General features: G+C 31.3%; 58 protein-coding genes and 1 riboswitch (1 of these 59 only partly in view). Of the genes, 7 read left to right on the top strand and 51 right to left on the bottom strand.

Going from position 1 to position 57671, the window contains the following annotated elements; genetic code table 11:
* From C3E89_RS10890 to C3E89_RS10830, 13 genes are all read right to left on the bottom strand, one after another.
* On the bottom strand, nt 1-642 hold the 5' portion of the coding sequence (locus tag C3E89_RS10890) for an ABC transporter ATP-binding protein (protein ID WP_236912953.1). The gene continues 339 nt to the left of window position 1, outside the view; the window shows 642 of its 981 coding nt (coding positions 1-642); the start codon lies at nt 640-642; the stop codon falls past the left edge of the window.
* A gap of 15 nt (nt 643-657) precedes the next feature.
* A complete protein-coding gene (gene nikC, locus C3E89_RS10885) occupies nt 658-1557 on the bottom strand; it encodes a nickel transporter permease (RefSeq protein ID WP_272876614.1) in 900 nt (299 codons plus the stop codon).
* Between the two features lie 15 nt (nt 1558-1572).
* Nucleotides 1573-2502, bottom strand: a complete 930-nt coding sequence (locus tag C3E89_RS10880; protein ID WP_236912951.1) for an ABC transporter permease — start codon at nt 2500-2502, stop codon at nt 1573-1575.
* Between the two features lie 77 nt (nt 2503-2579).
* Nucleotides 2580-4136, bottom strand: a complete 1557-nt coding sequence (locus C3E89_RS10875; protein WP_236912949.1) for an ABC transporter substrate-binding protein — start codon at nt 4134-4136, stop codon at nt 2580-2582.
* Between the two features lie 609 nt (nt 4137-4745).
* Nucleotides 4746-6056, bottom strand: coding sequence for an NCS2 family permease (locus C3E89_RS10870; RefSeq protein WP_236912948.1), 1311 nt, complete (start codon nt 6054-6056; stop codon nt 4746-4748).
* 18 nt (nt 6057-6074) lie between these two features.
* Entirely contained in the window at nt 6075-7331 is a 1257-nt protein-coding gene (gene purD, locus C3E89_RS10865) for a phosphoribosylamine--glycine ligase (protein ID WP_236912946.1), read from the bottom strand.
* Between the two features lie 11 nt (nt 7332-7342).
* A complete protein-coding gene (gene purH, locus C3E89_RS10860; protein WP_236912944.1) occupies nt 7343-8875 on the bottom strand; it encodes a bifunctional phosphoribosylaminoimidazolecarboxamide formyltransferase/IMP cyclohydrolase in 1533 nt (510 codons plus the stop codon).
* A 10-nt stretch (nt 8876-8885) separates the two neighbouring features.
* Nucleotides 8886-9503 (bottom strand): phosphoribosylglycinamide formyltransferase, encoded by a 618-nt coding sequence (gene purN, locus C3E89_RS10855; protein ID WP_236912942.1) that lies wholly within the window; start codon nt 9501-9503, stop codon nt 8886-8888.
* Nucleotides 9500-10525 (bottom strand): phosphoribosylformylglycinamidine cyclo-ligase, encoded by a 1026-nt coding sequence (gene purM, locus C3E89_RS10850; protein WP_236912940.1) that lies wholly within the window; start codon nt 10523-10525, stop codon nt 9500-9502. Before purM ends, purN begins: the two co-directional genes overlap by 4 nt.
* A 14-nt stretch (nt 10526-10539) precedes the next feature.
* On the bottom strand, nt 10540-11889 hold the full coding sequence (gene purF, locus C3E89_RS10845; RefSeq protein WP_236912937.1) for an amidophosphoribosyltransferase: 1350 nt from the start codon (nt 11887-11889) through the stop codon (nt 10540-10542).
* A gap of 22 nt (nt 11890-11911) precedes the next feature.
* Nucleotides 11912-12394 carry a 5-(carboxyamino)imidazole ribonucleotide mutase gene (purE, locus tag C3E89_RS10840; RefSeq protein WP_236912935.1) on the bottom strand — a complete coding sequence of 161 codons (483 nt, stop codon included), beginning with the start codon at nt 12392-12394 and terminating at the stop codon, nt 11912-11914.
* 55 nt (nt 12395-12449) lie between these two features.
* Entirely contained in the window at nt 12450-16169 is a 3720-nt protein-coding gene (locus C3E89_RS10835) for a phosphoribosylformylglycinamidine synthase (protein ID WP_236912933.1), read from the bottom strand.
* Nucleotides 16170-16311: 142 nt separating this feature from the next.
* Nucleotides 16312-16413: riboswitch (purine riboswitch) on the bottom strand.
* 121 nt (nt 16414-16534) lie between these two features.
* Nucleotides 16535-17296 (bottom strand): S-methyl-5'-thioinosine phosphorylase, encoded by a 762-nt coding sequence (locus C3E89_RS10830; protein WP_236912932.1) that lies wholly within the window; start codon nt 17294-17296, stop codon nt 16535-16537.
* Between the two features lie 184 nt (nt 17297-17480).
* On the opposite strand from C3E89_RS10830, the gene C3E89_RS10825 reads away from it, so the two are divergent.
* A complete protein-coding gene (locus C3E89_RS10825) occupies nt 17481-18395 on the top strand; it encodes a DUF2935 domain-containing protein (RefSeq protein ID WP_236912931.1) in 915 nt (304 codons plus the stop codon).
* 36 nt (nt 18396-18431) lie between these two features.
* On the top strand, nt 18432-19346 hold the full coding sequence (locus tag C3E89_RS10820; protein WP_236912929.1) for a DUF2935 domain-containing protein: 915 nt from the start codon (nt 18432-18434) through the stop codon (nt 19344-19346).
* 394 nt (nt 19347-19740) lie between these two features.
* Here the strand turns inward: C3E89_RS10820 and C3E89_RS10815 are convergent, their stop codons facing one another.
* On the bottom strand, nt 19741-20202 hold the full coding sequence (locus C3E89_RS10815) for a hypothetical protein (protein WP_236912927.1): 462 nt from the start codon (nt 20200-20202) through the stop codon (nt 19741-19743).
* Nucleotides 20203-20461: 259 nt separating this feature from the next.
* Here C3E89_RS10815 and C3E89_RS10810 point away from each other — a divergent pair, with 259 nt between their 5' ends.
* Nucleotides 20462-20833 (top strand): DsrE family protein, encoded by a 372-nt coding sequence (locus C3E89_RS10810; RefSeq protein ID WP_236912925.1) that lies wholly within the window; start codon nt 20462-20464, stop codon nt 20831-20833.
* Between the two features lie 133 nt (nt 20834-20966).
* Here C3E89_RS10810 and C3E89_RS10805 read toward each other — a convergent pair whose 3' ends face one another.
* From C3E89_RS10805 to C3E89_RS10760, 12 genes are all read right to left on the bottom strand, one after another.
* Nucleotides 20967-21986, bottom strand: coding sequence for a pirin family protein (locus C3E89_RS10805; RefSeq protein ID WP_236912922.1), 1020 nt, complete (start codon nt 21984-21986; stop codon nt 20967-20969).
* A gap of 261 nt (nt 21987-22247) precedes the next feature.
* Entirely contained in the window at nt 22248-22400 is a 153-nt protein-coding gene (locus C3E89_RS10800; RefSeq protein ID WP_236912920.1) for a hypothetical protein, read from the bottom strand.
* Between the two features lie 5 nt (nt 22401-22405).
* On the bottom strand, nt 22406-23191 hold the full coding sequence (locus tag C3E89_RS10795) for a M56 family metallopeptidase (RefSeq protein WP_236912919.1): 786 nt from the start codon (nt 23189-23191) through the stop codon (nt 22406-22408).
* A 163-nt stretch (nt 23192-23354) separates the two neighbouring features.
* Complete coding sequence (locus C3E89_RS13550; RefSeq protein ID WP_442870598.1) at nt 23355-23447, bottom strand: BlaI/MecI/CopY family transcriptional regulator; 93 nt, start codon at nt 23445-23447, stop codon at nt 23355-23357.
* A gap of 370 nt (nt 23448-23817) precedes the next feature.
* Nucleotides 23818-25410, bottom strand: a complete 1593-nt coding sequence (locus C3E89_RS10790) for an ABC transporter ATP-binding protein (RefSeq protein WP_236912917.1) — start codon at nt 25408-25410, stop codon at nt 23818-23820.
* Between the two features lie 118 nt (nt 25411-25528).
* Nucleotides 25529-25627: a nucleotidyltransferase domain-containing protein gene (locus C3E89_RS13545; protein ID WP_442870619.1), complete on the bottom strand. Its 99-nt coding sequence runs from the start codon at nt 25625-25627 to the stop codon at nt 25529-25531.
* A 301-nt stretch (nt 25628-25928) separates the two neighbouring features.
* The gene (gene guaA / locus C3E89_RS10785) at nt 25929-27434 is read right to left on the bottom strand and encodes a glutamine-hydrolyzing GMP synthase (RefSeq protein WP_272876611.1); all 1506 of its coding nucleotides are present in this window, start codon (nt 27432-27434) and stop codon (nt 25929-25931) included.
* Between the two features lie 11 nt (nt 27435-27445).
* Complete coding sequence (gene guaB, locus C3E89_RS10780) at nt 27446-28897, bottom strand: IMP dehydrogenase (RefSeq protein ID WP_236912915.1); 1452 nt, start codon at nt 28895-28897, stop codon at nt 27446-27448.
* 184 nt (nt 28898-29081) lie between these two features.
* Entirely contained in the window at nt 29082-29732 is a 651-nt protein-coding gene (locus tag C3E89_RS10775; protein ID WP_236912913.1) for a TetR/AcrR family transcriptional regulator, read from the bottom strand.
* 30 nt (nt 29733-29762) lie between these two features.
* Entirely contained in the window at nt 29763-30485 is a 723-nt protein-coding gene (locus C3E89_RS10770) for an ABC transporter permease (protein ID WP_236912911.1), read from the bottom strand.
* 2 nt (nt 30486-30487) lie between these two features.
* A complete protein-coding gene (locus tag C3E89_RS10765) occupies nt 30488-31213 on the bottom strand; it encodes a fluoroquinolone export ABC transporter permease subunit (RefSeq protein ID WP_236912910.1) in 726 nt (241 codons plus the stop codon).
* Nucleotides 31206-32060 (bottom strand): ABC transporter ATP-binding protein, encoded by an 855-nt coding sequence (locus C3E89_RS10760; protein WP_236912908.1) that lies wholly within the window; start codon nt 32058-32060, stop codon nt 31206-31208. Before C3E89_RS10760 ends, C3E89_RS10765 begins: the two co-directional genes overlap by 8 nt.
* Before the next feature lie 173 nt (nt 32061-32233).
* Here C3E89_RS10760 and C3E89_RS10755 point away from each other — a divergent pair, with 173 nt between their 5' ends.
* Nucleotides 32234-33088, top strand: a complete 855-nt coding sequence (locus tag C3E89_RS10755) for a VOC family protein (RefSeq protein ID WP_236912905.1) — start codon at nt 32234-32236, stop codon at nt 33086-33088.
* Nucleotides 33089-33115: 27 nt separating this feature from the next.
* On the opposite strand, the gene C3E89_RS10750 is transcribed toward C3E89_RS10755, so the two are convergent.
* Nucleotides 33116-33700: a class I SAM-dependent methyltransferase gene (locus tag C3E89_RS10750; RefSeq protein WP_236912902.1), complete on the bottom strand. Its 585-nt coding sequence runs from the start codon at nt 33698-33700 to the stop codon at nt 33116-33118.
* 98 nt (nt 33701-33798) lie between these two features.
* Entirely contained in the window at nt 33799-34569 is a 771-nt protein-coding gene (locus tag C3E89_RS10745; protein ID WP_236912901.1) for a YqiA/YcfP family alpha/beta fold hydrolase, read from the bottom strand.
* 99 nt (nt 34570-34668) lie between these two features.
* On the opposite strand from C3E89_RS10745, the gene C3E89_RS10740 reads away from it, so the two are divergent.
* Nucleotides 34669-35565, top strand: coding sequence for a fumarylacetoacetate hydrolase family protein (locus tag C3E89_RS10740; protein ID WP_236912899.1), 897 nt, complete (start codon nt 34669-34671; stop codon nt 35563-35565).
* 396 nt (nt 35566-35961) lie between these two features.
* On the opposite strand, the gene C3E89_RS10735 is transcribed toward C3E89_RS10740, so the two are convergent.
* The 10 genes from C3E89_RS10735 to C3E89_RS10690 form a co-directional block, all read right to left on the bottom strand.
* Entirely contained in the window at nt 35962-37650 is a 1689-nt protein-coding gene (locus C3E89_RS10735; RefSeq protein ID WP_236912897.1) for a stalk domain-containing protein, read from the bottom strand.
* A 63-nt stretch (nt 37651-37713) separates the two neighbouring features.
* Complete coding sequence (locus tag C3E89_RS10730) at nt 37714-38652, bottom strand: linear amide C-N hydrolase (protein ID WP_236912895.1); 939 nt, start codon at nt 38650-38652, stop codon at nt 37714-37716.
* A gap of 147 nt (nt 38653-38799) precedes the next feature.
* Nucleotides 38800-39699 carry an anti-sigma factor family protein gene (locus C3E89_RS10725; RefSeq protein WP_236912893.1) on the bottom strand — a complete coding sequence of 300 codons (900 nt, stop codon included), beginning with the start codon at nt 39697-39699 and terminating at the stop codon, nt 38800-38802.
* On the bottom strand, nt 39696-40181 hold the full coding sequence (locus tag C3E89_RS10720) for an RNA polymerase sigma factor (protein WP_005582791.1): 486 nt from the start codon (nt 40179-40181) through the stop codon (nt 39696-39698). Before C3E89_RS10720 ends, C3E89_RS10725 begins: the two co-directional genes overlap by 4 nt.
* A gap of 192 nt (nt 40182-40373) precedes the next feature.
* The gene (locus C3E89_RS10715) at nt 40374-41288 is read right to left on the bottom strand and encodes a hypothetical protein (RefSeq protein ID WP_236912891.1); all 915 of its coding nucleotides are present in this window, start codon (nt 41286-41288) and stop codon (nt 40374-40376) included.
* Nucleotides 41270-42043, bottom strand: a complete 774-nt coding sequence (locus C3E89_RS10710; protein WP_236912888.1) for a hypothetical protein — start codon at nt 42041-42043, stop codon at nt 41270-41272. Before C3E89_RS10710 ends, C3E89_RS10715 begins: the two co-directional genes overlap by 19 nt.
* The gene (locus C3E89_RS10705; protein WP_236912887.1) at nt 42040-42528 is read right to left on the bottom strand and encodes a hypothetical protein; all 489 of its coding nucleotides are present in this window, start codon (nt 42526-42528) and stop codon (nt 42040-42042) included. Before C3E89_RS10705 ends, C3E89_RS10710 begins: the two co-directional genes overlap by 4 nt.
* Nucleotides 42515-43081, bottom strand: coding sequence for an RNA polymerase sigma factor (locus C3E89_RS10700; RefSeq protein ID WP_236912885.1), 567 nt, complete (start codon nt 43079-43081; stop codon nt 42515-42517). Before C3E89_RS10700 ends, C3E89_RS10705 begins: the two co-directional genes overlap by 14 nt.
* Before the next feature lie 62 nt (nt 43082-43143).
* Nucleotides 43144-43704, bottom strand: a complete 561-nt coding sequence (locus tag C3E89_RS10695) for a hypothetical protein (protein WP_236912883.1) — start codon at nt 43702-43704, stop codon at nt 43144-43146.
* A 247-nt stretch (nt 43705-43951) separates the two neighbouring features.
* Entirely contained in the window at nt 43952-45115 is a 1164-nt protein-coding gene (locus C3E89_RS10690; RefSeq protein ID WP_236912881.1) for an AI-2E family transporter, read from the bottom strand.
* Between the two features lie 267 nt (nt 45116-45382).
* On the opposite strand from C3E89_RS10690, the gene ald reads away from it, so the two are divergent.
* Entirely contained in the window at nt 45383-46501 is a 1119-nt protein-coding gene (gene ald / locus C3E89_RS10685; RefSeq protein WP_236912879.1) for an alanine dehydrogenase, read from the top strand.
* Between the two features lie 45 nt (nt 46502-46546).
* Here the strand turns inward: ald and C3E89_RS10680 are convergent, their stop codons facing one another.
* The 5 genes from C3E89_RS10680 to C3E89_RS10660 all read right to left on the bottom strand — a co-directional run bounded on the left by C3E89_RS10680 (nt 46547) and on the right by C3E89_RS10660 (nt 49168).
* Nucleotides 46547-46861, bottom strand: a complete 315-nt coding sequence (locus tag C3E89_RS10680) for an AzlD domain-containing protein (RefSeq protein ID WP_236912877.1) — start codon at nt 46859-46861, stop codon at nt 46547-46549.
* Nucleotides 46858-47571, bottom strand: coding sequence for an AzlC family ABC transporter permease (locus tag C3E89_RS10675; protein WP_236912875.1), 714 nt, complete (start codon nt 47569-47571; stop codon nt 46858-46860). The genes C3E89_RS10680 and C3E89_RS10675 overlap by 4 nt, the downstream gene beginning before the upstream one ends.
* A gap of 528 nt (nt 47572-48099) precedes the next feature.
* On the bottom strand, nt 48100-48528 hold the full coding sequence (locus C3E89_RS10670) for a DUF523 domain-containing protein (RefSeq protein WP_236912873.1): 429 nt from the start codon (nt 48526-48528) through the stop codon (nt 48100-48102).
* A gap of 24 nt (nt 48529-48552) precedes the next feature.
* Nucleotides 48553-48969: a DUF2178 domain-containing protein gene (locus tag C3E89_RS10665; RefSeq protein ID WP_236912871.1), complete on the bottom strand. Its 417-nt coding sequence runs from the start codon at nt 48967-48969 to the stop codon at nt 48553-48555.
* Nucleotides 48959-49168, bottom strand: coding sequence for a helix-turn-helix transcriptional regulator (locus C3E89_RS10660; RefSeq protein WP_236912870.1), 210 nt, complete (start codon nt 49166-49168; stop codon nt 48959-48961). Before C3E89_RS10660 ends, C3E89_RS10665 begins: the two co-directional genes overlap by 11 nt.
* A 248-nt stretch (nt 49169-49416) precedes the next feature.
* On the opposite strand from C3E89_RS10660, the gene C3E89_RS10655 reads away from it, so the two are divergent.
* Nucleotides 49417-49560, top strand: a complete 144-nt coding sequence (locus tag C3E89_RS10655) for a DUF6143 family protein (RefSeq protein ID WP_442870618.1) — start codon at nt 49417-49419, stop codon at nt 49558-49560.
* Nucleotides 49561-49607: 47 nt separating this feature from the next.
* Here C3E89_RS10655 and groL read toward each other — a convergent pair whose 3' ends face one another.
* The 8 genes from groL to C3E89_RS10615 form a co-directional block, all read right to left on the bottom strand.
* A complete protein-coding gene (gene groL / locus C3E89_RS10650) occupies nt 49608-51242 on the bottom strand; it encodes a chaperonin GroEL (protein WP_236912868.1) in 1635 nt (544 codons plus the stop codon).
* 181 nt (nt 51243-51423) lie between these two features.
* The gene (locus tag C3E89_RS10645) at nt 51424-51705 is read right to left on the bottom strand and encodes a co-chaperone GroES (protein ID WP_236912866.1); all 282 of its coding nucleotides are present in this window, start codon (nt 51703-51705) and stop codon (nt 51424-51426) included.
* A 210-nt stretch (nt 51706-51915) separates the two neighbouring features.
* Complete coding sequence (locus tag C3E89_RS10640) at nt 51916-52605, bottom strand: DUF554 domain-containing protein (protein ID WP_236912864.1); 690 nt, start codon at nt 52603-52605, stop codon at nt 51916-51918.
* A 112-nt stretch (nt 52606-52717) separates the two neighbouring features.
* Complete coding sequence (locus C3E89_RS10635; RefSeq protein ID WP_236912862.1) at nt 52718-54673, bottom strand: ABC transporter permease; 1956 nt, start codon at nt 54671-54673, stop codon at nt 52718-52720.
* Nucleotides 54660-55427: an ABC transporter ATP-binding protein gene (locus C3E89_RS10630; protein ID WP_236912861.1), complete on the bottom strand. Its 768-nt coding sequence runs from the start codon at nt 55425-55427 to the stop codon at nt 54660-54662. The genes C3E89_RS10635 and C3E89_RS10630 overlap by 14 nt, the downstream gene beginning before the upstream one ends.
* Before the next feature lie 105 nt (nt 55428-55532).
* Entirely contained in the window at nt 55533-56603 is a 1071-nt protein-coding gene (locus C3E89_RS10625; RefSeq protein WP_236912859.1) for a sensor histidine kinase, read from the bottom strand.
* An 8-nt stretch (nt 56604-56611) separates the two neighbouring features.
* Complete coding sequence (locus C3E89_RS10620) at nt 56612-57301, bottom strand: response regulator transcription factor (RefSeq protein WP_236912856.1); 690 nt, start codon at nt 57299-57301, stop codon at nt 56612-56614.
* A gap of 9 nt (nt 57302-57310) precedes the next feature.
* Nucleotides 57311-57671, bottom strand: a 361-nt coding sequence (locus tag C3E89_RS10615) for a DNA-3-methyladenine glycosylase family protein (protein ID WP_442870597.1), incomplete at its 5' end; no start/stop codon positions are given.

Below are 57671 nucleotides of genomic sequence, written 5' to 3'. Positions count from 1 at the left end.
TAAGTCGTGAGTTATTAATAGTATTGAAGTATTAAACTTGATTTTTAATTCTTTCATTAATTCTAAAACCTGAGCTTGAATAGTTACATCTAATGCTGTAGTAGGTTCATCGGCTATTATTAGTTTTGGATTACAGGCTAATGCCATTGCAATTACAACCCTTTGTTTCATACCACCGCTAAATTGGTGTGGATAATCATCAAATCTTTCTTTTCTAATTCCTACTGTATCCAACATCTCTTCTGCTCTTTTTCTTAATTCCTCTTTCGGTAAATCTTCATGAAGTTTAATAACTTCTTCAATCTGTTCTCCAACGGTCATAATTGGATTCAATGAGGTCATAGGATCCTGGAATATCATAGATATCTTATTTCCCCTAATTTCTCTCATATCTTTTTCTTCTTTATCTAATAGATTTTCTCCTTCAAAATAAATCTCACCGCTTACAATCTTTCCCGGTGGATTAGGAACCAATCTCATAACTCCAAGAGCTGTTGTAGTTTTTCCTGCACCTGTTTCACCAACAAATCCCAAAGTTTCTCCTTCCCTAATCTTTAGATTCAAATCATTTACCGCTTTATTAATTCGATCATCAGTAACATACTCTATGCTTAAATTTTTGATTTCTAGTAAGTTTTCCATCTATACAACACCTCCCTATTGTTTTAATTTTGGGTCTAAAGCATCTCTTAGTCCATCACCTAAAACGTTTAATGCAAATATTGTAATGACTATTGCTAAGCCAGGGAACATAGTCATATGTGGAAAATCACGAATATATGCACGTCCACCTGAAAGCATAGCTCCCCATTCAGGTGTTGGAGGTTCTAATCCTAAACCTATAAAACTTAAACCAGCAGCATTTATTATTGCGTAAGCAACTCCCAAAGTAGCTTGTACTATAATAGGAGCTAAGCAATTAGGTATAATATGCTTCATAATAATTCTAAAATCTGATGAACCATTTGCTCTTGCTGCCTCTACATATTCACTATCTTTAATAGATAAAACAGAAGATCTTACTATCTTTGCATAACCTGGGATAGCTGCGATTCCAACTGCTATCATCAGATTAGACAATCCTGGTCCTAATACAGCCATTATAGCTATAGCCAATAGAATATCAGGAAGGGATTGTATTATATCAATTAATCTCATCAAAATAGTATCAACTTTCCCTCCATAAAAACCTGCTATTGCTCCAAGTCCAACACCTGCAATTAAAGCAATACCTACTGATATAAAGCCAACTTGTAATGAAATTCTTGAACCATAAACAATACGGCTGAATATATCCCGCCCAAATTCATCAGTTCCAAAAAAATGTTCATTACTAGGTGAAGCAAATTGATTCTCTAAGTCATTTGTGCTGAAATCATATGGAGCGATAAAATCTGCAAAAATAGCAGTTATTACTAGTAATACAATAATAGCCAATCCAAACATTGCTAGTTTGTTTTTCTTCATACGGCCAAATACTTCTTTAAATTTTCTTAGTCCATTACCTTTTTTTTCAATTGTTTCAGATTCTGTATTCTTAATTGCTCTATCCTGCATATAGATAACACTCCTTTATGAAAATTGAGACTTTATTCTAGGATCAACAAAAGAATATAATAAGTCTACTATAAGATTAACTATGGCAAAAGAAATCGCAACAAATAGTATACAACCTAATACCATTGGTGTATCTCTCATCATGATGGAATCAACCATCAATCTGCCTACTCCGGGAATAGAGAATATTACTTCCGTCATTACTGCTCCACCCAATAGCTGTCCAAACTGAGTTCCAATAGTTGTTAGTATTGGAATTAAAGCGTTTCCTAATGCGTGCCTTATAATTACAACTTTTTCTTTTTGTCCTTTTGCACGAACTGTCCTTATATAGTCCTGTCTGATAACTTCAAGCATACTGGATCTAGTCATCCTGGTAATAACTGATACAGATTGAGCGGCAAGAGCAATCGATGGTAATATCATCTGTTCAACCGAATCAAAACCAGAAGATGGCAACCAGCCTAAGTTAACAGAGAATAATAAAATTAATAATAGTCCTAACCAGAATACAGGCATACAAATACCTAAAAGTGCAAAAATCATAGTTATATTGTCAAATAAAGAATACTGCTTAACCGCTGAAATAATTCCAATAGGTATACCTAAGATTACGGCTATTACAATTGCAAGAACAGCCAATTTAAAAGTATGTCCCGCTCTAGATGCTATTTCGTCTACAACAGGAGTTCTAGAAATATATGAATTCCCTAAATCTCCATGTAATACTAAATCTTTCAAAAACCTTCCATATCGAACTAAAAACGGATCGTTAAGTCCCATCTCTTCCCTAAGTTGTGCTACTTCTTCTGGAGATGCATTGGTACCTAAAATGTTTCTAGCAGGATCTCCAGGACTAAGTTCTAGCAACCCAAAGACTATGAAACTAACGCCAATGATAACAGGGATTAATAGTAGTATTCTTTTAACTATATACTTTGCCATTAGCTAGTGCTCCTTTCTTTCTATGGAATTTATGAACAAATTGAGAGGAATCCTCCTCTCAATTTATCCACCTAAATCTATTTGTCAAAAGTTATATGATAAAGACGATGATATCCAAATGGAGTAAGTTCTATATTGTCAATATTATTTCTTGCTCCAATAACAATTTCACTATTATATAAGAATACTGCAGGAGCTAAATCCATAATTTTTTCTTGAAGATCTTTATATATTTGTTCTCTCTCTGGACCATCTAATGTTCTACGACCTTTTATTATCAATTCATCAACTTCTGCATCATTTAAGAATGCATAGTTTCCACCAGGACCTGCCATTGATGAATGGAAACAAGGATATAATACCATGTCTGGGTCTGGTGAGTCTGAAAGCCATGAAATCATAAATAAATCATGTTGTCCATTTTCTATCTTCTCGATGAAAGCACTCCACTCTAAAACTTCAACAGTTATATCGATTCCGATTTCCTTTAAGTCTTCCTTCATTATTGTAGCAGCATCAATTCTTTCTTGTCTATCATTAGTTGTAATCGTTAATGATAAACCATTTTCATAACCTGCTTCCTTTAATAATTGTTTTGCACCTTCAATATCTTTCTTATTAGGTTCGTTTTCATCAGCAATTGAATACTTAATAGTTGATGTATATGGAGCTGATGCTGGTTTACCTACACCTCTCCAAATAGCTTTAACAATTGATTCTACATCGATTGCTTTTGTAATAGCTTGTCTTACTTTAATATCATTAAGAGGTGATTTCTCAGTATTCATTCCCATATAAAGAGTTCCATAGTCTGGAGTTCTAAATAATTGAAGATCACTATTTTCTTCTACTCTACTAACATCATTAGGAGAGATATCATATGCAATGTCTACTCCGCCAGTTTCTAATTCAATAACTCTATTTGTAGCCTCTGGAATTACTCTAACTTCTAAAGTATTATATACTGGAGCTTCTCCGTGATAATCTTCAAATCTATTTAATACCATTTTGTTTGATTTTGACCAACTTTCAAGTATAAATGGACCTGTTCCAATAGGATTTCTTGAATAATCATCTCCAGCTTCTGTAACTGCCTTTTCATTTACAATAAATGCTGCAGGGTGACATAAAGCAGCTACTATACCAGCGTTTGCTTCTTTTAATGAAAATTGAAAAGTATAATCATCTAAAGCTTCTAAACTATCAGGGTCTATATCTCCAAATATATGAGCAACTGCTGGAGCTTCAATAGCCCTTTTAAATGTAAATACAGCATCGCTAGCTTTTAACTCTTCGCCATTTTGGAATTTTATACCTTCTTTTAATTTGAAAGTATATGTTAAACCATCTTCTGAAATTTCATATTTTTCAGCTAAACTTTCAGTTATATTACCTTCCATATCAATTTTTACAAGGCCGTCATAAACTTGAGCCATTATATTACCTGAAAATGCATCATTGTTTTGTACAGGGTCCATAGTTATAGCGTCACTTGAAGTAGCAATTACTAACTTATCCTTTGCTCCAGTTGACTCATCTGACTTGCCACCTGTCTCTTTTCCTCCGCCACATGCTGTTAATACTAAGCTTAGAATCAACATCATGGAAATAAGTATTAGACTCTTTCTTTTCATATTTATACCTCCCCAATAGTTAGTTTGTATTTTTTGTAAACTTAAATGGAAACTATCCTAACATTATAGCTATTAACACTGCCAACGTTTTCACGCCAGTATGGTATAAATTTCAATTATATATTTTACTTATGCTTAATTACTATCAAAATTATAAGATAATTGTAACTAAAATAAGCTATAATTTAATAACTTTTATATAGTATTTCGATTATTAAGCATGTTCATTTAATTCTAATTGAATTGATCATATTAAGAGGCAAAATTTCACATTAAGCTTACAAAAAATGTTAATAAGTCTATAGTTTTGTTAATTATTAAACACATACCAATTATATAGTGAAAATAAAAATAAGTCAATATATATTGTATTTTTGTTATTTTTTATATAATTTTGCCTATTTCATGCGATTATTGTCGAATTATTCTTATATTTCCGAATTAATATAGATTTCTAATTATATAGAATATATTAAATTAAGTGAATAAATAAATAATAACCATGTTTTTAACAAACATCGTTAAATTTTTAACAATATTTTGGTGCTTTAAAGTACCACTCTAATCATAGTAATGAAAAAAGGTGGCATGGAAAATGCCACCTTTAATTTAGGATAAAACGATTCTTAATATAAATAATATTGCTAATAAGTACATAACTGGAGATACTTCTTTTCCTCTTTTTGTAAGAAGTTTTAATACTACATAGGACACCATACCAAATACTATACCTTCTGCAATACTATAAGCAAAAGGCATCATTATTATAGTTAAAAATGCAGGTATTGCTTCAGTGTAATCATCTAAATCAATTTTCTTTATTGGGCTCATCATAAATAGCCCTACAATTATTAAGACAGGAGCAGTGGCTGCTGATGGCACCATAGTAAATATAGGAGCAAAGAATAAGGATAATCCAAACATAATAGCTGTGCTAAGAGCAGTAAGGCCAGTCCTTCCTCCCTCTGCTACTCCTGAAGCGGATTCAACAAATGTTGTAACTGTACTAGTCCCTAGGCAAGCTCCAGCAACTGTTCCTACCGCATCAGCCATCAATGCATTGCTTACTCTTGGAAGCTTTCCTTCTTCGTCTAACATTTCTGCCTTAGAGGCTACACCTACCAAAGTACCTACAGTATCAAATATATCTACAAATAAAAACGTAAATACTACTACCAGCATGTCTAAAGAAAGTATCTCTTCCCACCCAACAAACTGGAATGCTACGGGTTTTAAAGATGGAGGTAGGCTGACAATATTTTTTAAACTAAATCCTTCTGGCAATAGAGTGACTCCCATAGGTATACCTATTATGGTAGTTAAAAGGATTCCGATTAATAAAGCGCCTTTAACGTTTTTAGCTAGTAATATTCCAGTAATTACCAATCCTATAATTGCAAGAATAGCTGCTGGATCTTTAAGATTACCTAAACCAATTAAAACTCCATCTCCTGCAACTATAAGACCTGCACTAGTAAGTCCAATAAAAGCAATGAAAAGTCCTATACCCACTGAAACAGCATTTTTTAAATTCATAGGGATTGCATTAAATATTGCTTCCCTTGCCTTTACAAAGGATAATAGTATAAATATAATACCTTCAATTAATACAGCAGTTAAAGCAAACTGCCAAGATTTTCCCATAGGCCCTAAAACTACAGTAAAGGCGAAAAAAGCATTAAGCCCCATACCTGGTGCCAGTGCAAAGGGATATTTGGCATAGAAAGCCATTATCATAGTTGCAATAAATGCGGATAGAGCTGTGGCTGTAAATATTCCTCCCTTATCCATACCTGTTGCTGACAATATTTCTGGATTAACTATTAAAATATAAGCCATAGTCATAAAGGTAGTAATTCCTGCTAGTATTTCAGTCCTCTTGTCAGTATGATGCTCCTTTAATTTAAAGTAATTTTCCATTGTAAGTCCTCCTTAACTTTAGTCAATTTTTCCAATATCCTTTCTAAAATACATACCATCAAAATTGATTTTGTTTAAATTTTCATATATTTTTTCTCTAGTTTTTTGTAAATTATTCCCTAAAGCAGTTATTGAGATCACTCTACCGCCGTTAGTATATAGTCTTCCCTCCTTTTCTATAGTTCCATTGTGAAATATTATTATATTTTCATCTACATCATTAAGGCCTGTAATTTCCTTACCCTTTTCATACTTTCCAGGATAGCCATTAGATGTAGCTACTACCGTTATACATTTTTCATCTCTCCAAATTAAATCCTCTTTCTTTAAATTGCCTTCTAAAGTTTTCTCAAAAATATTTACTATATCGGATTTAAGTCTTGGAATTAAGACCTCTGTCTCTGGATCTCCAAATCGAACATTAAACTCTAATACCTTGGGTTGATCCTTATTTATCATTAACCCTATGAACAATATGCCATTATAGTCAATATTTTCTTCTTTTAAACCTATTTCAATTTTATTAAGTATTTCCTCTTTTATTATCCTTTCCAATTCTCCATTAAATAATGGATTTGGAGAAAAGCAACCTACTCCACCAGTATTTGGCCCTTTATCTCCTTCAAATATCTGTTTATAATCCTTTGCACTTTCCATAGGGACAATTTTTCTATTAGTTACAAAACAAAGAAGGGAAGCTTCTATGCCTTCTAGAAATTCTTCAATTATTATGGTCTCTCCAGCGGAACCAAAAGCTTTGCCTTCTAGCATTTGGTTAATACTATCTATAGCTTCCTCTTTACTATTACAGATTACTACACCCTTGCCTAAACACAACCCATCAGCCTTTATTACTAATGGATAGTTGAATTCATCTAGTTCTTCAATGGCCTTTCTGCTATCCCTATATTTTTTATACATAGCAGTAGGTATATTATATTTTTCCATAAACTCTTTAGCATATACCTTAGATCCTTCCAGTTGGGCTGCCTTCTTATTTACTCCAAATATCTTCAATCCCTTTTCATTAAACCTATCTACTATCCCCATAACTAAAGGCCCTTCTGGACCAACTACTGTCAGATCTATTTTTTCTCTTACTGCAAAATCTAATAGACTATCTATGTCATCTGGTGATATATCCACATTTTCAGCAACTTCTTTAGTGCCTCCATTGCCTGGAGCACAGTATACTTTTGATACATTTGGACTTTCAGCTATTTTCCAACATAAGGCATGTTCCCTACCACCACTGCCTAGGACTAGAACTTTCATAAAATCCCTCCCTAATGTTTAAAATGTCTCATTCCCGTAAACACCATAGCTATACCATTTTTATCTGCTTCTTCTATCGACTCTTCATCTCTCAAAGAACCACCAGGTTGTATTATAGCTGTTACTCCAGCTTTGGCTAAGGCTTCTACAGAATCTTTAAAAGGGAAAAATCCATCAGAGGCCAATACAGAGTCCTTCGCCTTTTCTCCAGCTCTTTCAATGGCTGCTTTTACTGCCCATACTCGATTTACTTCTCCCATACCAATCCCTACAGTACCTTTATTCTTTGCTAACAAAACTCCGTTAGATTTAATCCCTTTTACTGCCTTCCAACTAAAGAGTAGATCTTCCATTTCCTTATCCGTTGGCTTCCTATTGGTAACTACTTTTAATTCTTCATCCAAAAGTTTTGTATCCCTTTCCTGTATTAATATTCCTCCTAGAACTTTTTTTACATCTAAGGAGGGGTAATCTTTCTTCATTATATTGGGAATTTTAAGTATTCTTATATTTTTTTTAGAAGTGAGGATTTCTAAGGCCTTGTCAGTAAAGGCTGGTGCCATTACTATCTCAATGAATATATCATTAATCCTCTTTGCAACTTCTTCATCTATTTCCTTATTGGCTCCAATTATTCCGCCAAATATAGATATTTTATCGGATTCATAGGCCTTATTATAAGCTTCTATTAAATTTTCTCCACTACCTATACCACAAGGATTAGCATGTTTTACCGCTACTACTGTAGGCTCATCAAATTCCTTTAAAATCTCTAAAGTTCCATTTCCATCATTAATATTGTTAAAAGAAAGTTCCTTCCCATGAAGCTGGATGGCCCCTGCAATAGTTCCTTCCAAATTATCTATTTCTTTGTAAAAGGCTGCCTTTTGGTGGGGATTTTCCCCATATCTTAAACTCTGCTTATCCTTAAAGAAGAGAGTCATAATATCTGGAAACTCTAAGGAATCTAAACCATTAAAATAGTTGGCAATTAACGAATCATAATAAGCGGTATATTGGAATACCTTCCTTGCTAGAGCCCTTCTCAATTCTATAGAGGTTTCTCCTTTTGATTTTAACTCTTCTAAAACTTTACTATAATCAGAAGGATCCATAACAACTGTTACGTATTTGTAATTCTTAGCTGCAGCCCTAATCATGGAAGGACCACCAATATCTATATTTTCTATAATTTCCTCATGGCCTACTCCTTGTTTCTTTATCGTTTCTTCAAAGGGATATAGATTGTTTACAACCATGTCAATTGAGTGTATATTCAAATCATCTAACGTTTTTTTATGTTCGTCACTGTCTCTTTTATATAATAATCCTCCATGAATATTAGGGTGGAGAGTTTTTACCCTACCATCTAATATTTCAGGAAATTTGGTAATCTCTTCTATATCAATAATCTCAATGCCTGCTTCCTTTAAAACCTTACTAGTTCCCCCAGTAGAGATTATTTCCCAACCTAGTTCAATAAGTTCTTTTGCAAACTCAACAATTCCCTTTTTATCATAAACACTTATTAATACCCTTTTCATTTCATCACCTCTATTTTATCCTTACTGTGCTTCCTTCAATAACCAATCTGCCTTCACAATAAAGCCTTATAGCCTCAGGTAGTAGTTCATGTTCTACCTTTAATACCCTTTCTTTTAGAGTTTCTACCGTATCCTGTTCCTTTACCTCTACTGCCCTTTGAAGGATAATAGGTCCTGTATCCGTTCCTTCATCTACAAAATGGACTGTTACTCCTGTAAGTTTTACTCCTCTATCTAGCACCATTTTGTGAACATTATCTCCATAACAGCCTTTCCCACAAAAACTAGGTATTAATGACGGGTGTATATTAATTATTCGTCCTCTATATTCTTCGATGAATTCTTGGGACAATATATTTAGAAACCCAGCTAGGACTACTAATTCTACTTTTCTTTTATATAGTTCGTCTAATATTTTCCTATTATATTCTTCTAAGGAGTTGAATTCTTTTCTATTTACATACAAGGTTTCAATTCCCATCTTTTCCGCCCTTTTGAGTCCATAGGCATCTTTTCTATTGGATATTGCTACCTGAATTTTTCCTTTAATTTTTCCTTCATTTATATTGTCAATAATTGCTTGAAGATTAGTTCCACTACCAGATATTAATACACCTATTTTTATCATAGTGAAACCTTCTCCTCTCCTCTTTTAATTCTTCCTAATAAGGTAAACTCTTCACCCATTTTTTTTAATTTACTGGTAATCTCCTCTATTTCATCCTTATCAACTATTAAAACCATTCCTATTCCCATGTTAAAGGTTGAATACATCTCTTTTTCGCTTATATCTCCCCATTCGGCCAGTAGATTGAATATTTCTGGGGTATCTATCTTGGAAACATCAATACCAGCCGTTAGCCCATCAGGAATAATTCTGGGAATATTTTCATAGAATCCACCACCAGTTATATGAACTATTCCCTTAATATTATATTTTTCTATTAAAGGTAGTACCGTATTCGTATATATTCTAGTAGGTTTCAATAGTTCTTCCCCTAAGGTAGTTCCTAGTTTAGGAATGAATTCATTTAAATTAAAACCCATCTTTTCAAATACTATCTTACGAACAAGAGAATAGCCATTGCTATGGATGCCAGTAGATGGAAGTCCTAATACAATATCCCCTTCTTCTACTTTTGTGCCATCGATGATTTTTTTCTTGTCTACTATTCCTACACAAAACCCTGCTAAATCATATTCATCTTCCTTATAAAAGCCAGGCATCTCTGCTGTTTCTCCACCTATTAAAGCTGCTTCGCCTTTAATACAACCATTAGCAATACCTTCCACTATGGCTGCCATCTTTTCTGGGATTAATTTGCCAGTGGCAATATAGTCTAAAAAGAATAAAGGCTTTGCCCCTTGGCATAATATATCATTAACACACATAGCTACACAGTCTTCTCCTATGCTATTGTGTTTGTCCATCATAAAGGCTATTTTCAACTTAGTTCCAACCCCGTCGGTACCAGATACTAATACAGGTTCTTCGTAGGATTTAGTATCTAATTGGAACAACCCTGCAAATCCTCCAATATCAGATAATACTCCTTCTCTATAGGTCTTCTTTATAGTATCCTTTATTAATTGAACCCCTTTATAGCCGGCTTCTTTATCTACTCCGGCCTCCTTGTAGGTAAGCTTCATATTTTTTCTCCTCTCTATAATAGATCTTTACTTACTGGAAACTGGCCACTAAAACATCCAGTACAATAGTTGTTTTCTCCACCAACCGCTTCCAGTAACCCTTCTAAAGATAGATAACATAGGGAATCAGCCCCTATTACATCCTTTATTTCATCAACAGTTTTTTCTCCTGCTATTAGATTCTCCTTTTTTGGAGTATGCATTCCTAAATTACAAGGATATTTCACTGGAGGAGCAGCAATCCTTACATGGACTTCTTTAGCCCCTGCTCTCTTTAACATTCCTACAATCCTCTTCATAGTTGTTCCCCGAACTATAGAATCATCTACTAGTATTACTCTTTTTCCTTCCACATTTTCCTTTAGTACATTTAATTTAATCCTAACTCCCTGTTCCCTTAATTCTTGGGTAGGCTGGATAAAAGTTCTTCCTACATATCTATTTTTTATGAGGCCTTCATCATAGGGAATTCTAGACTCTTCTGCATATCCAATGGCTGCCACCGTTCCAGAATCTGGGGCTGATATTACTATATCTCCTTCTGCTGGACATTCTTTAGCTAGGTTTCTTCCTGCTTCTCGCCTTAAAAGATATATACTTTTTCCATCTAATTTACTATCTGGCCTAGCTAGATAGATTATTTCAAAAATACAAATATTCTTATCCTTGGCTTCCTTAGTCTTTACGGATTTAATATCTCCATCGATTATGACTACCATCTCCCCTGGCTCTACATCCCTTACAAATTCTGCCCCTATAGTATCTAGGGCACAAGTTTCAGAGGATAGAATATAGTCCTTACCAATCTTTCCAATACATAATGGTTTTAATCCATAGGGATCTCTAACTCCAATTAACCTATCATTAGTCATGGTCACTAAAGCATAAGAACCTTTTATATCCTTTACTGCTTTGATTATAGCCTGTTCTATATCCTCTCTATGGTATCTGGCAATTAGATTAGCTATTACTTCTGTATCAATAGAGGATTGAAATATTACCCCATTGTCTTCCATCTTTTCTCTCAATTCAGAATAATTCACTAGACTCCCATCATAAGCTAAGGCTAAGGCCCCTTGTTTGTAACCTACGACTAATGGTTCCGCATTTACAGTAGTAGTCTCTACTGAACTTCCTGACCTGATATGCCCTATTCCTATATCCCCTCTTAATCTATTTAATATTTCCTTATCTAATACCTCATGGGCCAATCCTAAACCTTTATAATAATCTATATATCCATTATTATTAATTGCTATCCCTGCACTAACTTGTCCTCTATGTTGAAGAGCATATAATCCATAATAGATTATCTTAGATATATCTCTTTTTTCCTTACTGTATATTCCAAAAATTCCACACAAATCCTTCACCCTTTCGGTTAGACTAAATCCCTTTTACTTTCTTATCCATTTCCTTAACTTCTTCTGCCATTTCCAATTTATACTCTTTAAATTTCTCTCTCAATTCCGGATATTTCACCGATAAAATTTGTACTGCTAAAAGCCCTGCATTTTCTGCCCCGTTTATGGCTACCGTTGCTACCGGAACACCTTTAGGCATTTGGACTATAGATAATAAAGAATCTAATCCATCCATAGTCGATGATTTTATAGGCAGCCCAATAACTGGAAGGGGAGTTATACCAGCTATAACACCAGCTAAGTGGGCTGCCTTACCAGCTGCAGCAATTATTACCTCTGTTCCTTTTTCTTCTGCTGTTTGTGCATATTCAGCAGCTTCAAAAGGAGTCCTATGGGCAGAAATTACTCTTAATTCTATATCAACACTAAATTTTTTAAGTATTTTAACCGACTTTTCCACTACATCTCTATCTGAAATACTTCCCATAATAATACCAACTTTCATGATAAACACCCTCCTTTTTTCAATCCACAACCCTATTTTAGTTAAGGCAAAAGCCTTAACTAAAATAATCAGTTCCTGCCTTAAATAACCTTTCCTCTTCCATTCTTTCTACGTTCTTATACAATCCTTTATGGATTCTATCTGAATTTGCAACTCTACCTAATATTCTTCCATCTGGACTTGTTAGCCCTTCAATTCCGTATAAGGAGCCTGTTGGATTCTCATCTAGATATTGAGTTGCTATTTGACCTTTATCTATAAGATCTTCAATTGTTTTTTCCTTTCCAACTATTCTGCCTTCCCTAGTGGATAATGGCAATATTTGAATATCTCCTACCTTACTATTGTCAAACCAAGGAGATAAATTAGATACAATCTTTACCTGAGCCATTGTTGATACATGATGTCCAGAATTATTGAAGGTTATATTAATTGAATCTTCATCTAAATCCTTCACCTTGCCATAAGGTATAAGACCAGATTTGATCAATCCTTGAAACCCGTTTCCAATTCCTAATACCAAACCATCTTTATTATTTAACAATTCCATTATAGCTTCTTCTATATAAGGATTCTTCAATATATTAGCTAATAGTTTTCCTCCTCCATCTGGTTCATCGCCTAAAATTGCTCCATCAGGAAGCCCTATTATTTGAGATTCCTTTATCCTTTGAGCCATTTCTTTTAAGGAATCTTCTATTGTTTCTTTATTAAAAGTTCTAAATACAAAAGTTTCAACTCCAGCTCCTGCTTTTTCAAAGGATCTTCTCATATCATATTCTCCAAAGGTTCCTGTAAATACTGGAATAAATACCTTTGGTTTTGCTATCTTTATATTAGATTTTTTAATCCTTCCCTTAGTGTATTGAATTTCTTTAGATTTATAAGAAGAAGTCTCATGTATAGGGAATACATCTTGTAATGGTTTGGTCCATTCTTCTATTAATAGATCTAAATCTAATTTTTCTTTAAAAATTTCTATATATTTTTCTCTTAAAGTAGTCCCCAATATCTTATACTCTATGCCTTCTAATAATTCTTTAGGTTCTTCTTCTATTTCGACAATAATAGAGCCATATAAAGGTAAGAACAATTCCTTTTCATCATAGGCTTCTACGAATCTAAATCCTATTTTATTTCCAAAGGCCATTTCCGATATACTTCTAGCAATTCCTCCAGATTTTACTGTAGAAGCAGACAATATTTTACCACCGTCTATTAACTCTTTAATTCTAATATAGTTATTTTTTAATTGGTTAAAATCTGCCCTACCTTTGTCATCTATATTTAAAGGAATCAATACTACATTATTGCCTATTCCCTTGAACTCTGGTGAAATAATATTCTCTACCTTATCAGAAGCTACAGCAAAGCTGATTATAGTTGGAGGTACATCTATGTCTTCAAAGGTACCAGACATGCTATCCTTACCACCAATACTTGGAATATCTAATTCCTTCTCCGCCATAAAAGCTCCCAATAGAGCAGCAAAGGGTTTCCCCCATTTCTTCTCATCTCCATTTAATCTTTCAAAATATTCTTGGAAGGTCAATCTGACCTTTCTGAAATCGCCTCCCATAGCTGTAATTTTAGCTAAGGATTCAATTACTGCATATAATCCTCCGTGGAAAGGGCTCCATTTTGAAAGATTTGGGTCGAATCCATAGGCCATTAAAGAACAAGTGTTGGTTTCACCTTCCAATACAGGAATTTTGGCAGCCATACCTTCTGTAGTAGTCAATTTATACTTGCCTCCCAAAGGCATTAGGACTGTTCCAGCCCCTACACTGTGATCGAATTTTTCTATAAGACCTTTTTGATTAGAATGGTTCAGATTAGACAAATTCTTCATCCAATTTTCCCTAATATCTTCTCCATCTAAATAAGAAGGCTTCTTACATAGATAACTAGTTTCTTTAGGCCTTTCTACTGTTACCTTAGTTTTCTTTCTAATCCCATTAGTATCTAAAAATTCTCTAGATATATCTACTATTGGATTGTCTCTCCAATTCATGAATAATCTATTATCAGAAGTAACTGTGGCAACCACTGTAGTTTCTAAATCTTCTCCTTCTGCATATTCTATAAAGGATTTTAAATCTTCCTTTTCAATTACTACTGCCATCCTCTCTTGAGATTCAGAAAGGGCTATTTCTGTTCCATCTAGTCCTGGATATTTAAGTGGTACTTTATCCAAATCTATTTTCAATCCTGGAGCTAGTTCACCTATGGCCACCGATACGCCTCCGGCACCAAAATCATTACATTTTTTAATTATTTTACTTAATTTTTCATTTCTAAATAGTCTAAGGATTTTCCTTTCAAGGGGTGGGTTTCCTTTTTGTACTTCTGCTCCTCCAGTCTCTAAAGATTCTTCCGTATGCTTCTTAGAAGAACCTACAGCACCACCCAATCCATCTTTCCCCGTTCTACCACCTACCAGTAACACTAAATCACCAGGTTCAGGAGATTTTCTTATTACATTTTCTCTAGGTGCAGCTGCTACCAAAGCCCCCACTTCCATCCTTTTAGCAATATATCCTTCATGATATATTTCTCTAACATACCCTGCTGGCACACCTATCTGATTTCCATAGGAACTATAGCCTTCCATTGCAGATTGGGTGATTTTTCTTTGAGGAAGTTTTCCTGACAAAGTGTTCTCAAAGCTTTGTCTTGGATCGCTGGCTCCTGTAATTCTCATAGCTTGGTATACATAGGCTCTACCGGAAAGAGGATCTCTTATACAACCTCCTAAACATGTAGAGGCTCCACCAAAAGGTTCTATCTCTGTAGGGTGATTATGAGTTTCGTTTTTAAACATTAGAAGCCATTTTTCTGTTCCCCCATCTATATCTACATCTATTTCTATACTAGCTGCATTAATCTCCTCTGACTCTTCTAAATCATCTAATAATCCTTTTTTCTTTATCTCCTTCATATTTATAGTTGCTAAATCCATTAAAGAAATCGGTTTTTCTTTGTCTCCATAAACATAGTTTCTAGAATTTAAATATTCTTCAAAAGCTTCCTCAATTAAAGGCTTATATTTACTTTCTTCAAATTTTATGTCTTCTATCTTGGTCATAAAAGTAGTATGCCTGCAGTGATCGGACCAATAAGTGTCGATTACCTTTAATTCAGTTATAGTTGGATCTCTTCTTTCCACTTCTTTAAAGTACTTCTGGGTAAATAATAGATCCTCCATATCTAATCCAAGTCCATGTTCTTCTTTCATTTCAGCAATTTCTTTCTCTGTCATATCTATGAATTCTTCTATAACCTCTATTTTATTTTCAGCTTCTTCATATTTTTCGTAATGGATAAAATCCATATCTATTTCTCTCATCTCTACAGGATTAATATAATAGTCTTTAATTAAACTTAATTCCTCATCATTTACACCTTCAAGGACTACCAATTTTGAATGTTTAACTTTAATATCATTTCTGCCCAACAAAATATAAATAGATTTGTTAGCTGAATCTTCCCTTTGGTTATATTGGCCTGGGACAAATTCAACTCTAAAAAATTTATCCTCAGGATTCAAGGGAAAGGTTGTTTCATATAAATAATCTAGATTTCTCTCAAAAAGTACTTTTTCAACTATCTCATTATAGTTTTTATCATCTACATTAAAAATATCATAGACATTAATAACCCTAATTTTTCCTAAGGTTTTCACACCTAAATAATCTAGAAAATCTCTATACAGATTAGCTGCCTCAATATCGAAGTCTTCTTTTTTTTCAATAAATACTCTTTTAGTATTCACATTCAATCCTCCTTGAAATATATAAAGCCCAGTCGGGTAGGTTAAGCGAAACCTACCCGACTGGGCTTTTATCCCTTCGGTGTAATATTGTCCAAGACAACATCTGTACCGCTTGGTCCAGACAAGGATCTGCCTTCGGAACCCTAGGTACACTTTCGCTCATAGCCAAATGATTTACGGTCATTTCGTAGAAACTTCTCAACCATATTATGAGAATTATATGAGCTTTATATTCCTTTTTATTTTCAATTCGTTACACTTACATATTAACAGTATGACTAATATAAGTCAAGAATTGTTTTTAAAGAATAGAACAATAATTGTTATACTTTACATAACTAAATAAACCAATATTATATAGACATTTATAATTCAATTATACTGTTTTTACAATTGCAATTATCCTTATCTAGATCCCCCTTAAATATTTCTATAAATGCTTTTGTTATCTTTTCTTTATTTTTATCTAATTCCTTTTGTATATCATGCAAAGTTATTTCCTCTTTCATACCAGTACACCAATTGGAAATTATTCCAACCGTTGCATAGCATATGCCTAGCTCTTTTGCTAGTACCACCTCAGGTACATTGGTCATACCTACTACATCTCCACCTAAATGTTTAAACATATGAATTTCGTTAGCCGTCTCAAACCTTGGCCCTTCGGTACAAACATAGACCGCATCACCTTTTATATCTATATCGTATTTTTTAGCAACACCATAAAATTTTTCCCTCAAATTCTTACAATAAGGATCACTCATATCTACATGTTTTACCTTTTCTTCTCCTCCTTCAAAAAAGGTGGTTGGCCTTGCCTTAGTGAAATCTAAAAAATCCTTTATTATTACCACATCTCCTGGAGTATAATTTTCGTTACAAGAACCTACTGCTGCCGTAGAGTAGATATATTCCACCCCTATATTCTTTAAAGCCAACATATTAGCTCTATAATTTATTCTATGAGGTGGAACAGTGTGATCTTTCCCATGCCTAGATAAAAATACTATTTCTTCTCCTCCAATATATATAATATCTAATTCTACTTTTCCGTATGTGGTTTCCACTAATTTTCTATTACTTTTCCCAATTCCATATACTCCGGTACCGCCAATTATAGCTTTCAAAACATCAACCCCTCCCAATAATATCGCCTTAATTTTTATATTATCATTTACATGATTTCCTGTCGATAGCTTTTCATATTGGGCTGTATCCAATTTAAAAGGTTAATTAGCATTATTTAGTAATAAACCTTACTTTTATCAAATAGAATTTACTAGTTAACCATATTTATGAAGGGGGAATTTTATGTTATCAAAAAAAGAATTTATTCAAATGTCATTAGAGCTAAACCTATTTTTTGGTCGGATTATGAAAGAACATATGATTTTAATGGAAGCTGGACTTTCGGTAAAAAACAGTAATTATATTCTGGAAGCAGATAATATTAAAAGGTCTTTTGAAGATATATTAAAAGAGGTAATTGCCCTATCCAATAGAGCCATAAGTCAGGATGCAATAGATTCTAATGAATTTGTAACACCTCTTACTTTAGATGCCGAAACTATAACTGAATCTCTAACTGGAATATGTATAGATAAAGATATAACTATTTCTGAACTAGAACTAATGTCTGATCCAAACTTTAGCTATACTTCTAGCCTAGAAGGATATGTTTTTGATTTAAACAACAGAATCATTAATTTAATAATAGACGCTATTAAGTTCTCAGAAAAACTACTAGCACAAGTATCGGAATGCAATCTATTTATCTTCATATATCCTCATATGCAAGAACATCTCATTAGAGAAGCTAACTTTTATTTAAAGACTTTAATAGATCTTCAAAAGCGTAATATGGCAAAGAAAGATATCTTAGAAAGAGAGGTATTCTGGAATCATATAATGGAAGACCATGCTATATTTATAAGGGGATTTTTGGATCCTACGGAAAAAGAACTACTACATAAAGCCAACGATTTTGCAAAACTATTTGAAAAACTGGTAGATAAAACTAAAGAAGCTTCTGAAGAGGAAATATGTGAAATTACTAAAGTCAACTTAAAAGCCACTAAAGAAATTAAAGAGTTTAAAACTGCAAGTACTGAAGGACTAATAGAATGTAAGATTAAAGCCATAATGAGTCCCCTATTAGCAGATCATGTTTTAAGGGAAGCAAATAGATATATTCGGATATTGAAAGAGTATTTAAAAGAATGCTAAATTCATTGAATTTGGCATATGAAAAGGAGGATTTTTGTGCTATCAAGAAAGGATTATATCAAAACATCTTTAGAATTGAACTTATTTTTTGGCAGAATAATGAAGGAACATATGATATTCATGGAAGTAGGATTATTAATTATAGATAGTTCTCTTATTTTAGAAGGTGACCAACTTAAAAGTTCTTTTGAAAAAATCTTATTAGAAACCATTGCCCTATCAAAAGGTGCAATAAGTCAAAAAGTATTAGAATCAGAGGAATTAGTAACTCCACTTACTCTTAACTCTGAGACAATTACTCAGGACAATACTGGTATATGTATAAACAAGGAAATAACTTTAGCAGAACTTGAATTAAAGTCAAACCCGTCCTTTAACTTTACACCTGAATTAGAAAGAAAAATTAATAATATTAACCAAAGAGCTATTAATTTAGTTATAGAAGTTATAAATTTCAAAGAAAAAGTCTTATCAAAATTACTGAAATGTAAGATGTTTGCAAATCTATATCAATTACTTATAGATCATATACTAAGAGAAGCAAAGTTCTATTTAATGTCCCTAGAAAATGTTCAAAAGCGAATAAAACCCATTACTGATATATTAGAACAAGAAATATTTTGGGATACCATTATGAAAGAACATGCCCTTTTCATTAGAGGCCTATTGGATCCAACGGAAGTAGACTTGTTTAATACTGCCAATGATTTTAGCCAAAGATTTGATGAGCTTATAGAGAAGACCAAAGAAGCAAATAAGGAAGATATTTCTGAGATTACAAAAAAGACAATAGAATTAACCGCTGAAATTCGAGATTTCAAGGCTACTGGTACAGAAGGTTTGATAGATTGCCAAATAAAAGCTATGGCTTATCCATTATTAGGGGACCATATATTAAGAGAAGCTAACCGGTATATTCGGTTGTTAAACAACTATTTAAAAGGATGTTAAGCCATATTTAACTAGATAAGAAAATGCTCTTTTCCTGAAAGGTTAAACAATGTCCAGAAAAGAGCATTTATCATGTCCATCTAAAATACTCTTGCTTATAACAGAAATTATGTATACCTATTAATTCACCCTTCATAGTTTTAAGATTGTACCTAATTTGAGCACAACCAGTTAGGCTAAAAGTAAGTAAGCTTATCATAAGTATTATTGTTATTTTTGATTTTTGACTAAATTTTTTAATTCCTTTTCTCCTTTTTAGATTTTATAACGATGTATATTATATCATATAAGTCTTATGGTAACACGATAGAAGAGTTGATAAAGGTTCAGGATATTGAATATGGGGTGTATATCTTAGCATTAGATATACAAATTAATCTATTTTACCAACTATTTAGTTATACTCTAATAATGTTAATACCTTATCTAGATTATCCTTCTCATCTTCTGGTACTACAGCATATATAAAAGTATCCTCTATTCTAGATACTACATAATATGACTCATCTGTTTTCAATTTATAGGAATCAAAATTTGATCCACTCTTTGATTTCTCTACATATTTTCCTCCTTTAACATTCTGAATATTTTCCTTATTTGTATTAAAAGATACTATTGCTGAGTCTGCATTTGGCATATCAAAAAACTCTATTTGAAATTTATCATTAATTGCCAATGTTACAGATTTTACTACTCCTTCATCGAATTGGTCTGTAGCATCTGCTATAGCGTAGCCTTCATTTTCCATTCTTTCTACAAATGCTTCTTTTGTTATTGCTTCTTTAGTTATTGTACATCCCATTAGTAATACAGTTATAAGTAATACTACCACTATTATTATATTTTTTCTTATCATAAATATCTCTCCTTTAAAAATTCTTAATATAAATTATATGTACTAGAGGATATTTATGTTATTGTAATATTCCCTATACCCGGGCATTACTTAATTACTCATTATAATTTTTCTTATAATCAACATTAGACAAATAATAAATTTTACAAGGTTTTCAATCTATTTTAAAACTTTATCTTATCTAAAAAAATCTTTTATCTCGATTATTCATACCCCCATTGGGTATGAATAGAATATCAAATAAGGAGGTATTAAGGTAATGGAAAATATTGATCTATTAATTACTTTAACACAACACGAAAGAGATTCAAATAATGTTACAATAGCTTTTACAATGGGATTGAAAGCAGCCCAGAAAGGTCATGCTGTAGAATTAATACTTTTATCTGACGGGGTGCATTTAGCTACTGAAGGCTATGCAGATAAGATAGATATAGGAGAACCCTTTGAACCAATTTCCAAATTGCTACCTGCATTTTTAGATGCTGGTGGGAAATTAAAAGTTTGTTCATCATGTATGATCCATAATGGTGTAGATGAAAATACTTTAGTAGAAGGTGCAGAGGTTATTGATGCTGATTATGTTGTTGATGCTGTTTTAGAAGCTAAAAAGTCTTTACAATTAAATTAGTATTTAATATCTAATAACCATAATAATAAAATAAACCTGATAAAAGCAATTTTTTGCTTTTATCAGGTTTGTCTTTTCTACTTCTAGATAATCTATTATTCTACTACTATTAAAAGAATACTAGCCTAATCCCTCATCTATTCTCTACTGTGCCATCAGAATATTTTGCAAATCTGATCTTCTCCTTAGTATGAACAGGGTCCTTTCTATCCCAAGGCCATCCTCCAAACTGGGTATCCTGATAATCTGCATAAGCTTGTTTTATTTCCTCCATAGTATTCATAACAAATGGTCCATAGGCTACTACTGGCTCTTCTATAGGCTCTCCTTCTAATAATAGCATATGGCTTTCCCTATCCCCATTTATCAATTCAATGTTTTCATTACCATTGAGCTTAAACCTATTATCTACCCTTACATCATTTCCATTAATTTTCAATGTATCTCCATTATAATAATAGAGATTTCTAGTAATTGTACTACTAACCTTAGGAATCTTAAATATAGCATTAGGTTCCATGGTTATTATCCATATGTTTACTTTGTTGTTTTCATCATTTGCCCAAGATGAAGGTGCTGGTTCTAAAGCATTATATTCCTTATATTTTCCAGCAATAAGTCTTATGGTATTTATTCTGCCATTATCATCAACATCCTCTATAATAGGTATATCTTCAGACCATAACATTTTATAATAAGGATCAGCAAACTTATCCTTCTTAGGTAGATTTAGCCATACTTGAAATAGATGTAGTGGGTTTTCCTTGTCCTGATTCACTAATGGAAACATCTCTGCATGTTGAAGGCCACTTCCTGCAGTCATCCACTGTACATCCCCTTCGCCGTACCTTCCTGTTGCACCATGGGAATCTGAATGGTCTACAAATCCTTCTAATACTATAGTTACAGTTTCAAATCCCCTATGTGGGTGAACTGGAAATCCTGGTACCTTTTTGCCATGATACATTCTAAACCCGTCTCGTATTTCAAAATCATTTCCAATATTTCTATTCTTTAAGCTCTCCCCATCTACACCAAGTTCTTCATTTCCCTTTGGATAATCATCCTTATGATGAGCACAAAATAAAAACGGATCTTCTACTCCCCATCTAAAACCTAAGGGTTCAATTTTTAAAATTATATTATCAGACATAATAACCTCCCTTATAATTAGAAAATATTTATCAATATTCTTATACCCTAATTACTAGTGAATTTTCATTTACTATTGATTCTCAAGAACATAATTCTTTTTAAGCTACCCACTATTGGTTCCATCTTGCATTGGAACCATGATTTCTGCCTACCTCCATATATAGTAAATCTACATATTATCAGTATAAAACCAAGATATTTAGATACATGCTCTATATTATCTGTTAAGGTTTATAGAATCTAGTCTGTTCATGTAACATTACCCATTCCCAAGAAGTTTATCAAGCTGATCTTCAAGTTTCACTTTTTCATTATATAAATCGTTCAATTTGTTATAATCCGTGGCATAAATATTAATTTCTATTCCCTTTCTTGCAATTAAATTCTCATATTCCTCTATTATCCTTTCCAATTCCTTTATTCTCTTCTCATATTCTTAGTAACTTCTTCATCACAAGATAATTCTACGTCCTCATTAGCTATTTTCTCCATAAGATGTATTACTGTATTAAACCAATGTATAGATGTTGCAAGAAAAATAATTAATTTATAAACTAAGTCTTTTCTCTTTAAGTGTACCAACTCATGTGCAAATATATAGTCAATATTTCTTATGTTTATATTCTCGTGAACTAATAATATTGGTTTAGCTATACCCGTAATCATAGGTGAATCTATTATATGACCCTCCTTTACCATAATTTTACTCCCTGGCACCATACAGGCTTTTATATCATTAAACTTTTCTTCAATATCTTCACTTACAGGGGATAAGTTTTTCTTTACTCTATATTTGAATGCTAAATAAAAGGATGAATTATATACAAAATACAGAATATCACCTGCTAACCAGATATTAAATAAGTTATCTCTTATCATACCTATAAAATTTAGTTTCTTTGCATCCTTTAAATCTGTCTCACTATCTTCATATTGAATATTTTCTTTAGAAAGCAGTTTTACTCCTAATTGGTCCTCCTTCGGCTTGTAATCTGAAGTTTTATATTCTGCTATAGGGCTACTAACTTTGTATATAGAATTCTCCATACTTATATTAAAAGGTAGTATAAGCCTTATAGCAATAATAATCCAAATGATATAATAAACTTTGCTAGAAAATTTAACACCTCTTAACTTTCTGTCAATTAATAGAGGAAGTATAACTAAGCTCATTAGAATACTAATTATAAATAGTTGTTTCACCCTACTCACATCTTTCTTCTATCTTTTCATCTAAGTACTTTTTTAATTCTAACAGATCACCATTGTCAATAGAATTTGATTCATATAATTCTACTACAAATTTTTTTATAGAATTATCATAAAGCTTTTCTATAATTCCTTTGCTTTTTTTATTTATATAGCCTTAAGAAACTATTGGTAAATATACATTTTTTCTTCCATCCTTTTCTGTTTTTAGATATCCTTTATCTATTATCCTAGATAAAAAATTTCTCACCGTACTTTCTGCTCAATTACACTCTTGTAATAATTCTATTATCTCATCTAAATATAAGGGTCTATTTTCTTCCCATATTTTCATCATAATAGATAATTCACTTTCTGATAGTTTTCGCATTTTATCACTCCTCAACCATATTACTATATCTGTAGTAATGTAATTATAATACTAAGCGTGTAGTAATGTCAGGCTCATTTTTTAATAGAACAGTCACAAGAATTTCCCCTACGTAGTGGTTTTCATCTCACCAACTCCCCTTCACTATATATACAATTTAGAAGTCCAATATTTTTCAATTAAATAAAATAATACTAGTATCCATATAATAAAACCATAGTAGGGTTTTAACCCTACTATGGTTTTATTATTACTTAAACTCTATTATCTCATCTAATTTGTTTATATTTTTAAGGCTAAATTGATGCGAAATAATGATTAGAGTCCTATCCCTTATCGATAACAGCTGCGTTTCAATTTCCCTAGCATTTCTTTCATCCAAATTAGCTAGCGGTTCATCTAAGATTAATATAGGTGTTTTCCTAAGTATTGATCTAGCCAGGGTAATCCTTCTTTTTTCTCCTCCTGAAAGATTAGTTCCACCTTCTTGGATTAGCAATTTTAACCCTTCTTGATTTGCATAATTATCTAGACCTACTTTAGATAATATGGCAATTACCTCTTCATCTGAAATGTCTTGGTACATGGTAATATTATTTTTAAGTGTATCTTCAAACAATATTGCATCCTGTCTCATTACAGTAATAATTTCACTTAAGTTTTTTATTTCATTTACTGGAATATCATTAATTTTTATAACACCTGAATTCGGTTCATAATAATTTAACAATAGATTCATACTAGTTGTTTTTCCTGAACCACTTGTTCCTTGTAGCAAATATTGTCTATCTCTTATAAATTTCATATTTAATCCACTCAAAACATATTCTTGGTTTTCATATGCAAAAAATACATTATCAAATACTACTTCTCTGAAACTTTCTTTAAATATTTCCTTTTCTCCATACTTAGCTGATTTTTCCTCAATAAATTTTAGTATTGATTGATTTACCGGCTTTACAGAAACTAGACCCTGTATAAAATAGGATAAAGAAATAATAGGATATGATAGTTGATCAATCATCCCAACTGCAATAAAAAAGTCTCCAGCTGTAAATTCTCCATTTAATACTAGATACGCTGCAAATGCTAATATTACAAAATGTGCAAAATATGATAATATAGCGGAAATAGTTCTAGTTAAATAACTCATCTGCCTCTTTCTCAAGTTTTTCTTCATGGTAACTTCATTTAATTTGATAAACTTTTCTTTAATATTTTTTTCAATAGAAAAATTTTTAATGATTTCAAATCCATTAAGCCAATCTGTTATAGTCCTTATATGATTTTCAAATTGATTAACAAATTCCATCTGCGCTTTTTGTAATTTCTTTTCAACTAGTTTTGGTACATATAAAGGCATAGTCAAAAGCACTAAGGTAGTTATTGCTATCCTATATTCTAAAATAAACAAGGAAATACTTACTATTACAATTTTAATTATAATCTCAGCTAGCATTGGAATGGATCCGAAATATTGGTTTTCAATTATCTCCATCTCATTAGTATACTTTGCTATATATTCACCTTGTTTCTTTTTTAGAAAAGCTGGATAGTCCATCCGTAGTAAACCTTGAAAGTAATCGAATCTTATTTCTTTCATGCTACCAACAGCAAACCTTCCCCTACACCTATCATAGAGATAGAAAAAGCTTAATTCCAAAACTATAAACAGGCCTAGGTCAAGTCCATATCTTAGGGTATTGTCAAAACTTCTAGATAAGGCATAATCTAGAACATCTCCCTTAAGAAATTGTACCCTTACTGCAAATATTGCAGATAGTACAGAAAAAGCAACGGCTAGTATTAGTGATTTTAAGTTATTTCTTATATATTTTTTCATTTTAAATCCTCCTATTGATTATTAGTTTAAATAACAATAGAAGGTTTATATTATCCTTCTATCGTTTAGAAGGATTTTCTTAATCTAACCACTTTTTTCACCTCATTTAAAGCATTATTTAATTAAATACACATGCTATACTATTATTTATAGAATCACTATAATCTACATCACTTTTATCATTAGCTTCTCCTTTGGCATATGAGCCAAATAATATTGCTTTATCTGCTGGGTAATTTCTAAAACTCTGAATTGTCTTTTCTTTAATTTCTTCGATTCTAATAGTATTGGCAATTGTGATTCACAACCCCCTTGGATTTATTATATCATTAAACTTATAAAATAAAGATTATTATACTCTATGCTTATGTCATTGCTATAGCAAGTTCCATGCATGAGAGATCGGGTGGAATTGGGATTGGGAACTTCTACCTCCTTACAGTCGGTACAAGCCTGGCCAACCCTGTCAGGGGTAATACACAGTTCCATCTACTCCTAATGCCACATGAAACTGGGTACTACTCCCATTCGATCGTCGCAGGAGGTTTATTTGTTATGTCATATACTACTCTATTTACCTGAGGAACTTCTTTTACTATTCTATCGGAAATCTTTTCCAATAATTCTAAAGGTAATTTTACCCATTCCGCAGTCATACCATCTATGGAGTTTATTGCCCTTAGTACTATAGTATAATTATAAGTCCTTTCCCCATGGGTTACTCCTACAGATTTAATATTAGGAATAGCTGCAAAGTATTGCCAGATTTTATCATCCCATTTCGCTTTTTTAATTTCATCCCTAAATATATAATCTGCTTCTCTAACTATATCTAACTTTTCTTCAGTAACTTCCCCTAAAACTCTAACTCCTAATCCAGGCCCCGGGAAAGGCTGTCTATTTACTATATCTTCAGATATACCTAAAAGCTTTCCAACTTCCCTAACTTCATCCTTAAATAATTGTCTCAATGGCTCTATTAGTTCAAAATTAATGTCCTTAGGAAGTCCACCCACATTATGGTGGCTTTTTACTGCTACTTCTCCATCTAGCCCAGACTCAATAACATCTGGATATATGGTTCCTTGAACTAAGTATCCTATATCATTAAGCTTTTTCTGCTCTTCTTCAAATACCCTAATGAATTCTTCACCGATAATCTTTCTTTTTTGTTCCGGATCGATAATGCCTTTAAGTTTATTTAAAAATCTTTCTTTTGCATCTACAGTTATAAGATTCATATGGAACTCATCTCTAAATACCTTTTCTACCTGTTCTTTTTCATCCTTCCTGAGAAGACCGTGGTCAACAAAAACACATACTAGATTATCTCCAATGGCTCGATGAACTAATACTGCTGCCACCGAAGAATCTACGCCACCAGATAATGCACATAGGGCTTTTCTATTTCCTACTTCCCGCTTTATTTCTTCTATGCTATTTTCAATAAATTCTTCCATATTCCAATTTGAATCACAATTACAAATCTTAAACAAGAAATTATCTATTATATCCTTTCCTTCATTAGATGTTTCAATTTCCGGGTGGAACTTTACCCCATATATTTTCTGATCTTTCTTTTCCAATGCTACTACTTTTCCATCTAAATTGCCTATAGGTTTAAAACCTTCAGGAATAATATCAAATACATATTCTTTATCTATCCATAAAGGCAGGTTTTCTCCTAGCCCATTAAATAATAAGCTTTCCTTATCTACATTAATGACTTCGAATCTATAATTGTGGATTTCAGGTTTTGTTGAATTGCCTTTAAAAACCTGTGTCATAATATCTGCACCGTATCCAATAGATAAAATGGGCACACCTAGTTTAAATATCTTTGGATCTATGACTCCTATATCCCTTGGTTCTCCACCAGATATGATAATACCTTCTGGCCTTTTCACTTTAACCTTCTCCAAAGAATAACTATAGGGCACTATCTCACAATATACATTAGATTCTCTTATCTTTCTGCCTAAAAACCGACTGAATTTTCCGCCTAAATCTAAGATTAGTATCAAATTTAGACCTCCTATCTCCTGCTGTAGTTTGGAGCTTCTTTTGTAATATTAATATCATGAGGATGATTCTCTATTAATGAAGCACCAGTTATCTTAATAAACTTAGCCTTTTCTTGCAATTCCTTAATATCCTTAGCTCCTACATATCCCATTCCAGACCTTACACCACCAATAAGCTGGTATACTACATCTCCTAAAGGTCCCCTATAAGGAACCCTACCTTCTACTCCTTCTGGTACTAGCTTTTTAGTATCTTCTTGGAAATATCTATCCTTACTACCAGATTGCATAGCTCCTATAGAACCCATGCCTCTATAGACCTTAAATCTTCTACCTTCGTATAATTCTTCTTCCCCTGGACTTTCTTTAGTCCCTGCAAATAATGAACCTATCATAACTACATTGGCTCCAGCTGCTATGGCTTTAGTAATATCCCCCGAATATTTAATACCTCCATCAGCAATAACTGGAATATTATATTCTTTAGCTGCTTTAGCACAATTTATAATAGCTGTTATCTGAGGTACTCCAATGCCAGTAACTACCCTTGTTGTACAGATAGATCCAGGACCTATTCCTACTTTTATAGCATCTGCTCCCGCTTTTATTAAATCTATAGTTGCTTCAGCTGTAGCCACATTTCCTGCTATCACTTGTAGCTCTGGATATTCTAATTTAATCCTTTTAACAGAATCAATTACTCCTTGAGAGTGGCCATGGGCTGTATCTAATACTACTAAATCCACCTTAGCTTCTACTAATGCAGTAACTCTATCCATCATATCCTGTGTAACCCCTACTGCTGCTCCTGCTAGTAATCTTCCTGAACTATCCCTTGCAGAATTCGGATATTCAATTGATTTTTCAATATCTTTAATAGTTATTAGACCTGCTAATTTATAATGCTCATCTACTAATGGTAATTTTTCTATCTTATGTTGCTTCATTATTTCTAATGCTTCATCCATTGTAGTTTCTCTTGTACCAGTAACTAGATTTTCCTTAGTCATAACTTCGTCTATCCTTTTAGTTGTATCCGTTTCAAATCTAATATCCCTATTGGTAATAATTCCAACTAAGGTACCATTCTCTTCAATTATTGGAACTCCCGATATATGGTATCTTTCCATTAGTTCTAATGCATCTGAAACATCATGATCCCTTGAAAGGGAAAAAGGATCTGTTATTATTCCATGTTCCGACCTTTTTACTTTATCCACCTCTAAAGCTTGCTCTTCAATAGACATGTTTTTATGGATTACGCCAATACCGCCTTCTCTTGCTATGGCAATAGCCATCTTTGATTCAGTTACAGTATCCATTCCAGCGCTCATTAGAGGAATATTTAACTGTATACTTCTTGTTAAATAGGTATTTATTTTAGTTTCCTTAGGCAAAACCTCGGATTTGCCTGGCAATAATAATACGTCATCAAAAGTTAAACCTTCTCCAACAAATTCCAAATGAAACTCCTCCTTATATTTTTTTATTATCAATAGTATACCACAATTAAGATAATTCCTTACCTATTTATAGGTATTTTAATAGATATTGATATAATATTTTCTTTATAAATTAACAGAGTTTAGCCTTCATGTCAAGGAGTTTTATTGAAATAAAAACTTCCCTGAAATTTAGGGAAGTTTTTTAGTCTTTAACAAGTCCATTTTTAATAAAATCAATTAAATAGTTAGCTGATAATTCGTATTCGTGCAAATTGCTAGAATTTACTATCTGAGGTAAATTTACAAATAAATGATTTATGATTTTTTTGACAAACTCCTTAGGTAAATCCTCTCTAATTTCACCCCGTTCATAAGCTACTTCTATTAAATCCGATATATAATCCATATTTTCAAAACCATATTTTTTAGTTATATCTTTTAAAAAATCAGCCCTACTAACGAAATATCTTCTAAATATTTCATCGTGTATTGGAGTCCCCCAGTCCTTGACAAAACCTTGAGTAAATTTACCAATGCTTGGATTTTTATTTGCAAATTTCATTCCGTTTTTCATAAGATTCCTTAATATTGTAAACACATCTTCGTTAAAATTTATGGAACCCATTCTCTCTGAAATAAATTTAAGCTTTTCTTCTGTAATAATATCCATCAAATGCATATATAGATCTTCTTTGTTCTTATAGTGATAATAAAAGGTGCCCTTACTTATGCCTACCTCTTTTAAAATATTGTTAAGGGAAGCATTTTTATAACCTTTTTCTCCAAATTCATTCATTGCTACTTTTATAAGTTCTTCCCTTTTTTCAAAAGATTTCTCTTTATTTTCATCCAATACTACCACCTCAGCATATTTCTACTCTCGTTATATTTCTACCTTCCTAACAAACAATTTATAAGATGCAATATTTAGCAATACTAGATAAACTAATCCAATAAAATAATATTGATAATAGCTTAAATAAAGTACTCCTTCACCTTTTATTATACTACTTATTGCCTTGGCTGCCCAAAATCCTGGGGCAAAGGAAAAAAATAATTCCTTTTTATCAAAGAAAAACAAGGCTATAATAGGAAATAATATGAAAGAACCTAAACCTTTCATTACAGCAAATCCTTCAATTTTATTATTAGATAGAGAATTTATCAGCATTCCATACATAGGAGCTTCTAAAGAAGCTAGAAAAGCAATAGCTAGTATGTTTTTTATAGGAATATCTCCAATATTTGAAAACCAGATGACAAATAAAGTTGTAATATAAGTCAAGACCAATACTATGATAAATCTGAAGGATAAAAATTGAGTAATGCTTAAAGGAGTAGCTTTAACAGATGTGAGTATATTGTCATCTCTATCTTCCAGTATAGAAAAAGCTATTAAGGCTCCAAAGGATATAGGAACTACTAAAGTTAGTATTACAATTATTAAATCTGCGTATAAATCTATATTAAGATCTGATTTATCAGCTACCCAAGGTAGAAAATATCTACCTATAAATCCGAATATAAAGGGATATAATGCCATAAATCCCATCATAGAATCCCTACTCCATTTTTTTATTTCAGATTTAATAAAGCTACTATACATAATCATTCACCACTTTCCTTAATTTTAAAATCATCAAACTTTTTCCATACTATGAAAAATAGCCCTAATGTTGCTAATATTAAGTATATAATAGCAAACCAGGTCTTCCAATTATCCATACCTCCACCAGTAGCTTGCAAAAGTATAGAAGAAGATTTAGTTGGTATTATATAGAGTATCTTATCTATAGTTTCATTTTTAATAAATCCTATCTGTTCCAATAAAACAGGAATTGTAAATATAAAGGTATATTTCATCATTCCCATTAACATTTCAGTAAAATCTTTAGTATTATAAGTCATTATAAATCCAATTAAAGAGTGAAAAAAAGCTATCAATATTGATGCTCCTAATAGTCCAAAAAAGTTTAAATTTATCTCCTTAAATAATTTTGCATATACATATATGAGGACTAATGTAAGCACATTGGAACTAATATTAGCAAAGATTTTTGCCAATATATATTCAGATTTACCTATAGGCGAAACTAATAAGGTTTTAATGGTCCCTTCTTGTTTTTCATAGAACATGGTGGCTCCAATTAATACCATGGACATGGAGGTTGCGTCGATGAATACAATTAAGGGCACCATACTAGTTATATCCTCAATATCCGTAAAGAATAATATCCCTACCCATAATAGAGCTACAAATATGCCAGCAGTTAAAATATTGTACTTTTTCATTCTATTCAATTCTCCAGAGAATAAAGTTATAAAACTATTCATCTGTACTCACCCCTGTTACCTTTATAAATATGTCATCTAAAGTCATCTCTTTACTATGGATAGTAAGTATTTCTTTATTCTTTATTATTTCAATAAACTTTTTATCATGCTTTAAAGCATCTAAATCGAAGGATTCCTTTATGATTTCATCTTCTTTTCTATACTCTATATCAACTTTTCTTTCACCATATTTGAGTTTTAAATTCTTCGGGGTGTCTATTTCTACTATTTTACCATTGGCCATAAAGGCTACCCTATCACATAGTTCATCTACATCGTTCATCAAATGGGTTGTTAATAGTACTGTTCCACCTTTATCCTTATATTCCTTTATTATTTCCTTTAAAATTCGAGCATTATGAGGATCAAGGCCATTGGTAGGTTCATCTAAGAATAGGATTTTGGGATGGTTTAACATGGCCCTAACGAAATTTAGTCTAACTTTCATCCCCTTTGAAAATTCTCCTACTTTTTTATCTTTATCTTCGTATAGCCCTACCCTTTTTAACAAACTGTCCGAATCTATATTTGTTTTATATAACCTTTTAAAAAAGTTAATATTTTCTTCCGCTGTTAATTTTGAAAAATGGACAGGCATTTCAAATCCTACTCCAATTTCTTCATAATAGCTTTTATTATAGGATTTTAAATCCTCATTCTTATAAAGAACTTCTCCTTCATATCTATCCAGTAGTTTGGTAAGAATTTTTTGAGTAGTACTTTTGCCAACGCCACTAGGCCCTAAAAGTCCAAAAATCTCACCATTATGAACTTGGAAGGATATTCCCTTAATGGTACTTTCCTTGTTTTTAGGATATTTAAAAGTTAGATTGTTAATTTGATACATGAAATCACCCCTTTTCGTTTGTAGACCACATGGTCTAGACTGGTAAGTCTATTGTAGCAAAATATGTAAACTTTGTCAATATAATAATTAACTTTCCCTCTTATTTTGAGGTTGACCTAATATACTTTGGGTATTATATAGATAAATAGTCTATATTTGAAGGTGGTAAGGATATGTCTAAATTTCACAAAAGTCCTAATATATACGTTAATCAAATAGCCTTAAAGGTAAATAATTTGGATGCTTCTATTGAATTTTATGAAAAAATAATGGGATTTAGGACTATTAATAGAATTGAAAAAAAAGCTACACTATCTGTTGACGGAATAACTCCTATAATAATGTTAGAACAACCAGAGAATATAAAACCAAGACAGTTAAGAAGAACAGGCTTATATCACTTTGCAATATTGTTACCTAGTCGGAAGGATTTGGGTGTGTTTTTAAATCATATAAAAGATGTAGGCTATCCTCTTATGGGTGCTTCCCATCATGGGGTAAGTGAAGCAATCTATCTTCAAGATATTGATGATAATGGCATTGAAGTATATGCTGATACCCCTATTAATAAATGGAAATGGGAAAATGACACATTAGAAATGTATACTATAAGACTGGATTTAGATAGCCTTATGGAGGAAGGAAAAGATGAAAAATGGCAAGGTATACCTAAAAATACTATTATAGGTCATATACATCTTCATGTATCCAATTTGGAAGAATCGGAAAAATTCTATATAGATGGATTAGGATTTCAAGTAGTTACAAGAATACCTGGGCAAGCTACTTTCATCTCTACAGGTGGATATCATCATCATATAGCCTTTAATATTTGGAATGGAAAAGGTATATCATCTCCTGATGAAAACAGCGTAGGTATGAAATACTTTGAAATAAAATTCCCTAATGAAGAGTCTAGAGATAAAACCATAGATAATTTAAAAAACTTAGGTTATGAAATAAAAAATGAAGATAAAACTATTGTCACATTAGACCCTTCTAACAATAAAATACATTTAGTTTTATAAATATTTAAAGGGGAACCTAGGTCCCCTTTAAATATTACAATGTTTAAGTATATACCAAGCAGCCTTTTTATCCACATCTACTACTCTTACGTCTTTAAAATACTTTTCCATTTCAGATTTGGCAATTTTAATAAAATTAAAATAATCTCCATTTTCCAGGAATTCAGCTATATCCGTTACTAAGGATCTATTTTCATTATAATCATGGAATATTATTTTACCTTTAGATACTCTACACAGTTCCTTATATAGCTTTTCCCTTTCCTTTGGCTTTAGTCCGTGAAGCACATAGGATGAAATAACTAAATCAAAACTATCATCATCAAAGGGCAATCTTTCAGATGGACTTATTTTTATCAATTCCACTTCAGTTCCCTCTAATTTTCTTCCTGCCTGTTTTAACATTCCCGATGACGGGTCTACTCCCACTACCTCTATCCCTAAATCCTGCAAAACATACAATAAGGCTCCAGTGCCACAGCCTAAATCAAGTACCCTTTTATATTGGGTAATATCTACCTCCTCTCTTATCCTGTTTAATATTTTTCTATAATACTTTACCTGATAGTTAAAAAACAAGGCATATATTGGGGAAATTATATCAAATAACATGGTATCCCTCCAATAAGATTTTCTTTAGTTTATTATACCCATTATTCCCCATATACCCTGGCTAGATATTATAAAACTTAATAATTGTTTTCAAAGACCTACAAATGTTCATAAAACCAAGCTATACTCTCCTCCATCATATTGGTGGTGACAAAATGATTTAGATTTGGATATTCTAAGAATTTTATTCTATCTCTATAGTTATACATAGGTTTAATTTTATTGTAAAAAATACGCTGACTTTCGATAGGAACTACATTGTCACTATTTCCATGTAATAGAAGGATTGGCCTATCTATTAATAGGTTTAAATTATTTTGAGGATTCAGTTTGCTAACTTTTTCTTCTATCTCCTTTAATTCATAAGCTTCTGATATTTCATAGGATTCCTTAAATCTTTTATTAAAATTTTCCCATCCACAAGAGCCATTAAATACTACTAAAGCTTTTATATTAGAGTTATGAGTAAATATTCCTGCTGCAGTAAATCCACCCATAGAATTCCCTATAACTCCAATCCTATTTGGATCAGCCCTATATTTTAATATTAATTCTTCTATGATACTCTGAGATTCTTCTATATTATTCAATATGGTGTTCCAAAAATATCTAGTAGCATTATCTATATCATAACTTAGAAGAGGATTTCTTTCTCCATGATAAATTGCATCTGGGATTGCTACCTGATAGCCTACTGATGATAATATAAATCCTCTCATCCTCTGGAACTCCTTATTTGAACTCCAGCCATGATATAGAATTATTGTAGGTAATAGCTCTCCTGCTTCTTTGGGTCTAAATAAAATAACTGGAATTTTTCCTATGGTAATTCTGTCTTCAATTATATGGTTGGATTTTAAATGAGTCATAATACTAAACTTCCTTTCAATATGTTTTAAGGCAATTATTATTTTTATAATACCATATTTATGGTATTATAAAAATAATAATTAGAAGGAGCTGATATAATGAAATTTGTTACCTATATATATAAGGGTAATGAAGGTTATGGAATAGTAAGTAAAGATAATACGAAAGTAATTCCAATGGATATTTTACTCAAAAAAATTGGAAAAGATCTACCTGAGAATTTTTTGGAATTCATTCGTACCTATTCTGATAGTTTAATTCCCAATCTCCAGGAAGTAATAAATCATAATGGAAACGGTACAATATCTTTAGACAATGTAAAAATTACTGCTCCAATACCATATCCAAGAAGGAATGTTTTTTGCCTAGGAAAAAACTATGCTGACCATGCCTTGGAGGTTAAAAGCCTACCTGGTGGTAAAGCAGCTATTCCAGACCATCCAATTTACTTTACAAAAGTTGCTGATCCTGTTATAGGCCATATGGACAAGGTCTTGATTCCTAAGGATTATACTGAAAAGATCGATTATGAAGTGGAATTGGCTATTATAATCGGTAAAGACGGTAAGGATATTTCTCCTGAAGACGTGGAAAACCATATATTTGGATATACTATTGGGAATGATATTTCTGCCAGAGATGTCCAAACTAAACATGTTCAGTGGTTTAAAGGAAAAAGCCTAGATACATTTACTCCCATGGGACCATGGATAGTACATAAATCGGAAATAGGATTTCCAGTTGAATTGGATATTAGATGTAAGGTGAATAATGAAATAAGGCAAAACTCCAATACTAAGAATTTAATCTTTGATATACCCTATATTATCTCAGACCTATCTAAAGGTCTTACTCTAAGGGCAGGTGATATAATATTAACAGGGACTCCAGCAGGGGTAGGTATAGGGTTTAGTCCACATAAATATTTAAAATCCGGAGATGTGGTAGAATGTTTTATTGAGAAGATTGGTACTTTAGTTAATGTCATAGAATAGTTTTTATACTTTTATCGTCTTAGATAAGCTTTGGAGATGTCATAACATCTCCTCTGCCTAATATTTTAAATAAAGTATTCATCTTTGCTTAGGCTTTTGTTGCGTTATCCTTCCCCATGTTTAGAATTTTAGGCCTGTTTTGCAAAGTTCTTTTGGTTTTTACTTAAGGCTAGTCTCTTACTATATTTTTATTTAATAAAAATTGCTTTATACCTTTATATATCATTTTTATTTTTTCATGCAAAGATTTGCTATAAGTTAAGATATCTTTCTACATATTCCTGTTTAACTATCCTATTATTCTTAGTTTTGTTTTAAAATATGAAATTTAATATTCTTAAATATTAGTGGTCGTAAACGCTTCTCATAACCTTTTGGAGTCCATTTAAATTATTTCTATTTATTTATTAAAAAATCAGACATTTTAGTTTCTTCCCACTCAACACCTACTGGTGAAATATTAGAGTATAGCTTTATTATATCATTTTCATCAATAACAACTTTTAGCTCAAAATTCATTTCTTTTGGCTCTAAATATTCATCGTACATCTGCTGATAATTATGATTATCCTTTTCCTTTGCATCCTTAATGTATCCAACTGTGTCTGGATCCTTGTCATAATTTTTATAAATTATCCTATAGTTAAAAATGGCTTCAATCCGTTCATTCATAATTTCTTCCTGATAATTTGTTATTTCAAAATCTAATAATTCATAGTATGGGGAAAAAGTATTCCTCGACTCATCTTCTATATATGAACTTGTTTTACTATATATCTTGTTGCTATATACTTCTTCTATATTTATTTTACTAAAATATTCTACAAATCCATGCTCTAAATCTATTACTATAATATAATTTCCATCCTTATCTCCATAGGTTTCATGTTTGTTTTTCTCATATAGACTTGGATATAAATCTGGTATTTTGGTCGCTTCTACATTTTCATCAATATACTTCTTTATAAAATTATTAGCTAGTTTTAAAGCTTCAGGTTGATTCAATTTATTTTCCTTGAAATCGTATCCATAACTCTTTAGATGATATCTAGTTAATCTTCCATTACTATCAAAATCTGATTCTATCTTAATTCGCACCTCTTCTTCATTATTCATAACTCTCATATATAAGAAACTGGTATTAGATATTGGTTTCTTGTAGGTGAAAACTTCATCCCTATCAAAAATATCCTCCGATACAAAATTATCCAATATATCGTATAGTACTTCTATTTCTTTCTTATAATTGTCTTTATTATCTTCTACAAAAGAATCCTTATCAATCTTTCTAAAAGATTGTATAGCTTCTTGGCCTTCATTGAAGATCTTTCTGTATGAATCTACGGTCTCTGGATAGAATTGAAAGTCCCTTCCAAATATAACTTCAATATACTTTCCGTCCTCATAATTAAGTACATAATCTCCATCATAAGGTAGAGTGGCCACTGTTGGATAGTCACTACATCTTATTTCAAATACTGGCCCAAAGTTCTCAACCCCATCTGCTTTAAATCTATTAGCAGACTTTTTATCATAAACATATAAAGTTCCATCTATTGTTTTAATTATTGTTTCTTCCTTCCATGAATTAGGGAAGTTTAAAGTATATTTATGTTCATCATTATAATATAAAAATGTATCTTCAATTTTAGCTTCACCACCAAATTTGCCAACTGAGACTATTTCATTCTTTCCGTCCCAGATAACCTCTTCACCTAAATTCTTTGCTATAAACCCAATAGGTACAAATATATTTTCATCTTTAATAAAAGGTATTACATCTAGCTCTACTTCTTTACCGTCTACCTTTGCCTTAGTAGACCCTATCGGTATTTCCATATTTATAGTATCACTCTTTATACTTACTTTTTTAGATTCCTCTAGATAGTTTACATTAACTCCTAATTTTTCAGAAATAGAACTAATAGGTACTAAGGTTCTACCATTTTCTAATATTGGAATAACATCATATAAAACTTTACCATTTATGAACACCTTAAGTGAGCTACCTTCAGCCATTACTGGCATAGCAAAAAGTATTATAGCCAAAAATACAAGTATTAGGCACCTACTCAGTTTTTTCATAGTTACCCTCCATTAATTAACATCCAATTTGTAAACTTAAATGAAAATCTATCGGAATCTTTGCTATTTAAATTTTTCTACGATAAAATCTTTATCTAAGAAAAATGCTTGTCTTTTATCCTCCTCTACTATGTCTTCAAATCCTAATTGATAAACCTTTGGATTGGTATCGGATTTTACAGTTAGTAGTTTATATTTTGAATCATAAGAACAAATATACCTAGTGTAAGTAGTGTGATTATATTTTTTGTTCCTAACAAATCCATTTGGCATAGTCATTGCAGCCATTATATTATAAGAATATGAAAGTGCTTCTTTATAATTATTAGGTTTAATATGCATTTTAGTTAAATAAAAAGCTTTAATAAACCTAGAAATAGGATCATAGCCTCCTGGTAAATTTTTAACAGAATTAAAGTCTTCAAGATTATCTAAATCTAGAAGTTGATTCAGTCTTCTAACATGAGATTTAAATCCCGGTGAATTGGTCATTACATCATATGGATTTTCATAATATATCAGTTTCCCTCTTCTAGGTTCAATAATAATGCATCTTTTAGTTGAATCGGCAAACATAAAATGAAAATCTGGAGATATTACATTTTCCCCATTGTAATCTTTAGTAGATATATGAATATTTGGTAAGTCTTCAATTAATTCCTCTACAGATTTGTAATTTGTAAGTGCATAGGTGAAATAATCTAAACTAGAAATATTAGTCTTCTCTGGTTTCACTTGATTAGCATAAAGATTAAACCCTGAAAAGGCATTGGTAATCCCTATTAATCCATGTTCATTTACACCATCTTTCAATGGATCCCTGTTTTCAAAACATATTCCTAATGTTTTATATTTTGAATACAATGAATTGCCCATTAAATCATTACAAAAATTATAATTTTTGGGTAAATAGATTGCATTATAGTTTAGAGGAACTTCATAATCCATTGTTCTTCCCATAACACAACCATCTTCATAATTTATTTTTATAGCTGTACACATATTATCCCTCTTATTATCATAGTAAATATTTTTGAAAAACTGTTTTAATAAAATTTTATAATAAGCTTTCAGTATTTGCAACTTAATTTATCTATATTATGATAAGTGATTCCATTTTTTATAAGTTTATTATTACACAAAAATTAATTATCTTTTCGCTTTCCTATAAGCTTTCCTATAAAAATTAATTGCAATCAAGAATAAACAATAAATTGGAATCATAACCAATAAAATTGCAAAGAAATCACGTTGTGCCGAGTATGAAGAAGTTGTAAATCCTTTAATACAAAAATGTCCAATAATATAGGATATGGGTAATAACAAAAACTTTTCCAATACAAATTTCCTTTTGTCTTCCTTACGATATCTAAAAAGTAAAATCCCAAAGAAAATTGCCAGTAATATGGCTAACAAAAAATAATATGCAAGAACTAATCTGGGCAAAGTAACTACACCACCACCTTTGAGTAAATCTTTTCCATAAATCAAAATATCCTCTGTTCCATCAGTGGAATAATAGTATACTGCTACAACATCCTCCTCATCTGGATTCAATATTATATTTTGTGCATTATTCTTAAAAACATATTGGCTCCAAATAGTGTTCCAAGTAGTTAAATGATAGACATAACCCTCCTTATTCCTTGCCACATATCGGTTAATATCATATCCAGTTACTTCATCATCAAATTCAATAATAACTTTACCGTCCTCATATTCAGTTAAATATATAATATCACTAGAATAAGGCAGATATTTTGGAGTTGTAAGATAGGCCATACAGATTATTACAATTATCAAAACTAATACAACAGTTAAAGCAATTATTTGAATTCGCTCCTGAAAAAGCTTCCTTTCTATCCTTTTAAATGGCTCTACATTAGTGTCCATTGGAATTTCCTTAGGGTTTTGAATGGCTTCCAATTGTTTTTTACATTCTATACATGTATTAAGATGTTCTTCTACAAGAATTCGAGTATCATCACTTACAAGCCCTTCTTCATATAAAGGCAATAAATCTTCAATTACATCACATGTAATTTTCATAAATAAACCTCCATTTCTTCTTGAATTTTCTTTCTAGCCCGGTGATAAGTGACACATGCCCAATTATCAGTTTTTCCAAACAAAGATCCTATTTGTTTGAAACTTAATTCGCTAAAGACACGTAGTGAAAACACTTCTTTATATGGATTCTTAAGTTTATGTAAAATTTCATGAACTTTCATTGAATTCTCTTTAGAAATAATTAAATGATCAATATTAAATTCAGTTACATTCTTTAATTCCTTATCTGTAAAGGTAAACTTTTTATTTTTTCGTAAATATGAAAAATAGCAGTTCTTTGCAATTTGACATAGCCACACTCTAATATCACAAGTTCCTCTAAAAGTATCAATAGACTCAATTGCTTTGATAAAAGCTTCAGAAGTAATATCTTCAGCTATATGCCTATTTTTTGATAAACTTAATATATAAAGATATACATCCTCAAAATAAGTTCTATATAATTTCTCTAGTTCGGTCACTTTTTCACCTCCTATGTATAGGACGCAGAAACTCTAATTATCTTACAATCATTTTTAAAAATTGTATTTTTTCTTTAATTATATGGTAAATTCAACCCAAAATCCATTACACTAAGCTGCTCTTTCAAAATAAAAAAGAAAATAAAAAAGGATGAAATTTCATCCTTTATATAATCTACTTTATATAATCTATTATTCTATTTCATCTACAACTATCTCATCAGAATTTAAGATATTTATCCTACTATTCCCTTCCCCATAGGCTAATTCTCCTCTAATATTTAAAAAATCTTCTTTATTTTCTATAATATTCCACTTAACATTTCCCCTCAGTATTTCTCGTTCATCTACAGAGGCAATTATTTTTACATCCGTAGCCTTTTTCAATCTAATTTTAGTCCTATTCACATTATCTATAACCCAATCTTTTTTAATATTATTTACTATTAATTGTAAATCATTACCTCCGTTGATTTCAACCTCCCTATCTTCTGGTATTATTAAGCTAAAATCACGAGGATAAACATTATTGATTCCATTGCCGTGAATATATCTATCTACAAATGAAATATATAAAGTATCCCCAGACCTATTGGTTTTAATATATTCATTCCTTAACAGTTCCTTTGCCTTGTCTTCACTATCTGCTGTAATATCTAAGGAACCTGCTAATAATATTTTATTATCTTTTTCAGTTCTAAGAGTTAAATTAGAATAATTAGGAGGATTAATGATTACTCTTTTAATATCTTCATTTATCTGAATTTCCTCATTAGGTATTTGGTAACTAAAGGTCTGAGCCCATACCATAGAGTTGATTTTATCCATCATTCCTGTTTCAATAAGCCCATAGATTGCTAGGTTTACACCAACTATTACCAATACTATGAATATGCTAAATATATCGTATTTAATCTTTATGTCTTCCTCTTTATATCTATAACTATACCAAAGTATTTCTCCACCAATTAAAAACAGTATAGCAGGCCAAAATTTCATTCCCAATTCAACTGCTGACACTTTGCTTATTTGAGAGATGAATATTAAAATTCCAAAGGCAATTAAAACCATTGCCATGGAAATAGTTCCTACTCGTCTTTTTTGCATATCTCTTCACCTTCCTCTTCTTCCTTCTTGCTCTTACCTAAAAGTTTAATGCCTCCAGCAATAAATATTATGGATACTATTGAAGTTTGGATATAGTTCCTTATTTCACCAGGAATTAAAGGATATAGTATACGTTCTATAACTATTAATATTCCTATTGAAATAAGTCCCCAACCTATCCATTGGGATTTAATATTGGGTAAAACAAACTTATCCTCTTTTTTAATGCCATCATCTTCACTAAAAGAATGTAATGCATCAAAGAAACTATAAAACCATATTAAAGGTAAAACAAACAAGAATAAGGATAAACCTAACCAGCCCATAAAGAATATGGTAAAAAAGAAGGCTCCCATTATTGCCAATCCCTTTTTCTGATAACCTAGATACATATGACCTGCACCAGGAATAACAGATAGAGCCATTGTAATAGTTTTTTTATTTGATTGTTTTAATTCATCTATGCCTTTGTTTTCCACTTCTTTTTCTTCACCTTGGTACTGAGATAGGACAAATCTCTTTCTTATGGAAAAAGCATCTAACAATGCTATAAGCCATATGACAGGTAAAGCAAATATTAATAATATGAAAAAATTATCATTATACGTAATGAATGACAAACCTGTTACACCTACTATTGCCCCAAAAAATACCATTAAAAATATTACGGCTCTATCAGCAAAACCTAAATAAAAATGGGATAATCCAGGTATAAAGGATAACATAAAAGTTATAAATTTACTTTTTTCTTTCATTTTAAATCCTCCTTGCGATTAGATATTTCAAAACTATTGATAAAATTAGATGTTTTGTTTACAATTTTTCCAGATACATTAGCTACTATATTTGGCGCATTAATATTATTTCTTTCTACAGTTGATTCCCCAATTTGAGGAACCATGTCTACTAATCCACTATAAAATCCTCCCAAAGTCAAAACTATAGCTACAGAAGCTACTGCTGCATAATATACGAAGATATCTTTAAACCTAGTATTAGATTTTTTCACTATATTTTTTGGTTTATATGGTATATTTTCAATACTAGCCATTAAATCAGCCGTAAAGTTTTCCGAAATGGAATCTTTTGCTTTATCTACTTCTTGTTCATCTATGAGGGAAAGAAAAATCTCCATACATATATCACATGTATATAAATGTTCTTCCATTTCAATTTGTTTTTCATCTGAAAGAATCTTTTCTTTATAGAAAATCCATTCTATATCATCATAATGTTTCATCGTCTTCCTCCCTCCATTTCTCTCTTAATAGATTACGCCCCCGATAAAGCCTTGAGGCTATAGTCTTTACGGTAGTCCCTTCTTCTTTTGCAATTTCTTCATAGGATTTTTCCTCAAAATAAAACTTAATTATTACTTCTTTATATATTTTAGGTAGTGTTTTACAGATTCGATGGATTTTTTCCTGATTTTCCTTTTCTACTAAAATATCCTCTGGTGTTTTATAATGGGATAGACTTTCTCCACCTATTACTATTTCTGTATTTTCCATTACCTGTTCATTGAACTTAGCTTTCTTTTTTCTTTTCCAATCTATGGATTTATTTGCAGCAATTCTACCAATCCATCCTTTAAAATTGTCAAATTTATATTCTGGAAGGGATATATAGATTTGGAGAAAGACTTCTTGAGCTATGTTTTCTGCTTCATTATGATCTTTAATAAAGTTTAATATGATAGCAAATATATATCCTTTGTATTTGTCTACTATTTTTTCAAATGCATTATTATTACCAGATAGAGTCTCTTCTATCAGCTCTTTATCTAAATCCATACCTCCCCTCCTTTCCTATCTACTAATATAAACGAAACAAAAAATAAAAGTACTGCAAAAAACTAATAAACTTGATAATATGATTCCATTCTTTTATATCTTCTTAATCGTCCTTCATAAATTAAATTTAACTCTTTACACTTCCTAAAATCCCTAGGAGATACTAGAGCTGGTGGCTTATTGAATAGATATATCCCACTATTATTTAATAGAGTAGCTACAAATTGAGAACAAAAATAATTATATTTTCTTTCTATTGGAAAGTTAAATATTACACCAAATAATCCTAATAGATTATAACTATACTTGTCCCCATTTTTCTTAAATTTATATAGTTGATTTTTCAATTTCCTATATTGAACATCATTTATATTATAAGAGTACAGTGCACATCTTGTCTCTGGGAATCTTGAATAAGTTCCGTTAACTATGTCTTCTTTTACAAAGCCAGCTAATATCGGATTGTAAGGATTTAGTCTGCCAAAACTATATAATTCCTCAAGGTTAGTATCCAATGCAATGGAAACATGGGTATATGGTTCTTTTGTATATATATTGATACATTTTGATAATAAAGAGCCACTATGGGTAAGTAAAATATATATTACATGATTTTTTGTCATTTTCATCCACCTCTAATGTCATAATGTTTTTATAACTATTAATTATAACGGAACTATAAATAAAAATACTGCAAAAACACAAAAATATTTTAAAAAATTAAAAGAGATAGATTTCGGTTTTTTGTCCTTAATCTATCCCTTTATTCTAAAAAAATCTATTTAACATAAAATCCCTTTTCCCATTTTATTATTATACTAATCTTATCATGGGTTCTTTATATAACCGATGTTGTTTTTAAATATGATTCTAATAATATTCTTTCGTATCCTTTGGTAATCCCTTTTTATTCAATCTATATTCTACTATATCCTTTATTATAGAATAAATAAATACGAATAAAGGTACACCGATTACAAGCCCGACAAATCCAAATATCTTTCCTGCTACAAGTAATGAAAAAAGTATCCAAAAAGCTGATATACCTAATGAATCTCCTAATATTTTAGGCCCAATGATATTTCCATCAATCTGCTGAATTATTAATATAATAATTAAGAACCAAAGGGCCTTTATAGGTGAAACGAATAATATTATAAAGAAAGAAGGTATAGCTCCAATAAAAGGACCGAAAAAAGGTATAATATTGGTTATTCCAACTATAAAAGATACCAAGGTTGCATAAGGTATTTTAGCAATTCTTAATATTATAAATGTCAATATCCCAATAATAAGAGAATCCAATATCTTCCCACTTAGAAACCTTCCAAATATACTATCACTTCTCCGTACTAATTCCATTACTCTATTAGCATTCTTCTCAGAAAAAATAGAAATAGTAATCTTTTTACTTAACGCTTTGAACTTTTCCTTATCTAGTAGTAAGTAAATGGAAACAATGACCCCTAATACTATGTTCCAAATACTAGAGAGAATATTTTTTGTTAAATTACCTATTTTAGGTATTAAATCTGTGGCAAATCTTAATATATAATCCACAAATTCATTCCACTTGACTAATAAAATTTCATAGTATTCTTCCTGGATTTGAAATTCATTAGTAAGATCATTGATCTTTTTATTTACAGCCATAAAATAATCTGGGATATCATTTACCAATCCGATAATTGATGATAATAATTGAGGTAATACAAAATTTAGAAAAAGATATAATAATAGAAATACTGTAAAATAAGTTAATATAATTCCTATTATTCTTTTAAACTTTCTATTGTTTATTTTGAAAAAAATTTTATCTAAGATGCACTGTTCAAAAAATTCAAGTATAAAATTAAATATATAAGCCATTACAAAACCTATAATAATTGGTTGCAATGTATTTATGTATTTGCTAACTTGTATTTTAAATAAATTTACTTCTGAAGCTATTAAGTAAAATATAGTACTTAAGACTGCTACAATAAATGAATATACTGCAATTGTAGTGTATTTAGTATTCCAATTAACTTTCATAATCTCACCTCTTATATTTTATAAACTTATAGATTATATAAACATTTCTCTATATATTTATACTACCAAAAATAATTAGCAATAACTACTACTTAATTATATATCTTAAGCAAATTATATAAGATAATCTATATTAGTAATTTAAACTATTAATTATTGTTGATAATTTCACAAGTCGTCTCAAAATTTAAATCCGTGCAAACCTTTTCAAAATATGATAAAATATAATTCAACAAATCAATTATTTTATTAAGGAGGAATGAATCAATGATTGTTGGAGTACCAAAGGAAATAAAGGAACAAGAAAACAGAGTAGCTCTTACACCTGCTGGCGTAGACGCACTAGTTAGGGCCGGACATAAAGTTATAGTTGAGACTAACGCAGGAATGGGAGCAGGTTTTTCTGATGAAGAATATTCAGAATTAGGAGCAGAAATCCTACCTGAAGCTTCCAAAGTATGGGAACAAGCAGATATGATAATGAAAGTTAAAGAACCTCTAAAATCAGAGTACAAATACTTTAGAAAAGATCTTATCATATTTACTTACTTACACTTAGCTGCTGAGGAAGAATTAACTAAAGCTTTAGTAGATTCAGGAGCTGTTGCTATTGCCTATGAAACAGTTCAAAACCCAGATAGATCCCTTCCACTTCTTACTCCTATGAGTGAGGTTGCTGGTCGAATGGCAGTTCAACAAGGATCTATTTACTTAGAAAAGACTCGAGGTGGAAAAGGCCTATTAATAGATGGCGTTCCAGGAGTACCTCCTGCTCATGTAGTTGTTGTAGGTGCAGGTATTGTAGGTACTGGTGCTATTAGAAGAGCAATTGGTCTTGGTGCCAGAGTTACAGTGCTTGATATAAATGTAGACAGACTTCGTTATTTAGGTGAAGTTTTCATGGGAAGATTAGAAACCTTGTATTCCAATAATTATAACTTAACTCAAGCCATTAAAACTGCCGACTTAGTGGTAGGAGCTGTATTAATTCCAGGAGCTAAAGCGCCAAAATTGGTTACTGAGGAAATGGTAAAACTAATGGAACCGGGTAGTGTTCTAGTAGACGTAGCTATTGACCAAGGTGGATGTATGGAAACTACACATCCAACAACCCATGCTGATCCTATATTTATGAAACATGATGTAGTTCATTATGCTGTTGCAAATATTCCTGGGGCAGTTCCAAGAACTTCAACATTAGCTCTAACAAATGTTACTCTTCCTTATGCAGTTAGAATAGCTAATAAGGGATGGAAACAAGCACTTATTGATGAAGAGCCATTAAGAAAAGGTGCTAATGTATTAGATGGAAAAATCGTTTATAAATCAGTAGCAGAAGCATTCAATATGCCTTATACTCCTGTAGAAGAAGTATTGGGTATGTAAGATAAAGTATTAAAACCCATCTTGGGAGAGTTCCCAAGATGGGTTTTATATAATTATAGAAGTGTTTATTATCACAAAAGATAATAGTATTCCTACCAATACAGATAATACTAAATTCCCTTTAATATAGGACAAAACTCCAGCAATACCTATACCCGCTATAGTAGCAATTTTCATTCCGTTCCCTGCTGTCATAATACCCCTAATTATTAATATACTCAATGAAGTATAGGGTATATAGCTCAAAAATTCCTTTACATTTTTATTTATTTTACTATCATTAAGTGCAATGAAAGGAATTAATCTAGGTAAGTAAGTAACAAAACCCATTCCTAATATCAATAAAAAATAGTTTGTCAATTTTCTCTCTCCTCATTACTTTTACTAAAGAATGCTACTCCTAAAATGGAGGACAAAATTATACCGAAAATTATATCCCAACCTGATGTAAATATATTCAAGTAAAATATCATTATATATATTAATGCAGATATTATAGATAAAAATAAAATATTCTTTGATTTTTTCATTTCTGGAAACAGTAGAGCAGCAAACATAGCATATAGTCCTATACTTAAACTTGATTGTAAAGTAACGGGCAATATCTCTCCTACTGCATATCCAACCATAGTTCCTAAAACCCAAGAACAATAGGCCAATATATTTATCATAAGTACAAAAGGTAAGGTGACTTTCTCTTTGTTAAAAGAAATTACCGAAAAGGTTTCATCAGTAATTCCAAAGGCTACAATAGGCAAAAACTTCCTAGGAATATTCTTAAATTCTACTGCTAAAGATGCTGACATCATCATATGTCTAAGGTTTAATAAAAATGTTGCAAGAATTATATTGGCTGCTGTTACTCCTGCGCCTATCAAATCTAAAGCCATAAATTGGCTAGCTCCAGCATAAACCATCATTGATAATAGGCTTGTATCCCTAAAAGAAATAGAAATATTCTTAGATAATAATCCAAATGCCATTGCTATTGGAAAATACCCTATAACTATGGGTAACCCTGTTATCATAGCTTCTTTAATCTTATCTTTAGTATTCTTAGTTCTTTGCATTAACCATCGCCCTTCTCTACTTTAATGTAATGAAAATTACTAATATTATATTAGGAAATTTGAAATAATTCAAGGGATAAAATAGTTTATTGTTGTATTATGTAAGTAGCAGATATGTATTATTAAAGTTTATACTAAATATTCCTTCAATTGTAGCTATGAAATATTTCGCAAATGATGTATCTTAAATTTGTCTTTCAAATATAAATTCATAATAACCCGTAACTCCATAACCAACTGTTGGAGGTGCACTCAATTTTACCTTAACAAATTTGTATTCATACATAATAATTTACCCATTCCATAATAAATTTTTTCATAGGACAAAGGGTCAGACCTACTGTCCCATTCCGATTAGTCATTTTTATTAAATAAAAAAAGCATGGATATTGGAGGTAGCGTTCTTCCCAAATATATCGTAAACTTACGTAAAAGTAAAAATATTTATAAAGAATATGCCACAAAACTAAGATACATAAAATTACTAATGTACTCACTTTCTAAACCCATTGCCAGTATTGATGTAAATTAGAGCAATGATTCTATTTCCGATTCACCTACAATCCTTATTCCATTTTCGGTCAATAATTCTGCAGTTACGCCATTACCATCTGTTAATCTGCCAGAAAATGTTCCATCATATATTTTCCCATATCCACAGGAAGGGCTTCTTTCTTTTAAGATGGCTAGTTTGCAGCCATAGAATTTGGCAAGCTTTAAGACCTCCTTAGCTCCTGTTTTATAATTTTCAGTTACATCTTCTCCATTTTTAGTAAATACCTTATCTCCTATTATTTCCGCTGGATCTCGCGGGGTTGCTAATCCCCCGAATATTTCAGGACATACGGGAACTAAATGGTATTTATCCTTTAGAGAATGTATCTTTTCCATGAACTTACTTTCTCCATCATATCTACAATTTACTCCTAATAAACAGGCGCTGATTAGAATATTCATATTTTTTGCCTCCTTCAAGATAGATTATATTTTCCTATTCCAATAATATTGATTTACTCTCTTAACTATAATCATAAAGAGCATTATAGCTATTATATAAATACTCAACTTTTCATTCTGTTTGGCTATGGTAACAATATAATATATAGCCAAAATGAATATCGTAATATTATGAGTAACATAAGCAGATTTATATTTAATCATTATAAGCCTTTCATCTTTTTCCAATTGCTTTTCTTTCTCTTTTAATTTAGGATGTTTTCTGTATTCATAAAGATCCAATAGCGCATTGAGTAAAAAACCAAAAAAAACTGGAAACATAAATCTTGATATCTGATTACTATTATCAAATAATAGGGCATATATAATTCCGCCTAGGAGTAAAGAAATTAAAATAAAAATAAACCTTTTAACTTTTCTCTTCTTCAATTTATCTTCCACTTTCATCCTCCTCATAAATAAAAATATCTTCTATACTCATTCCAAAATAACGGGCTATCTTAAATGCTAGAAGGATAGAAGGGTTATATCTACCATTCTCCAATGAACTAATGGTTTGCCTAGAGACTTCAAGGGCCTCTGCCAAATCTTCTTGACTAATACCTCTTGATGTTCTAACCTCCTTTAATTTATTTTCCATATCATTAAATCACCTCTGTACGTAAAATATACTTTACATATATCCTATTCTTTATTATAGCTTTTGTCAAGTGAACTTTACATATTTTCAGTAAGTTATCTATAGAATACCAAGTTGCTGTACCTATCAATTTAGCTATATATCCCTTTCTAATACCTAAAGTTAAATTACAATATGCAACGAATGTATCTGGAGACCCAATGGGAGGCATTAAAGCTTTTATATGATGAGGACAACCTGAAACCACTATTGTAGATGATGAACAGGGAAAATTTATTTTCCCGCCAGGTGGTTCTTTCTTAATATTTTTATATAATCCTGAGAATCCAGAATTAACAACTAGGGGAAGAATTGCTTTTGGTTGTTGGGAGGAATCAATATTTAGTAAATAATATAAGAAATTAAAACCTCTGAGTTTCCTCAGAGGTTTTAATTAAAATTACATCATTGGCATTCCGCCGCCCATTCCGCCGCCACCCATGCCGGCCATTGGGTCTTCTTCTTCCACATCTACTACTGCAGCTTCTGTTGTTAATACCATGGATGCAACGGATGCTGCGTTTTGAAGAGCTGAACGAGTTACTTTGGTTGGGTCAGCAATTCCTAATTCTATCATATTTACATATTTTTCGTTTAATGCGTCAAATCCAATTCCTGCTTCCTCTTCTTTAACCTTCTCTACTATAACTGAGCCTTCAAGTCCTGCATTTGTAGCTATTTGTCTTACTGGTTCTTCTAATGCTCTTACAATAATATCTACTCCTGTTCTTGCATCTCCTTCAGTTTCGTCTAATAATTTAGCTACTGCTGGGATACAATCTATTAGAACAGTTCCACCACCAGGTACCATACCTTCTTCTACTGCTGCCCTTGTAGCAGCTAATGCATCTTCTATTCTTAATTTTCTTTCCTTAAGTTCAGTTTCAGTAGCAGCACCTACTTCGATAACTGCAACTCCACCTGATAATTTAGCTAATCTTTCTTGTAGCTTTTCTTTATCGAATTCAGAATCAGTTTCTTCTAGTTGATTTCTAATTTGCTTTATTCTGTCCTGGATATCGGATTGAGATCCTTCTCCATCAACGATTACAGTGTTTTCTTTATCAACTTGAACTCTTCTAGCTTTACCAAGCATATCAATTGTAGCTTCTTTCAAGTCTAAACCCAATTCTTCAGCAATTACTTGGCCACCAGTAAGTATCGCTATATCTTGAAGCATTTCTTTCCTTCTATCACCAAATCCTGGAGCTTTAACAGCTACACAGTTAAAGGTTCCTCTTAATTTATTTACTACCAATGTAGCCAATGCTTCTCCTTCTATATCTTCAGCAATAATCAATAATGGTTTGCTTTGTTGTACTATTTGTTCTAATATTGGTAATATATCTTGAATATTGGATATTTTCTTATCAGTAATTAAAATATATGGTTCTTCTAACTCTGCTACCATTTTATCTGTATCTGTTACCATATAAGGAGATACATATCCTCTATCAAATTGCATACCTTCCACCACATCTAAAGTAGTTCCCATAGTTCTGGATTCTTCAACAGTAATAACGCCATCGTTACCTACCTTTTCCATAGCCTCAGCAATTAGTTCCCCTATTTCTTCGTCTCCAGCAGAAATAGAAGCAACTTGTGCAATGGATTCTTTTGTTTCTACTTCTTTTGAGAATCTTCTTATTTCTTCTACTGCTTTGTCAACAGCTTTTCTAAGTCCACTTTGTAATATTATTGGGTTTGCACCTGCAGCAACATTTTTTAGGCCTTCTCTTATAATAGCTTGTGCAAGTAACGTAGCAGTTGTAGTTCCATCCCCTGCCACATCTTGAGTTTTAGTTGCAACTTCTTTCACTAGTTGTGCTCCCATATTCTCATATCTATCTTCTAGTTCTATTTCTCGTGCTATAGTAACACCATCATTAGTGATAAGTGGTGCACCAAATTTTTTATCTAATACAACATTTCTTCCCTTTGGTCCAAGAGTTACTTTTACAGTATCAGCTAGTTTATTTATTCCTTTTTCCATAGAACGACGAGCAGCTTCGTCAAATTTAATTTCTTTAGCCATTATATTCACACTCCTTTTTTTATTTCAAGTTTTGAAACAACACAAAAGTCATTCCCTATTTTCGCCTAAGATAGACAAAATCAACCTCTCTATCTAAGAGCCTTATCTTTTAAAAAACAAATTCTTCTCTAACACTCAGAATGACATTTTTTCAATTGTTAATCCTACATTGTGAATTGTATTACTCAACTACCGCTAAAATATCATTTAATTTAAGTATTGTATATTCTGCTCCATCTATTTTTACTTCTGTTCCAGCATATTTAGAAAATATTACCCTATCATTTACTTTAATTTGATCCTTTTTCTTATCATCATTAAGTATATCTGCTCCTATAGCAACCACTTCAGCCATTTGTGGTTGTTCCTTAGCAGAGCTTGGTAAAACAATACCTGATTTAGTCTTCTCCTCTGCTTCAACTAACTTAATAACTACTCTGTCTCCTAAAGGTTTAAGGTTCATATTACTACCTCCTTATATTCTAATAAATTTTTCCATTTTATTAGCACTCATCGTTGTTGAGTGCTAATATGTACAGTTATAATGTTACTTAATAAAAAAAAGAGAATCAAGTCTTATATTTCCTTAAATTTCATTAATAATCCTATTTTTTCTAATCTTTTATAGCTTTGCTCCGTTTTTTATTAAATATCAACTGAATCCTTATAATGTTTAAAGGCCAAAAATTGAGGTTGAAAAATAGTATATTAATGGAATAAAAATAGCTGGTAACATATTTCCCACTTTTATTTTTTTCAATTCCAATATATTTATTCCTATGGCCATAATGAGGATCCCACCAACTGCAGACATTTCAAGTATTACTTCTGGTGTTAAAAGATCTTTTAAATATGTAGCCAATATGGTAATTAACCCTTGATATATTAAAACAGCTATAGCAGAAAAGGCAACTCCTATTCCCAAGGTAGAAGCAAATATTATAGAAGAAATGCCATCTAATATAGATTTAGCAAAAAGGGTATTATGGTCATTTAATAGTCCACTTTCTAAAGAACCTACTATGGCCATAGCTCCTACACAATAGACTAAAGACGCCGTTACAAATCCTTTAGAAAAATTAGAATCTCCTTTACCAAACCTTTTTTCCATTTTATCTCCTAAACTATTGAGTTTCTTTTCAACACCTATAATTTCTCCAATTAAACTTCCTAAGACCACACTTATAATCACCAGAATAGTATTTTCAGTTTTTATTGCACCTATTATTCCAATAATTATGACTGAAAGACCTACCCCATCCATAATAGTTTTTTTGTAATGGTCCTTTATACCTTGTTTTATAATTATTCCAAATATACTTCCTAAAATAATTACAACAGAATTAACTATAGTTCCTAACATAAATTGTCCCACCTTTATCCTAAGTTAAATTATATATATAAATTAAGAATACACTATTTAAGATGATTTTTCTAGAAAAAAATAAGAAACAACCTTGTGGTTGTTCCCTAGTTTAATTATATTTTAATCTATTAATATAGATTGCCCGTATAGCTACAAAATATAGTATTTGGAATATTGAATATCCTAGCATAATTATCAATCCGTTTTTGAACAAACTGCCTTCCAGTAAGTTTGAAAGGGACTTAAGAGCAAAGAAAGAATGGAATGTACTAACTACAAAAGGTAAGAAGAATATAATCCCAATTTGTTTGGTTATTATCTTATTTATTTCTTTCTTCTTAGTACCTATCTTATTTAATATACCATATTCTATTCCATCCTGTTTTATTTCATTAAATAATTTAAAGTATATTATACTTCCTGATGCTATAAGAAATAGGAAAGCTATGAAAAATCCAATAAATAAAATCAAGCCATAAAGTCTTTTTACTTCTCTATAGGGCATCACCTTTGAATAAAAGCTCCTTTCGTATCTATCCCCTAACACTTTTCTTATTTCCATAGAAGCTTCATAGGACCCTCGCCAATTTTCCAATTTAAACCCATGGAATAAGAACAAATCCTTTTCTTTAGTGTTTTTAATTGCATAATCAAAATCCTTATCATTCAAAATTAAAGCATCATAATAACCAAGACTGGGCAATGCCATAATGCTACCATGGACTTCCTTGTCTAGTTTAAACTTCATTCCCTCTCCATTTATGTTTAAAACTATTTCATCCCAATTAGTATGCCTATCCTCTTCACTAATTTTATCTGACAACATAGTTTGATCAGTATTATGAGGAAAATTATATACTATTTCATTTTCTTTAATTTGTATTGGTTTTCCTCCTATAGACTGGGCAATTTTATTATAGTCTGTATTGGATATTACCACAAATTGTTCTTTTCCTGTCCCTTCTGTTGTAAAATTTGAAAGCACTGCTCCTTTTATTTTGTGGATTGTATTTGTTTTAATATCCTCTTTTTTAAATATTTCTTCTATACTATCCGCTACCTCATCTTCTAAAGTTTCTCCTCTTTGCATTATTGCCATATCATGAATGGTATTTAAACCTGTAAATCGGGTACTTTCAGTGTAGAATGAAAAAATAGTGCCTGTAGCAGTGAAAGTTATTGCACCTAATATAGAGGCTAAAAACAATACCTTAGCCGTATCTTGCAATTTAAAAATCATTTGTGAATAAGCTACTAAATTAGTTTTCTTATACAATATACTTTCATTCATTAGTATTTTATTAGCCACAGCTATACTAAACTGAGTAAATAAAAAGTAGGTGCCTATTATTACTATTAATGTTACTGGTATCATAGCTAAAGGTACAGCAATACCTTGGACAATCCAGGCAGTGATATAGCCTATCAAAAGCAACACAATCCCTAGCATAGCCTTAGGTTTAGAAAATTTAGGTATTGTCTTAGGTATTTTACTAGATTTTAGTTGCTCTATTATCTCCTTATCTTTTATATGAAATAGCATAATTATGCTAATTATCTCAAACAAGGTAAAAAAGACTACTAGACTTAAACCTAAAGCTTTTAAGGATATATTTAATGGTAATGCTAAGCCTAAAAAACTTTCCATTATCATGAAGAATAACTTTGAAAACACAATCCCTGTTAATATTCCTGTTCCTATGGATAAGATTGATATTATTGTATTTTCTATAAGGACATATTTCTTTATCTGCTTTCTGGTCATTCCATATAAGGATAGAAGTCCAAATTCTTTTCCCCTTGATTTTAAAAATATGGAAGTAGAATAGCCTACAAATAGTATAGAAAATATTACTATTATGACTTGGCTAATTATCATACCGTTAGCAGCCCCCATCCTTACAACGGGATGCCCATCAGCAGTTCTTACATCTACTGCTGGATGAAATACAAAGTTTGCGAATATAAAGAAAGCTGTAACTGCAAAAGCATTACTTAAACAGTACATTATATATCTATATAAATTTCCCTTAACATTTTTTACCGCCATATTAGATAACTTCATTATATCCACCTCCAAGAAGGGATAATGCATCTAATATCTCGTTGAAAAATGCCTGCCTATTAGATTTTTTAACTAATTCCGTGAAGAACTTTCCATCCTTAATCATTATTATCCTATTGCAGAAACTTGCAGCAAAGGCATCATGGGTTACCATAACTATTGTTCCATTCTTTTCTCTATTTATTTTCTCTAAAGAAGACATCAAATCAAAAGATGCTTTAGAATCTAAATTTCCAGTTGGTTCATCGGCCAAAATTATTGCAGGATCATTTATAAGGGCCCTAGCACAAGCAGTCCTTTGTTGTTGCCCCCCCGATATTTCGTAGGTTCTCTTATTTAATATTTCTTTAATATTTAACACAGATGCTATACTATCAAGCTTTTCTTCAATTTCTTTCCTATTCATTTCTTCTAATACCAAGGGAAGGATTATATTTTCTTTTACGGACAGAGTATCTAGTAGATTAAAATCTTGGAATATGAATCCTAAATTGTTTCTTCTAAATATGGCTAAATCATCCTCCTTTAATCTGTAAGGGTTTTGCCCATTTATTAAAACTTCTCCAGAAGAAGGCGAATCTATAGTAGCAAGGATATTTAAAAGGGTAGTCTTTCCTGAACCTGAAGGTCCCATTACTCCAACGAATTCACCAGATTTTATACTCATGTTGAAATCTTCTAAAGCTTTAACAGATATACCCTTACCTTTTCCTCCATATATTTTAGATAAACTTTTGGTTTCTAGTACGGACATTTTCTTACCTCCCAATTCATATTTACCTATATTATAAAAAAACGAGAGAAATCCTACCATCGATTTCTCTTTCAATCTAATCTATTATCTTACAATTTTGAAAGACTAAGATTCTAAATCGTATATATTTCTTCCTTGATAAAAGATTATATGCACCTTTGTTCCAATTCCCTCTTGGGATTCTATAAATATATCATGACCTAATCTGTTTATTATATCTTTGGTAAGATAAAGTCCCATGCCCGTTGACTCCTTATATCTCCTGCCATTTTCTCCAGTAAAAAAGGGATTAAATACCCTGTCTAAATCTTGCCTAGGTATACCAATACCAGTATCTTCTATAGTAAGTATTATTCTTTCAGATTCTTCTTCAACCTTAACTTTAATAAATTTTTCCTTATCCTTTTTCACTTTAGTATATTTTATACTGTTAGAGATTACTTGATTTACAACGAATTTTATCCATTTTCTATCGCTTTTTATCCTTTTATCTTCTTTTGAAATTATTTTTGGATATACAGAATTAGTAATAAAAGCATTTTTATTATCATTTATCACATTCCTTACTATTTCCAGTATGTTTATTTCTTCTACCCTAAAATCTTGCCCAAAATCATTGACTCTTAAAGCATATAATGCCATTTCTAATCCATTTGACAGCTTTTCTATCTCTTCTTCTATACTTTCATAGCTCTTCTTAGTATTTTGGTCTATATTTTTATCCTTTTCATTTTCTAATATAAGTTTAATTACAGATATAGGGGTTTTCATCTGGTGGATCCATCTATTGTTAAAATCTAATTGAATCTTATTTAACCTTCTATATCTATCTAAAGTATTCTCATAGATCATATAGTTCTTTGTTAGTAGTTCTTTAAAAACACCATGCTCTTTGCTTATATTATCAGGTATATTAAATATGAATTCTAGACTTTTGTTATCTCTCAATCCATTATTAATAGCATTATAAAACTTTCTCTTCCTGGTATAATCTATAGAGATTAATAGAATTAAAAAAACCAATGATAAGACAAGGGCATAGACTATATTAGAAATCTCAACCCTTTCTTTTCTAATGATTAAATCTAGCATCATCACTACCATAACAAAAATTGAATTGATAAAATAAAATATTAAGTATAAAACCCTATCCTTTAGATAATCTCTAAATTTCATATTTACACCTACCATGTTTTTACCATAGAATAGCCTTGGCCTCTTTTAGTTTCAATTGCATCCTTTATACCTAAATCCTCTAACCTTCTTCTTAGTCTAGCTATATTAACTGAAAGGGTATTATCATCAACAAAATCCATATCGTCCCATAGCTCTTCTAAAAGAGTTTCTCTAGATACTATATCTCCTAAGTTGGATAATAATATATATAACAGAGCAAACTCTCTTTTACTAAGTTCAATTTTATTATTATGCCATTCTATGGCGTTTTGAGTTTTATATAGATACAGCCCTTCCACTTCATATATATCTTTAGAGTCATTCTGCTTATATTCCCCATAGGTCCTACGGATAACGCCTTTTACCTTTGCCAATAATAAATCAAAGGAAAAAGGTTTTATAATATAATCATCTCCTCCATTTTCTATGGCCATAACCTGATCCATATCAGAAAATCTAGCTGAAATAAATATAATGGGTACATTGGATACAGTCCTTATCTCTCTACACCAAAAGAATCCATCATAATTAGGTAGATTTATATCAAGTAGGACCAGATGAGGATCTACCTCTAGAAATTCCCTTTTTATATTGGAAAAATCTTTAGCGGCAGTCACTATATATCCATATCTTTCTAACTTGTCCTTCGTTAGAGATACAATCTTTTCATCATCTTCAATTATATAAACTTTATACATTTTATCACCTTATTTTTTCTTCCCTATCCCCAATTCTCTAGCATAATAAAATAAATATTGTTGGGCAAATCCCCCAAGAGAACCAAAGTTTTCTTCAGCATAGGCAGAAATCTTTTTAATACTGGTATTCTCGTTAAAGTATAAATTTTCCATTACCCTCTTCACCCATACATCTACAGGGAAAGCTTCATTTTTATCTAAAGAAAATAATAAAATACAGTTGGACACTTTGGGCCCTACACCGGGAAGTCTCATTAGTATTTCTTTAGCAGTTTCCGTTGGTAGTTGGAATAGCTTATCTAAGTCTATTTCTTTATTTTTAATCATTTTAGAAGTATTCACAATGTATTTAGCCCTATAACCTACCTTA

The organism is Clostridium sp. Cult1 (genome assembly GCF_021655095.1).
Classification (GTDB): domain Bacteria; phylum Bacillota; class Clostridia; order Tissierellales; family Tepidimicrobiaceae; genus Schnuerera.
Note: the sequence above shows the minus strand (reverse complement) of the source record. Positions and strands in the feature narration are given on the sequence as shown.

Excerpts from the sequence above, each read along its gene's own strand:
- nikC (WP_272876614.1), bottom strand. The coding sequence starts at position 1,557 with ATGCAGGATAGAGCAATTAAGAATACAGAATCTGAAACAATTGAAAAA.
- C3E89_RS10880 (WP_236912951.1), bottom strand. The coding sequence starts at position 2,502 with ATGGCAAAGTATATAGTTAAAAGAATACTACTATTAATCCCTGTTATC.
- C3E89_RS10875 (WP_236912949.1), bottom strand. The coding sequence starts at position 4,136 with ATGAAAAGAAAGAGTCTAATACTTATTTCCATGATGTTGATTCTAAGC.
- C3E89_RS10870 (WP_236912948.1), bottom strand. The coding sequence starts at position 6,056 with ATGGAAAATTACTTTAAATTAAAGGAGCATCATACTGACAAGAGGACT.
- purD (WP_236912946.1), bottom strand. The coding sequence starts at position 7,331 with ATGAAAGTTCTAGTCCTAGGCAGTGGTGGTAGGGAACATGCCTTATGT.
- purH (WP_236912944.1), bottom strand. The coding sequence starts at position 8,875 with ATGAAAAGGGTATTAATAAGTGTTTATGATAAAAAGGGAATTGTTGAG.
- purN (WP_236912942.1), bottom strand. The coding sequence starts at position 9,503 with ATGATAAAAATAGGTGTATTAATATCTGGTAGTGGAACTAATCTTCAA.
- purM (WP_236912940.1), bottom strand. The coding sequence starts at position 10,525 with ATGAAGCTTACCTACAAGGAGGCCGGAGTAGATAAAGAAGCCGGCTAT.
- purE (WP_236912935.1), bottom strand. The coding sequence starts at position 12,394 with ATGAAAGTTGGTATTATTATGGGAAGTATTTCAGATAGAGATGTAGTG.
- C3E89_RS10825 (WP_236912931.1), top strand. The coding sequence starts at position 17,481 with ATGTTATCAAAAAAAGAATTTATTCAAATGTCATTAGAGCTAAACCTA.
- C3E89_RS10815 (WP_236912927.1), bottom strand. The coding sequence starts at position 20,202 with ATGATAAGAAAAAATATAATAATAGTGGTAGTATTACTTATAACTGTA.
- C3E89_RS10810 (WP_236912925.1), top strand. The coding sequence starts at position 20,462 with ATGGAAAATATTGATCTATTAATTACTTTAACACAACACGAAAGAGAT.
- C3E89_RS10805 (WP_236912922.1), bottom strand. The coding sequence starts at position 21,986 with ATGTCTGATAATATAATTTTAAAAATTGAACCCTTAGGTTTTAGATGG.
- C3E89_RS10790 (WP_236912917.1), bottom strand. The coding sequence starts at position 25,410 with ATGAAAAAATATATAAGAAATAACTTAAAATCACTAATACTAGCCGTT.
- C3E89_RS10770 (WP_236912911.1), bottom strand. The coding sequence starts at position 30,485 with ATGTATAGTAGCTTTATTAAATCTGAAATAAAAAAATGGAGTAGGGAT.
- C3E89_RS10765 (WP_236912910.1), bottom strand. The coding sequence starts at position 31,213 with ATGAATAGTTTTATAACTTTATTCTCTGGAGAATTGAATAGAATGAAA.
- C3E89_RS10760 (WP_236912908.1), bottom strand. The coding sequence starts at position 32,060 with ATGTATCAAATTAACAATCTAACTTTTAAATATCCTAAAAACAAGGAA.
- C3E89_RS10755 (WP_236912905.1), top strand. The coding sequence starts at position 32,234 with ATGTCTAAATTTCACAAAAGTCCTAATATATACGTTAATCAAATAGCC.
- C3E89_RS10750 (WP_236912902.1), bottom strand. The coding sequence starts at position 33,700 with ATGTTATTTGATATAATTTCCCCAATATATGCCTTGTTTTTTAACTAT.
- C3E89_RS10745 (WP_236912901.1), bottom strand. The coding sequence starts at position 34,569 with ATGACTCATTTAAAATCCAACCATATAATTGAAGACAGAATTACCATA.
- C3E89_RS10740 (WP_236912899.1), top strand. The coding sequence starts at position 34,669 with ATGAAATTTGTTACCTATATATATAAGGGTAATGAAGGTTATGGAATA.
- C3E89_RS10735 (WP_236912897.1), bottom strand. The coding sequence starts at position 37,650 with ATGAAAAAACTGAGTAGGTGCCTAATACTTGTATTTTTGGCTATAATA.
- C3E89_RS10730 (WP_236912895.1), bottom strand. The coding sequence starts at position 38,652 with ATGTGTACAGCTATAAAAATAAATTATGAAGATGGTTGTGTTATGGGA.
- C3E89_RS10725 (WP_236912893.1), bottom strand. The coding sequence starts at position 39,699 with ATGAAAATTACATGTGATGTAATTGAAGATTTATTGCCTTTATATGAA.
- C3E89_RS10715 (WP_236912891.1), bottom strand. The coding sequence starts at position 41,288 with ATGCAAAAAAGACGAGTAGGAACTATTTCCATGGCAATGGTTTTAATT.
- C3E89_RS10710 (WP_236912888.1), bottom strand. The coding sequence starts at position 42,043 with ATGAAAGAAAAAAGTAAATTTATAACTTTTATGTTATCCTTTATACCT.
- C3E89_RS10705 (WP_236912887.1), bottom strand. The coding sequence starts at position 42,528 with ATGAAACATTATGATGATATAGAATGGATTTTCTATAAAGAAAAGATT.
- C3E89_RS10700 (WP_236912885.1), bottom strand. The coding sequence starts at position 43,081 with ATGGATTTAGATAAAGAGCTGATAGAAGAGACTCTATCTGGTAATAAT.
- C3E89_RS10695 (WP_236912883.1), bottom strand. The coding sequence starts at position 43,704 with ATGACAAAAAATCATGTAATATATATTTTACTTACCCATAGTGGCTCT.
- C3E89_RS10690 (WP_236912881.1), bottom strand. The coding sequence starts at position 45,115 with ATGAAAGTTAATTGGAATACTAAATACACTACAATTGCAGTATATTCA.
- ald (WP_236912879.1), top strand. The coding sequence starts at position 45,383 with ATGATTGTTGGAGTACCAAAGGAAATAAAGGAACAAGAAAACAGAGTA.
- C3E89_RS10675 (WP_236912875.1), bottom strand. The coding sequence starts at position 47,571 with ATGCAAAGAACTAAGAATACTAAAGATAAGATTAAAGAAGCTATGATA.
- C3E89_RS10670 (WP_236912873.1), bottom strand. The coding sequence starts at position 48,528 with ATGAATATTCTAATCAGCGCCTGTTTATTAGGAGTAAATTGTAGATAT.
- C3E89_RS10660 (WP_236912870.1), bottom strand. The coding sequence starts at position 49,168 with ATGGAAAATAAATTAAAGGAGGTTAGAACATCAAGAGGTATTAGTCAA.
- groL (WP_236912868.1), bottom strand. The coding sequence starts at position 51,242 with ATGGCTAAAGAAATTAAATTTGACGAAGCTGCTCGTCGTTCTATGGAA.
- C3E89_RS10645 (WP_236912866.1), bottom strand. The coding sequence starts at position 51,705 with ATGAACCTTAAACCTTTAGGAGACAGAGTAGTTATTAAGTTAGTTGAA.
- C3E89_RS10640 (WP_236912864.1), bottom strand. The coding sequence starts at position 52,605 with ATGTTAGGAACTATAGTTAATTCTGTTGTAATTATTTTAGGAAGTATA.
- C3E89_RS10635 (WP_236912862.1), bottom strand. The coding sequence starts at position 54,673 with ATGAAGTTATCTAATATGGCGGTAAAAAATGTTAAGGGAAATTTATAT.
- C3E89_RS10630 (WP_236912861.1), bottom strand. The coding sequence starts at position 55,427 with ATGTCCGTACTAGAAACCAAAAGTTTATCTAAAATATATGGAGGAAAA.
- C3E89_RS10625 (WP_236912859.1), bottom strand. The coding sequence starts at position 56,603 with ATGAAATTTAGAGATTATCTAAAGGATAGGGTTTTATACTTAATATTT.
- C3E89_RS10620 (WP_236912856.1), bottom strand. The coding sequence starts at position 57,301 with ATGTATAAAGTTTATATAATTGAAGATGATGAAAAGATTGTATCTCTA.